Origin of the sequence: Tenacibaculum xiamenense, from assembly GCF_964513065.1 — a bacterium.
Taxonomy (GTDB): Bacteria; Bacteroidota; Bacteroidia; order Flavobacteriales; family Flavobacteriaceae; genus Polaribacter; species Polaribacter xiamenense.
In genome coordinates this window covers 386409-444079 of record NZ_CAZEQU010000034.1, presented here as the reverse complement: position 1 = coordinate 444079, position 57671 = coordinate 386409, and the positions used below count along the sequence as shown (strand labels likewise).

Sequence of the window (57671 nt, the reverse complement as noted above, 5' to 3'; positions counted from 1 at the left end):
TACTTTATTTTTATTTAAATACTTAATTATTTTCTTTGTTGACGGTTTAACCCAATATTTTCGTGCATCAGGAATGAAGTAATTAGCTCGAATATATTGAGATACTCTCTCCAAAAAAGTCGGATTAGGCTTTAAAAATCCAGCACTTACATTTACTTTCTTTCTTTTTAATAAAGACAATATTGAATTTGGCTCGAAAATAGACTGCTTAAGTACTTCTATTCCTTTTGGAATGTCTTTATATAAACTTCTATCTTGTATTGGATAATTATCATTCTTAACAGTAAAAACAATAGGTTCAATATCAAATTCTCTCAAATACTTTACGAATTTTAACCAACGTTGAACACCAGAACCTCCTGCTGGCGGCCAATAATAAGTAATAATTAATACCTTCATGCTAATTTCTCATAAAGTGTTTTTAAATCTTTTGAGGTTATATCCCAAGTAAACTTGTTTTTTACGAAGTTACTACCATTCTTTCCCATTATATCTCTTAGCATATTATCTTCATAAAGTCCTAGAAGTTTTTGAGTAAAATCATCAGCATCCTTAGCCCTATGAACTACTCCCGCTTTTACCTTTTCAACTACATGTTTTTGAGCTATGGCATCACTTACTAGCAATGGTTTTCCAATTGCCATGTATTGGAATATCTTGTTTGCATATGTAGTATCATGATGAATATTTCTATGTAATGGAGACAGACAGACATCTGAATTTCTTATCCATTCCGGGAAAGTGACATTATTTTGCCATCCCATTATTTTTACTTCATTTTCCAGTCCTAATTGGGATACTTTACTCTCCAAACGTTGTGAACTTTTCCCTACAACTACAAAGATTAGGTTTGGTATAACCTGTTTCAAATTTACCATACTCTCAAATACCGTATCCAATCCTCTTCGTTCACCTGTATCACCTAGATAAAGCAATACAAAATCACCTTCCGATTTATTGAATGGAATACTTGAATCTCTGACATTATCAAAAAACTCACGTCTTACCGTATTAGGAACAACTATTATCTTATCACGAGAAATACCAGCCCTATCTGCCAGTTCTTTTTTAGACTCTTCCGTTACTACAATTACCTTTGAGGCTTTCTTAGCGAACTCTTCTTCCTTTTTAATCCACTTATTTATTGAAACTAACAGTTTTCCTTTAAGCTTTTGCATATGCGGGTAAAACCGCATAATTTCAGGTCTATTTTCATGTAAGTCTAAAACAGTCGGTAAATCTCTGTCATTTGCATCAAAAGCTGCCTGAGCAATTCGCATGTCATGAATATGAATTGCCTCAATTTTATTTTTAAGAATAAAATCTTTTATTTTTTTTTTCATCAGAAAAGTATAGACTGGAATAGTATATACCAATGCGGACATTTTATACTCAAAGCTATTTGTTTTATATCTTCGAACTTGAATACCTTTTATCTCTTCTACTATTTTCTCTTCTCCATAAGTTAAACAAAAAAGAAAAACCTCATGTCCGTCTTTTATAAGTTCCAAGGCTTCGTTTTCTACTCTTGGATCGGGAGGATATACATTATCCAAGATCATTCCTATTCTCATCTTTCGCTATTTTTCTGCATAAACAGCATAATATCTTGGTGTAAAACTTCTTAAAATGGGTCTAATACCTACTTTCTTAATAGGGCTAGTCCATTTTTCAACGTCCTTTACATTCCATCCAGATTTTTCCATCAACCAATCGAACTGCCAAGCTTCAAACTCATGGTAATGTCTATCCCACATATCAGTTTTACTTCTATAGGCACTTGCAAACCATAATTTTAAAGGAACCGTAGCTACAATTTTTGTTGTTTCTATTTCCTTTAACACATTAAACGGAGCCAAAAGATGTTCAAATATTTCAAAGGCCGTAACAGCATCAACATCGAAGTTTTTTACCAGCTCAGGTAATAAATCCAAATCTTCACCATTTGTATTAAAAACGGTATATCCATTTTGCTCCATGATTTCGCTAAATGGATTTCTTACACCTAAATCTAAAATTTTTGCTGGAGCGGGAACGTGTTTTTTCAAAAATTCTAATGTATGACTGTATCTTTTCTTTGGAAGTTTATTATACATCTATCTTATTTCATTTATCAAACATTAAATACTCACATACGTAAGTATTACACTTATTCTTTTTGCCTTCTTCTATTAACAGCAACAAAACCAATTGGTATAATTATCATAAAAGCATAAGAAATCAAACTAATTATACTTCCAGTTCTTATCACAGTTGGTTCAAACTTAAACTCAACTATATGCTCTCCCGAAGGTATAATCATTCCTCTCAACACATAATTCACTCTTTCATGAGGCACCAATTTTCCATCTAAATAAGCATTCCAACCATGCTTATAATATATCTCAGAAAAAACCGCAAATTGTTTAGTATTAGAAGTTGTTTTATACTTTAAATAGATAACATCTCTGTCAATAAGATTTATAACTGCCGTAGAATCCTTTTCAAACTCTTTATTTGACAACCCAAGTTTTTTGAAACTGTTATTTCTAATAACGGCTTCTTTTTTAGTTTTTAAACTATCTAAGCCCTTAATTTCATCGTTTGCAGAATTCACTACCTTTAAGTTATTTACAAACCATGCACTTCCATTAGCTTCTGAGTTTTCTTGAACCTTTTCCTCGCCCACTATAAAATACTTGGTATTAAGCATGTTTAACACCTCGAAGTTATTCTTCGCTATTTGGTATTCAAACAATTCTTGGTAACGCTTCATTTTTGCAGCATGATAACCTCCTATTGAATTATGAAAATACGATGTTCTTGCTTCATTCAATACATTTCCTGAAAAATTGGCTACACGATAATATCCTTTATCTTTTAAAATTTCTTTATCAGCATTATTTGCTACAAAAGGCTTATTAACATTTCTCGCTGTAGTAAAATCATCTTTGTTAACATAGTTCAAGTTAATCGAAACTAAATCAAAAATGATTAAACCAATAAGAGTTATAATTGAAATTTGACTCTTTAATTTATCCTTTAAAGTAGCCCAAAGAATTCCACCCGTTAACAATACCAATATCAAAGATCTAAAACTGTCATTCATTAACATAGACTTTCTATCAGCAATCAATGCATCTACCAACTCTGGAAGTTGTTGTTCATACTGTGAATCTCTTAATCCTTCAAAATTAAATAAGCTTGGTCCCATCAATGCAAACAGAAGAGTAACTCCTCCCATAATGTAAAGAGCTTTTTTTAGAGCTTGTAATTTTTCTTCTCTTGAAACATCTGTAGAGAAAAACTGCTTTAAAGCTAAAACCCCAAGTAAAGGAACACAAAGCTCTGCAATCACTTGAATTGATGATACAGCTCGAAACTTATCATATAACGGAAAATAATCTATAAATAAATTGGTTGGTAGTGGAAAATTCTTTCCCCAACTCATAATAATAGAAAATACAGTAGCACTTACTAACCAGTACTTAAGCCTTCCACGAACTAAAAAGATTCCTAAAAAAAATAAAAAGAAAACAACAGCACCAATGTATGCTGGAGCTTCTACAATTGGTTGTTTTCCCCAGTAAGTTAATACTTGGCTTGAAAAATCTCTCGCTACACTATCTCCTGCTTTTAGTTTTACCGTTTCATAAAAAGAAGAACTATCATCCAACTTCTCAACGGTACCTCCTCCCATAAATCGAGGTATAAATAAATTGAATGTTTCAGCAATACCATAACTATATTCAGTTATATATGCTTTATCTAGACCAGTAGACTTTTCTTTAGGGCTTCCATCAGGGTGAATTGTTAACTCCGATTTTCCACGTGTACTTTCAGCAGCATATTCTTTAGTTGCTAACAATCGAGTTGAATTAACACTTACTCCTAAAAAGCATGCAACAAGAACTATTGATGTATTTTTTATAAATAAAGGGAGCTCCTTATTTTTATAGGACTCAATTAGTTCAACAATTCCAAAAATCAATAAACAAAAGCCTAAATAATAAGTCATTTGAGGATGATTTGCTACTATTTCCAGAGCCATGGCCAATGAAGTTAGCACAAAACCAAGTAAATATCGTTTTTGGTAAATATATAAAACACCAGCAATGACCATTGGCATGTATCCTATTGCATGTGCTTTGGCATTATGCCCTGCACCAAATATTATAATGAGGTATGTAGAAAAACCAAAGGAGAGACTTCCTAATATGGCAAGTTTCCATTCAACCTTTAAAGCTGTTAATAAAATAAAAAAACTTAAAAAGTATAAAAACAGGTAATCGGCAGGTCTTGGTAAAAATCGAATAACTTTATCTACATATCTAATAAAGTCATTTGGAAAATAAACTCCAACCTGATAAGTAGGCATACCGCTAAAAGCATTATTTAGCCAATACGATTCTTTTCCTTTATCCATTCTGTATTGAGATGACTCTCGAGCCATTCCAATAAATTGAGTAATATCTCCTTGTTTAATCTTTTTCCCGCTTAAAACAGGATTAAAATAAAGTAAAGAGGCTATTATAAACACAATACCTCCAATGATGTAGGGTAAAAACTTTTTGTAATTCATGATTAATCTATCTCTTCGAAATCAACGTATTCTCCAACATCTTTATTACTATTCTTGACATTGTTAGGTTTTTTGTCAATAACTGTTTTTCCTTCTTCAACAGTAGTTTCTTGTTGATTACCGTATTGACTTTGCGCTTTTTTTTGTACCTTATCTACTGCTTTTTTAAGCAAATACGGACCAAATAATTTTACAACAAATTTTACCGCATAGTATACTAAAAGGATTATTAAAAGTGTTCTTAAAAAATTCATAGGTCCTGCTTGATGTAGTATCATCTAAAAAAAATGTTCAAAAAATTAACCAAAAATAACAATTTGACACAAAAGGTAACGTTAAGACTTTACAAAACTTATAACTCTGTAGTATTTCATATTTTTATGGTATGTTTGTAATACTCTTAAATTGATTCTATAACATGATTAAAAGACTCCTCTTTCTTTTTACTTTTTGTTCATCAATATTGGTACAAGCTCAGTATACATCTGTTATAAACTCAAATAGACCAGGGCTTTCCGAAAGTCCATATAGCGTTGGTTCTGGTGTCTATCAAATTGAATCTACTCTTTTTTATAGAAACGTACCTTTTGTAGAAACTTTTAGCAATCCTGAATCATTCGGCGCAAACTTGCTATTTAGAACAAGTTTTTTGTTTGAAAAATTAGAGTTCAATTTAAATACAACATTGTCAAATGACAAAATAGGGTTTAAAAATGTTTTTAAATCTTCCTACAATACAACTGGTTTTAGCAGGTTCACTTTAGGTGCTAAATATATGGTTTATGCTCCAACATATGATGACAAATCTAAGGAAATAAGAAGCTGGAAAGCCAGGCATTCTTTTGATTGGAAACGTTGGATTCCTCATGTAGGTGTTTATGCTGGTATTAACTTTGGTAGTTTTTTATCCGACTTTCATAATAAAGGAGGAATTACCCCGAAAGTTGGAGTGTTACTTCAAAATGAATTTTCAGACAAACTAAATGTTATTACTAATTTATTTTATGACAATATAGGAAGTGACTTTACAGAATATTCATATGTAGTTACAGGAACTTATAATTTCAATGATTATTGGTCAGGTTTTGCAGAAATACAAGGTGTTTTTGAGAAATACCAAAACAAGAGTAGTATTGGTGCAGGAGCTGCTTATTTATTTAATGAAAACCTTCAATTTAATGCTTCTTTAAGAGGTAACTTTGAAGGAAATGAATTTGGTGTAACGTCTGCAATAGGAGTTTCTTATAGATTAGATAGGCATGAAGATAAATTTGCTGAACTAGATGAATTTGGAAACAAGATTGAAGAGGACAAACCTATAAAATATGATGAAAATAGAGGCTTCTTTGGACGTATGTTTAGTAAGGTTAAGAAGTTATTTAAAAAGAAGCAAGGTAAACGTGAGCAAAAAGTTGACTTAGATATTTCTCCAAATAAAGATGAAAAAGAGGTTAGAACGGAGAAACCAAGAAGACGTAGACAAGAGTCTTTAATTGATGTAATTTCAAAAGAAGACGAAAAACAGAAAAAGAAAACTGCGAAAGCGGATAAGAAAGCCGCCAAAAAAGCTCAAAAGAAGGCAGAAAAAGAGGCTAAAAACGCTCAGAAAGAAAAAGAAAAAGAAGCCAAAAGAAAACTAAAAGAAGAAGAAAAGGAAGCGAAAAGAAAGGAAAAAGAGCGTTTAAAACTTGAAAAAGAAATAAAAGAATTAGAAGACGAGATTAAAAAAGAAGAAGAAAAAGAGAAAAAAAAGAAGGAAGAAAAGAAGAAGAAAAAGAAAGACGGAGATAACTAAAAGAACACCTACATATTTACATATGATTTCAGTTAAAGAAATAACAAGTAAAAAGGAAATGAAACAATTTGTTAAGTTTCCTTTTTCACTTTATAAAAACAACCCGTATTGGGTTCCACCAATTATTAATGACGAGTTGGCTAGTTTCAACTCTAACAAAAACCCAGTTTTTGAACATGCCAAAGCAAAGTTTTTACTTGCTTTTAAAAATGGTAAAATTGTCGGACGAGTTATTGCCATTATTAACACCTATGAAGTGGAGCAGCAAAACATAAAAAAAATGCGTTTCGGATGGTTTGATGTTATCGATGATATTGAAGTAAGTAAAGCTTTATTGGATAAAATTAAAGAAATTGGAAAAGAAAACAAGTTAGAATATGTAGAAGGACCCGTTGGTTTCAATAACCTTGATAAAACAGGAGTTCTTATTGATGGATTTGATCATATAGGTACTATGATTACTTGGTATAACCCCCCGTATTATAAGGAGCATCTTGAACAACTAGGGTTTCGTAAAGAAAAAGAATACATAGAAAGTAAATTTCCTTTTAAAAATGTAGACGCAAAGAAATATACAAAGGCTGGAGATTTGATTCAAAAAAGATACAATTTAAAAGAAGTTGCCTTTGATTCTACAAAAGAAATTATGCCATATGTGGATGAAATGTTTGACCTTTTTAGTAAAACTTATTCAAAACTTTCTACCTACGTTCCAATTTCAAATGAGCAAATCGAATATTTTAAGAAAAAATATATTTCATTTATCAACCCTGAATATATCAAGTTTGTTTTAGATAGTGATAATAATATGGTAGCTTTTGCTATAGTAATGCCTTCTTTTTCAAAAGCTCTACAAAAAGCAAAAGGAAAACTATTACCTTTTGGTTTATTCCATTTGTTAAGCGCAAGGAAAAATTCAAAGGATGTTATTTTTTACCTTATAGGTGTTCATCCAGACTATCAAAACAAAGGAGTAACTGCTATTATTTTTAGGGAATACATTAAAACTTTTGGTATCAAAGGAATTAAGGACTGTATTCGTACTCCAGAACTTGAAGATAATGTAGCAATACATAAAATTTGGAAAGATTTTGCGCCGACTGTTCACAAAAGAAGAAGAACTTATAGAATTGATTTATAATGCAGTTATTTTATAATCCTGAAATATCTGAGGAAGTTAAAGAACTAACTTTCAACAAAGAAGAAAGCAGACATATTGTAAGAGTTCTCAGAAAAAAAGAAGGAGACACGTTACACATAACAAATGGAAAAGGCTTTCTTTTTAATGTTGAAATAGTTTTTGCCAATGACAAAAAATGCACAGCTAAAATATTAGAGTCCAAAGAAATCAAAAATAATAGAGATTATTACTTACATATAGTGATAGCTCCGACCAAAAATATTGATCGTTTTGAATGGTTTTTGGAAAAGGCTACAGAAATAGGAATAGATGAAATAACGCCTTTATTATGCAAAAATTCTGAAAGGAAAATCATCAAACATGAAAGACTCGGTAAGATTGTTCTTTCAGCAATGAAACAATCACTTCAATATAAACTTCCAAAGCTTAACGAATTAACAAACTTCAATGATTTTATAAACAGTGATTTAGAAGGTCAATTGTTTGTTGCTCATTGTGAAGATGATAATAACAAAAATGGTTTAAAACAGTTGGTAAAACCTAATTCTAAATACACGGTTCTAATTGGTCCAGAAGGAGACTTTACAACTGAAGAAATTCAAAAATCGAAAGTAGCCGGATTTTCTCCAATTAGCCTAGGTAACACAAGGTTAAGAACTGAAACGGCTGGAGTAACAACAGTCCAAAACATTAGTTTTTTACATCAATAATTCTTTTTTGTATATTTAAACCTAAAGTTTACCCTATTTTATTGAGTACAGCAGATTTTTTTAATATTTTTCTACTGGTTAGCGCACTGCATGGTTTCGCTTTTAGCCTTATTCTTTTCTCATCCAAAAATGGAAAGGAGAAGAGCATGCTTTATTTAAACCTGTTAATACTTTCAATTTCATTAAATAACATCCAGTCTTGGGTGCTAGAAAATCAACTATTTCAACATAAATTTGCTTTAGATTATATTCAAATTCCCTGGCATTTTTTGGCTATGCCTTTTTTGTACATGTTCTTAACAAACTACTTGAATATTACATCAAAAACTTACAATCTTCTTAAAGTAGTTTTTCCGCTATTTCTATTTGCAATTATAGCTCAGGTTTCCTTTGTACTGTATTATAGCAACATTGAAAACAATGAATACCAAGATTTTGTATATGAAAAATACACCTCAATTGAGGAAATAGTAAGTTTTAGTATTTCAATTAGCTTATTTATATATTCTTACTACCTACTATATAAAAAGGAAAATCTCTTTGAAAAAATCCTTTCTTATGACAACTTAAAATGGATTAACGTCTTCTTTAAACTATCGTCTATTGGATACATACTATGGATAACCGCTCTGATAATAAAAGTTAGTTTAAATTTTCAAGGTTTTATGTTCTCTTATTACCCTTTACGTATTTATACTACAATATTGATTTATTGGTTGGGGTATCAAGGATTGAGACAAGTTCGTATATTAAAAGAACGCCAACATATTCGAGAAGGAATTTCTTCAAAAACACATTCTTCTTCATTGAATGGCATATCTATAAACTCTAAAAGGAAGTCAACTTTAGCCGTTTCTAATACTATTTCAGTTACAGAAGAGCAGTATAAAAAATATCAAGATTCTTTTTCTGAAATAGATTTTTTAATTAGATCGGAGAAGAAATTTTTACTTCCAAGGTACACACTTCAAAATTTAGCTTCTGAAACAGATTTTAGTCCAAGTACACTTTCTCTCATTATAAACAACATTGCTGGAAAAACTTTTATTGATTATTTGAACGAAATGCGAGTACAACAAGCAAAAGAGTTATTAACAAATGTCAATTATGGTAACTACACTATCGCTTCAATTGGGTTAGAATCTGGATTTAACTCCAAATCTACTTTTTTCACCGTTTTTAAGAAACACACTGGTTTAACCCCTTTTTCTTACAGAAAACAATCACTATAATTAAAAATTAAATCAAAATTAGTTCGAAATCGTCCAGAATAGATGATTCCGTACCTATATATTACCTATATACTTTAAATTAGCCTTCAGATACTACTTGAAAACGTTAATATTTTAAATCGTTGCTATTTTAAAATATTTGTTTGATAAAATATTATTAAGTGTACGCGCTTGATGATGAAAAAGAAAGGGTCTCAACCTATAAAACATCAACTAACCTAACGTTGATGTTTTTTTTTAAAAAAACTACCTTATTAACAATTAAACTATATAAACAAAAAAGTGAAAAAGTCCGAAAACGTCTATTCTGGACGATTTCGGACTCCTATTTCATATATATAATTTAATATTGTAATGAAATTTATCACGAATGATATTAATTTCTTAAGGGGAAAAAAGAAAACACCAACATCTAAGGTTGGTGTTTTTTATTTTAAGTTTACTATATTGCTTATTAAATTAATTTCAGTGAGAAAACTTATAATTCTATTATTTCTTATTTTCATTCACAAAGCGCAATGTCAGCAAGTTGCTGTTCTAAAATACAAAGGTGGTGGTGACTGGTACGCAAACCCAACAGCCTTACCTAACCTAATCAAATTTGCAAATTCGTATACCAAATGTTCCATTACAAAGGAACCTCAAACAGTTTCTCTAAATGACAATGCTATTTTTACTTATCCAATTGTTTTTATGACCGGGCATGGGAATGTATATTTTGATGATGAAGATGTCGAAAAGCTAAAAAACTACTTAATCTCTGGAGGGTTTCTACATATTTCAGACAATTACGGTTTAGACAAATACATCCGCAAAGAATTAAAAAAAGTTTTTCCATTAGAACAATTAACAGAAATTCCTGTTAACCATCCAATTTACAATCAAACCTTCCGCTTTCCCAATGGTTTACCAAAAATTCATGAGCATGATAAAAAAGAACCTAAAGGATTAGGTATTTTCTATAAAGGAAGACTCGTAGTATTTTACGATCATGAAAGCGACCTCAGTGATGGATGGGAAGATCAATCAATACACAATGATCCAAAAGAAATAAGAGAAAAAGCGTTAAAAATGGGATCAAACATTATTGAATATGCTTTTACAAACTAATAGTTTAAACATAGATTCCATCCAGATTAATTTTGATACTGATGCTCTATGGATGCTTAATATTGCCTTAGGAATTATAATGTTTGGTGTTTCGTTAGACATTACAATAGACGATTTCAAGCGTCTTCTAAGCTCTCCAAAAATAGTATTTGTTGGTATCTCGTCACAATTTATACTTTTACCTTTATTCACGTTCTTGTTAGTAATTGTTTTAAAACCTCACCCGAGTTTTGCTCTTGGAATGATGTTAATAGCGGCGTGTCCTGGTGGAAATGTTTCTAACTTCTTTAGCAAAATGGCTAAAGGTAATGCCGCACTTTCCGTAAGTTTAACTGCCTTTGCCACTTTAATATGCATTTTCCTAACTCCGTTAAACCTTCAAATATGGGGTAGTTTATACGAACCAACACGTCATATTCTTAAAGAAGTTTCATTAAACCCTTTTGAATTGACAAAACTAGTTGTGCTAATTTTGGGTATTCCTTTAATAATAGGAATGTTTGTAAGGTATTATCATCCAGAAATGGCTGAAAAAATTAATACTTTTATAAAGCCATTTTCAGTTATATTTTTTTTAGTTTTAATCGTTATTGCTCTTTATGAAAATGCCCATATATTCAAAGACTACATCCACTTAGTCCTATTTCTTGTTATTTTCCATAATTTATTTGCCTACTTCTTAGGATATTTAGTTAGTAAACTATTCAAACTTTCTAAAAAGGATACTAAAACCATTTCTATAGAAACTGGAATTCAAAACGGAGGTCTTGGACTCCTATTAATTTTCAGCTTTTTTAATGGTTTAGGAGGTATGGCTTTATTAGCAGCTTTTTGGGGTGTTTGGGATATATTTTCTGGAATGCTACTTGCGACATACTGGGGAAGAAAAAAATAGTATATTTCCTATTAATTAACTCCTACTAAAACATGAACAACTTACTTTATTATGCGTTTAAAATTTATGTTAGATTAGGATTATTTTTTTATTCAAAAAAAATTAAGGTATCTGGCTCCAATAACATTCCAAAAAATGGAGCTGTTCTTTTCACAGCTAATCATCCAAATGGATTGATAGATCCTATCTTAATCGCTACACATATAAAAAGAAAAACTCATTTTCTTGTTCGAGCTTCTGTTTTTCAAAACCCAATCATAGCAAAGTTTTTTGGTGCCTTAGGTATGATGCCTATTTATCGCATTAGAGACGGTTTTAATCAACTTTCAAAAAACAATGAGATATTTGATAAATCTGAACGCATTCTTTCATCAGAAGGCTCCTTATTAATTTTCCCAGAAGGAAGCCATAACAGACAACGAAGTATTAGACCTTTAAGTAAAGGGTTTACTAGAATTGTTTTTCAAGTATTGGAAAAAAAACCAAAATTGAAACTTTTTGTAGTTCCTATTGGCATTACTTATCAAAATTCTTCCTCGTACCCATCTTCTGTTGCTATAAATTTTGGGAAGCCTATTCATTGCAACGAATACATAAAACATATGGATAAATTTGAAATGATAAAGGAGTTAAAAAATGAAGTAAGAAAAAGTCTAGTGAAGCTTACTGTTCATATTCCAAACGATGAGAATTACGACAAGATGTTTTCCAAACTAAACACCCAAGGTTTAGATTTCACTAATGTAGAAGTAATCAATTCAATAATACTCCATAATAAAGAAAGTGAATTAAAAAAAGAAAAAGGTTCCAAAAATACATTGAAACCTTTACTTTATTTAATTGTTCTAAACAGTATTATTCCTTATTCAATTTGGAAACTAGTATCAAAAAAAATTGATGAAATAGAATTTGTAGACACTTTTAGATTTGGAATAAATTTAGTCCTCTTTCCTATATTTTATATTATTCAAGCCTATGTCATTTCTACACTATTTAGTAGCCAACTAGGTTATACCTATTTTTTTTCTAGTCTTCTACTGATTCTTCTGTATACGAAATTGGCTCCGACTCCATCAGGATAGCATTCTGAAGATCCTCTTGAATTTTTGTTCTCATATTACTCCTTACAAGACCTCTGTTTCTCATTGTAGGATACACTCGGTTTGACAAGAAAACATAAACAATTCCGCTTGCTGGGTCAGCCCATGTATAAGTTCCGGTAAAACCACTATGACCAAAACTTTCCTCAGAAACACATCCACAGGTTGGTTTTTCTTCAGGTCTAATTTGAGGTTTATCAAACCCTAATCCACGTCGTACTTTTCTATCAGCATAATATCGTTTATTAAACTTTTCAATGGTTTCTGGCTCAAAATATTTAATTCCTCCGTATTCACCTTTTTGTAAATACATCTGCATAATCTTTGCAACATCATTTGCATTAGAGAAAAGTCCTGCATGACCACCAACACCACCTAACATTGCAGCTCCCATATCATGAACAAAGCCATGCACCAATTGCTTGCGATAATAACTATCTTTTTCTGTGGGAACAATTTCCGATTTTCTAAATTTCTTTAGTGGTAAATATGTTGTTCTATTAGCTCCTAAAGAACTATAAAACATTTGATCAGTAAGTACGTTTAGAGGTTTCCTATACTTTCTTTCAATTATTTCTTTGATTATGTAATATCCTAAATCGCTATACTTATAACCTGGTCTACTTCGTTGTTCAGAATCTACAATTTCTTTAAAAATTGAATCTCTATAACTTCTAGCTAAGTACAGATTGTTAGCCACTTTTATGTTAAAATCCTTAGACCATTTTTTTCTGTAAAGTTCTGCAGAATTTTCTCCTGTTTCTTCATCTTGAGTATGCAAATAAAATGGTATCCAAGATCTCAGACGTCCATAATGAGACAATATCTCTTTAATTATCAATGTGTCTTTGTTCGATTTGCTATATCTAGGAAGTAAATCACCTACACTTGAAAACAAACTCAATTTTCTTTCCTCTTCGGCCTTCATTACCATAGGCAATGATGCTAAAATTTTAGTAAGGGAAGCTAAATCATAAATATCTGATTTTTTAACTTTTCTTCTCTTAGCTAAAGTGTGATAACCAAATGTTTTATAATAAAAAACTTTACCATTTCTAGCCGCCAATATTTGCCCTCCTGGAGCCATTCTTTTTTTTAAAATTGTGTCTATTCTTTTATCAATTACCTCTAATTTCTCAGATGAAACACCAGCTTCTTCAGGAATTGTGTATTGTAAAACATTTAATTTAGAGGTTGTAATTCCTGTTCCTACTTTGAATTTATTAATGCTAACAGGAAGTTTTCCTTTCACCTCAAAAGCACCGAATAAAGCCTGAGCCGTTAACTCTTGTGCTATTTTACTATTTTGATACCCTACTACTATAGACTCTATATTAGTTTCATCAATTTTTAACAAGCTATAAGGACTTGCAAAATCGCATAAAATAACATTGGATTCTTTTGCTATTTCATGCAACCAAGTCAAATCTTTTTTAGAGAATTTATAACTCTTCCAAGGATGCTTGTTAGATTTATGAAACCCGACAATTACCGTGTTATATTTTTTAAGCTTTTGAACAAGTGTTTTTACGTATTTAAATTTACTAGATACTTTATCAACTTTAGCATAGTTTCTCAACATTGCCAAGAAATCATCTCCTTTTGCATCACCTAAGGCTATATAGGCTATTTTCTTATCTTCTAAATGTGTTATTGGAATGTTTTTTACACTATCTTTTACAATTGTAATTGAATTTCTAACAAGCTTTCTATGAAGAAGTTTATCCTCTACCCTATGTAAATCCTTCTGAAGACTATCTAAGCTCGCTGGTTTGTACTCATTCAACCCAACTAAATACTTAGCTCTCAAAATTTTTCTTACCGACTCGTCTACCCTCTCCTCTGTTAACTTTCCATTTGCTAAAGATGTCTTAAAAAGTTTTAAAGTACCGGGAACATCTGAAGGAATTAATAACAAGTCATTTCCTGCTTCTATTGCTGCAAGATTAATAGCTGCAGAAGTGTTATAATTTGCAGCTCCTTTCATGTTTAATCCATCAGTCAATATTAACCCCTGGTATCCTAATTCACCTTTTAACAAATCAGTAATTATTGTTTTTGACAAAGATGATGGTAAGTTTACATTTTTTTCCAATTGAGGTAGGCTAAGATGTGCTACCATTATACTAGCCACACCTTTATCAATTGCCTTTTTGTATGGATACAACTCTATTGAGTCGAGTCTTTCTTTGGAAAAATTAACTGTTGGTAATACGGCATGAGAATCCGTTGCCGTATCTCCATGCCCAGGAAAATGCTTAGCACTTGCAAGTACTCCAGCTCCCTGCATACCATCAGTGAAAGCAATTGCTTTATCAGTTACATTTTCTTTGCTTTCACCAAAAGATCTATTTCCAATTATAGGATTATCAGGATTTGTATTAATATCAACAACTGGAGCAAAGTTTATATGTATACCTACTCTTTTACAATGCTCTCCTATTCTTTGTCCCGTTTCTTTAATTAATGTATTATCAGGAACAGCTCCTAAGGTCATGTTCCAAGGAAATCGAAAAGACTTTTTTAATCGCATATCCAAACCCCATTCACCATCGAAACCAATTAATAAGGGAATTTTGGCTTTTTCTTGGTAGGAATTATTTAATGCAACTTGTTTTTCAGGAGTCCCCTGCATAAATATCAAGTTTCCTATATGATATTTTGTAATCATATCTTCAATGTAAGCTTTATGCTTTTCATCTCTGTTGGAATAAGCTTGAATCATAAACAATTGACCTAATTTTTCGTCAATAGTCATGGATTTCATTATACTATCTACCCAGATTTTTTGGGCCTCAACATCTTTTGCCTGTAAAGGATCTAATTGTTGCGCTTGTAAAAAACTGAATGATGTTAATGCTAATAAAAAAAGTATCTTTTCCCTCATATTATTAATTGTAATATCTGTTGATATGTATTCAATAGTTATACCAAAAATCTTTTATGCCAGCTTTCTTCAGCTGTAACCTCCCACTTGGTTTCAAATTCATCTTTGGTATTTACCATGTTGTTAAACACAGTTGTACTGCCTGTTATTTTTTGTTCTTTAGCATATTTTTGAAAATCAGGTAATTTAACGATATTAATATGATCGCCATCTTTAAAAGAAACATTCATCTTATTCATTAAATCAACGTTTAATTCAGTTTCAAGTTCTTTAACAAAACGTACTGAAGCATCAATAGAGCACCCTGAAACATTATTAAAATTTTCATCAACAGACAACACTAAAAAATGGTTATACTTCACAAGAAATGACGCTTTTAAGTCATCGCCATGTCGTGTCCAATTATCAACAAATACTTTTGCCTTTTCATAAACATAGTCGATTTCTTTTTCAGTAAACTCTCTATCCGATTGGTATACCCAAACTCTCGAATTATCAGGTAATTCTTTATACTCTACAAACATTCTTTCCTTAAATTAATTTCTACCTTAAAATCTCTTATCTAGCATTAAATTTAGCTTGCAATGCTTTTAATTTTTCTTCTTCTGACATTACTTTTCTAGGTTTTGTCATTCGTTCCTTTATCTGCCTCAAAACCTTCTTAGTATACAATGGAAATTCAGCATTTTGAATCCATGAATTATATCCAGGATTTTCCTTTAAAACTTCTTCTACAGTTCTTCCTTTATACTTTCCAAATGAAAAAATTTCACGTCCTTCATCATCAAAAAGAATAAATCCAGCGAAATCAGCTCTTTCTCTGTGAGAAGATAACTCACTCAATGCATCGACAGAATTTTCGATATCATCATACTTGTCTAACTGGGCTTTTAGTATCTCATAGGTTGCCAGAGTATCAGCTTCTGCAGAATGAGCATCGTCTAAATCTTTTCCGCAATAAAACTTATATCCAGCACTTAACGTTCTTTGTTCTTTCTTATGAAATATAACTTGAACATCAACCGCTTTTCTATTCTCCATATCAAAATCAATATCCGCTCTTAACAATTCTTCTGCTAATAAAGGGATATCAAATCTATTCGAATTAAATCCTGCTAAATCCGCATCAGCAATCATTTCATTAACCTTTGGAGCTAACTCTTTAAAAGTCGGCTCAGTTACCACTTTTTCATTAGTAATTCCATGAACAGCAGTAGCCTCTTCAGGTATTTCTATTTCAGGGTTTACCAACCATGTTTTACTTTCTTTGTTCCCATTAGGGAAAACTTTCAGTATAGAAATTTCTACAATTCTATCGGTTGCTATATTAATCCCTGTTGTTTCTAAATCGAAAAATACGATTGGTTTTTTTAAATTTAACTCCATTTTTAAAATCTCTCGAGACCTTTATTTTCTAATCCCTCTTCTTTTATTCGTTATTTAATTGTTTTTTAAAATCATCAATTTGGTCAAGAACCTTTTGAGACAATCTTGGTTCTTTAAAGTTGTATTTTTTCATCTCTTCAAGCAAAACCATAGCTACCAAATACCTTGCTGAAGGTTTGTCATCTGCTGGAATAATAAACCATGGTGCATAATCAGTAGATGTTCTACTTAACAAGTCTTCATAGCACACTTGGTATTTGTCCCATAATTTTCGTTCTTTCAAATCACTTGTTGAAAATTTCCAGTTTTTCTCGGGAATATTTAAACGTCTTAACAAACGGTTTCGTTGTTCATCTTTTGATAAATGCAAAAAGAACTTTAAAACAATTGTACCACTTTCCTCAAGATGTTTTTCAAATTGATTAATTCTATTCATTCTGTCATGATAAAACCGATCATCAATATCTTCTACCGATGTAATAGATGGGATATTTTCTGACAAAATATATTCTGGATGAACTCTTGTTACTAGTACATTTTCATAATGAGTTCTATTGAATACTCCTATTTTTCCTCTGGCAGGAAGAGCAATGTAATGCCTCCATAAAAAATCATGTTTTAATTCTAATTCTGTAGGAACTTTAAAACTATGCACAACAACACCTCTTGCATTAACATCTTTAAATACCTCACGAATCAAACTATCTTTTCCAGCAGTATCCATTCCCTGTAAACAAATCAGTACACTATATTTACCTTCCGCATACATAGTATCCTGAAGTTCACTGATTTCCTTTCTCAACTTCTTAAGCTCTTTCTTTGCTTCCGATTTAAATTCTTTGGTAGGAATATTACGCAAATAAATTTCTCCAGAAGCCTTATAATCATTTACATTCATGAAAATTACTAATTATACTATAAAAGTAATAAAATTAAAGTGTTTTGTAATTGATTTTATCTTGGTATTTATCAATAATTTCAATTATTTTTTGCAATGTTTAAGGCACTTTATCATCAATTTTGTCATAACTAAATTTAAGAAGCATGAAAAAAACTATTGTAATTCAAGGTAGCTCAAAAAGTTATGGAAACACAAGATCGATTATTAACTACCTAAACTCAGAGGAGAATTTTGATATTATTGATTTGAAAACTAAAAACATTGGGCATTTCGACTATGAATTTAAAAATGCTAATGATGATTTCATCCCCCTAATAAAAAATGTAATTACCAATTATGATACTATCATTTTTGCTACTCCAGTTTACTGGTACTCAATGAGTGGTATTTTGAAAGTATTTTTTGATAGATGCTCTGATTTACTATATCAAGAAAAGGAATTAGGAAGATTATTAAGAGGAAAAAATATGGCTGTGATTAGCAACTCAGGAGCAAATGACCTTAAAGAAGGTTTTTACATGCCCTTCAAAGAAAGTGCAAACTACTTAGGAATGAACTACCTTGGTAATGTTCATGGCTGGTTTACCGAAGATGGAAGCGAAATTACTGAAGAAGCTAAACAACAACTAAAAAACTTTAAAACACTGATAAAGTAACATTTGGAAAAGTTTTCGATAATTTTTTCATAAGCTTTTCCTTTTTTATTTCAGTATTTAATCGTAATATTGCAATAATACAATTAAAACTTATGGGACTTACCAAATCCGAAATATTTACTAAAGAGCAAAATACTATTGCCAAGATAGCCAAAGTACTTGGACATCCAGCACGAATAGCAATCATTCAACACTTATTAAAAATAGAATCATGTATTTGTGGTGACCTAGTAAATGAAATAGGACTTGCTCAACCCACTATTTCTCAACATTTAAAAGAACTCAAGAACATTGGAATTATCAAAGGAAATATTGAAGGTACTAGTGTTTGCTATTGTATTGATGTTGAAAACTGGAAAAACATTCAATCAACATTATTCAGTCTATTCTCAGATGACTCTGAGCAGCCTATTTGTTGTGAATAAAAAAATTTGAAATCATTAATCGTAATATTACAATAAAAAATGAATACTAAGTTAAAAGATACTATTGAGAATTTAAACATAGACTCTATATCTAACGATAGAAAAGAACTTTTACTTTCTTTTTCCAAATTACTTCAAAACAAACGTGATGAAGACAAAACCATTAATCTCAACTTTATTTGTACTCACAACTCAAGACGAAGTCATTTGTCCCAGATATGGATGCAGACACTTTCCAGTTTTTTTAATTTAAGGGAAATCTTTTGTTATAGCGGTGGAACCGAATCAACGGCAGTAGCTTCTCCCATTATTGAAACACTAGAAAAACAAGGTTTTGATGTTCAAACCATTTCAAATGGAAACAACCCTATTCATGCTATAAAATTTGATTCGAACTCAGCTCCAGTTATTGGTTTTTCAAAAGAATATTTTAGCGACTTTAACCCTAAATCAAATTTTATCGCTGTCATGACCTGTTCTCAGGCAGACGAAGGATGTCCATTGGTTCTGGGCGCCGATGCGCGCATTCCTTTAACCTTCGAAGATCCAAAAGCTTTTGACAACACCCCTATTCAAAACCAAAAGTATCTAGAACGAAGTACACAAATAGCTGCAGAATTATATTATGTATTATCTCAATTAAACTAACCTCTTACTAAAAAATAATATATGTCCAGCGACATAAAGAGATTTTACGACTTAAATTAAATATATTCATATGAAACTTTCAGAAATAAAAAGACATCTCCAAAACCTCGAAACCATAGCTTTCGAACTGCCTGATGGAAGCTTAGTACCATCACATTTCCATGTAACTGAGGTAGGTAAAGTATCAAAAAACTTTATTGATTGTGGAGGAACAGTTAGAAATGAAGAAGTTATCAACTTCCAACTATGGAATAAAGATGATTATGATCATCGCTTACATCCTGAAAAATTGGTTCATATAATAGAATTATCTGAAAAAGTACTTCAATTAGGCGATCATGAAATCGAAGTAGAATACCAAGGCAATACTATTGGTAAATATGCTTTAGATTTTAATGGAACAAACTTTCTATTAGTTAACAAAGCTACTGGTTGTTTAGCGGAAGATCAATGCGGTATAACCCCACAAAAAAAAACCAGAGTTAGACTTTCTGACCTTAATAAAACAGAAACATCTTGCACCCCAGGATCAGGTTGTTGTTAATTCAGTTATCAGCTATCAGCTATCAGTTATCAGTTATCAGTTATCAGTTATCAATAATAAGTATTAAGCAATTATTGATAACTGATATTTTATATTTACTCTACACTAAGTCTAACTTTGAAAAAATATTTCTTCTTTTCCTATTTCTTTTGGTGGTAACCAAAGGTTTTTAAAATAACCTCTAAAAAGTAACCACACCCCCGTGAAGAAAGATATAAAAGCTATACAATTTATTAAATATCCTGACAAAAAACCAAACACATAAGCATATGAACACATTACAACATATACCACATCCCATAGCTTTAATAAAGGACTTCTTTTTTGAAAATAACTTACCTTAAACACATTACCGAATTCTGAGATCTCTATTTTTTCGTAATATCTACTTTTCATTTTTTCACTTTTAAATAGTTTACTAAAACTCATAATAAAAACTCTTAACCATTTAGAATTAATATCAATAACCTTTAACTCTAACAGTCATAAGGCTCACCGACTTTCTCTTCAAAATCCTCGCCATCCTGGTACCATTCATCACACTGATCTTTACCTACAGGTCCTGAAATGTAATCTCCTCTAGTGTAATCATCATGCGAATCTCCATCTACCTTAATAACCCCCACAATAACTCCACCTGCAGACATCATTCCTCCACCGACACTTAATAAAATAGTTAATGTTTTACCGGTCATTCCTAGTGACCCAAGAGCAAATGCACCTGCTCCTCCAGTGAATACAACAAAACCGACAGCGGCAATTACTGCTCCTACATAATACCAAACAGATGTTTTCTTGACCGCTTCATAAGAAGTACATTCAAACCTTTTACAGTTTCTTTTCTGGCGTTCCTTTAAAATATACTTTTGACACTTAAACCCTTGACCTGCCTGATTATCTATTGCTTCACGACGTATAAACTCGTTTTTATCAACAATTCTGGTTTCTTCTCTTACTCCTATTAACCTACAGTCAGTCCAGACTTTGCTTTCGTCTTTCTTTAGGACGATATAAGATTCTCTAACTTCCCCCATAATAAAAATTTTAAATTAGTTACAATTCTTTTTAAATAAAGAATATTCTATGTTTCAAATTTATTATGAAATAAGGAACTTAAAAACTCTGTATTCCCCTTATTTACAAGGACTTTACCCTATCCTTTAAAAGGTTTTCAACTATTCTACTGGTACACAAATATCTACTATAAACTTTTTCTCTGGATGTGTATTATGATCATTATAATACAATTCAAATGGTTCTCCTTTCGGTGTAAAACCTCTTTCTGACAACCATACAAAGGTAGACTCCCAGGCTTGCTGAAATTCTTCCACACCTATTTCATAGCCAGCCACAACATGTTTGCCTCCAGGGATATCTCTTAACCCTACTTCCCCACTTACTTCAACTTCTCTTTCTAAAAGAATACAAGCACTCATTCTCAATTTTTCAATTTCAGTAACTTTCGGACTGTCATGATATAAAGTTGCCATTCGAATACTTCCAACCATTAATCCTTTAGGAAACGCCCACTGAACTAAGCGATTAAAAGCACCAGCTATTTTACTTGGGTCTCCTATGTGACCAATATATGCTGTTTTAAGTGTAGGAATTGTTTTAATTTCAACATTAGCTTTCATCTGAATAAAATTTAAATGATTATTTATGTTGCTAATGTATTTTTCAAACCTCACTCTTTCTTGACCATTCTTGCTTTGATCTATACAAATCTTGCTAAATTTATCTATATCCTTTTCTTTAAGCTCAGATGGACTGACTCCATAAAATTTTTTAAAACTTCTTGAAAAAGATGAAGGATTATCAAACCCAACCTTTTCCGCAATTTCTACAATTAATGCATTGTCATTACGAAGTAATAAAATTATTGACCTTTCAATTCTCTTCCGAAGTATGTAAGAATTTAAGGTTTCTCCGACGACTGCTGAAAACAACCTGTGAAAATGATATGGTGAAAAATAAGCCTCTTTTGCCACTAACTCTAAAGAAAGCTTTTTATTTAAGTTCTCATCTATATACAATAAAGCTTTGTATATCCTACCAACAATGTCGTTATTAGGTTCCATTACTACGATATAATTTTTGTGTTTTTTTGAAAAAAATAAAACACTCCTCCACCTGCAAAATATAAAATAATATCAATAACATCAGAGGTATATCTATCTAAAATTTCTGGAAGGTAGTACTCAAAAAAAATAGCATACCCACAACAAATGTATACTATATAATATATTGATATTTTGTAAGTTTTATCACCCTTTAACTTTCTAACTACATAAAGGCAAATTGTCAATACTATAGGAATAATTAAAAAGTCATTAAGGTAATATTGAACAAAAGAAGGAAGTTTAACATTCATTTGTTGCAAACAATATACTAGAGTTCCTACAAAAGTAGAAAACCAAAAATACTTAACAATACATGTATTATTTTCCAATTTTATTAGTTTAACCTGCAGCAACCATTGCTACAAACCAAGCAAGAAATGCGCCTATCGCGCTTATAACTAAGAATACAGAATATAAAACCCAGCCTACAATTTTAAATAAGAAATTAGGGTGTTTTATTAACCTTTCGGCAAGTCCTGGGTTCTCAATTTCTATTCTAGCCTCTTCAATTTGCTGTTGTTTAAAAGCTTCAACCTTTAACTCTCTTTTCTTTTTAAAGGATATGAGAGCTCCACAATTTTTGCAGTAGTCAGAATTTTCCGTAAAAACACCGCAGTGGTTACATTTTACTAGTGAGTTTGTTTTAGACATGTTCTTTATCAAATGAATACTTATTCTTCCTTTTATAAGGCCTAATAATTAATCTGGTTTCACGATCAAAACGAATATAATTATACACCCAATTCATAAAAACAATTACCTTATTTCTAAAACCTATGAGTGAAAAGAGGTGTACAAACATCCAAACAAACCAAGCAAAAACACCTTGAAACTTCCATTTCGGTAAATCTACAACAGCTTTATTCCTTCCAATTGTAGCCATTGAACCTTTATTATTATAAACAAAAGCCTTTTGAGAGTTTCCTTTTAACTGAGCTATTATATTCTTAGCAACCAACCTACCTTGCTGTATAGCTGGTTGCGCCATCATCGGGTGACCGTACTTATACGTTTCTGTTTCCATGCAAGCCACATCTCCAACAGCATAAATATTATCATAACCAACTACCTTATTATATCGGTCTACTTTAATTCGACAAGGTCTTTCTAGGACACAATCTGTGTGCATCCCTTTTACCAGAGCACCTTTCACACCCGCTGCCCAAATAACGGTTTGCGCTTTAAAATGGTCTTCTCCATTTGTTGTAACCGTCTCACCATCATAATCTAACACTCTTAAATTCTTCCATACATCTACTCCCAATTTTCTAAGAAAATCCTCAGCTTTTTGAGAAGCCTTATTACTCATTCCTTTTAAAAGCTCACCACTACTTTGAATCAAGTTTATTTTCATTTGTCGTATATCCAAATCTGGATAATCCTTAGGCAAAATTCCTTTTTTCATTTCTGCCAACGCTCCTGCTAACTCAACACCAGTAGGACCACCACCAACAATAACAAAATTCATTAAAGCCAATCTCTTTTCTAAATTTGATTCTAATAGGGCCTCTTCAAAATTTTCTAAAACAAGACTTCTAATATTAAGTGCTTGCGGAACAGACTTCATTTCCATTGAATTTTCTTGAATATTTTTGTTTCCAAAAAAATTTGTTGTTGAACCCGTTGCCAAAATCAAAATATCATATTCAATACAACCAATAGTTGTTTCCAATGTGTTATTCTCTGAATCAATCTTAGTCACTTCTGCCAACCTAAAATAAAAATTCTCTACATCGTTAAACCTCTTCCTTAGTGGAAAGGCAATGCTGTCAGGCTCTAATCCTCCTGTTGCTACTTGATACAATAAAGGTTGAAAAGTGTGATAATTATGTTTATCAATTAAAACTACTTGAAGTTCTTGCTCCTCCAATCCGCGAGCAGCTGCCAATCCTGCAAATCCTCCTCCAACAATGACAACTCTCGGAGAACTGGTTTGAGGTATATTCATTCGATTAAATTTTAGTAAAACAAATTTAAGAAAAAGATAAATTTCTCTCTAATATTATCTTCTTTTTGAAGCATAAAAACTAGTTAAAGTTTCGCAAAAATCACTCGGAATCAAAAACATATCCATTAACACCAATTTCTTTAAGTCAAAACTCCCATAACCCCTAAACAGTTATACCTCGTTTTAAAGCAATCATACATAAATATCCCTTACCCATGCCATTTTTTCATCAACAGACCTTTATTTTTTTCAACTTTGAACTACAACCTTAAAACCGATATATTATGGAAACTGTTATTTCGAAAACCAAACATGAACCTGTAGTTGCCTCTTTACAGGAAATTCTATCAGAAGACCCAAAAATGGAAGCTGCTTTAATTGCTTCTCTTAATATCGCTGTAAAAGCAGCTAAAGACAAATTAAATCCTGATTTATATAAAGCTATTGATAATGTTTTTCAAGGAAATGGCTGGCCTACAACTACCGAACATTACTTAGATTATTTAGATTTATATGTTCGTTTAGTCCCGAATGAAAGTAATGACCCTGAATACCCTAATGCATGGAAGAGTAATGGACAACAAAATGGATACAACCAAAAGGTATATGATCTATTGTGTCAATCATACTGGTTAATCGACCAAAAAATCCCAGGTACCAATTTAACCATGCAAAGCTTTGAAAAGTTTGCTAATTGGTTGGTAGATTTTGCCAATGCTTGGGGAACATTCTTGGACACAGAAGAATCTTTAACAAAAGAAAGTTTACTTTCCTTCAAGCATGACTCTATGTATAACTTTCATTTATATGCTGACAACGAAAGAAGCTGGCACACATTTAATGAATTTTTCTATAGAGAATTCAACCATGCCGATCCAGAAACAGGACTAAGTCCTTTGCGTCCAATTTCAGATCCTGAAAACAATGAAAATATTGTTTCACCAGCTGATTGTACTTATAAACAGTTCTATCCTATTGACAACGAAGGAAATGTTTTAGCTCCTAACGGTAAGCACACTCGTGTTTCTTTAAAAGGAACTCATAGTATTGGAACTATCGATGAGCTTTTACAGGAAAGTAAATATGCTTCTGATTTCTATGGCGGAACATTTATTCATTACTTTTTAAGTCCGTTTGACTATCACCGTTTTCATACACCAGTTTCTGGTGAAGTACTAGAGATTATTCCAGTGGAAGGAAAAGTATATTTAAATGTTGAATTACAAGATAACGGACAATGGGATGCTCCTGATGGCGCAGAAGACGGTTACGAGTTTACACAAGCTAGAGGTTTAGTTGTTATGGATGCAGGACCTGTAGTTGGAAAAGTAGCCATTCTACCAATTGGAATGTGTCAAGTTTCTGGTGTTGATATGTATACTGAATTACAAGGACAAACTGTTGTCAAAGGACAAGAGTTTGGTAAATTTAGATTCGGAGGTTCAGATATCATTATGTTGTTCCAAAAGCCACCAACAGAATTATATATGTTTAAAAATGATCCAGGTCATGAGCCTATTCATTTCCAATACGGACAAACAGCCGTTTACTGGAACAAATAAACACTTATAACCATATCATAATTAGTGAGCTCGATGTAACTTTTGGTAATTGAGCTCGCTTTTTTTTATAACTCATTTTACTCTTAAACAACACGTTAAAAATATAAAATAGAATAAACTCCTCCTTATCAAAAAATGGTCTAAGATTTGATTATAGTAGTTCCAAAAACCAAATACTACTACTTTAATGAAAAAAACTAAACTACTAATTATTGATGACCAAAAACTACTACTTGAAGGCACCCAATCAATTTTATCTAATGAACCGTTTATAGACATTATTTACACCGTAAAAAAAAATATTGACGCTCTAAAACTTAGTGATCACATTAAATTTGATTCTATTCTAATAGGTATTAATGAAATTAATGGGAAAATCTTTGACTTTATTAATTCCTTAAAGAAAAAACTCCCATTTTGTATTATTATTATAATGGCGACAAGAATGACTTCTCAAGAAATTCACAAAACAATACAAGCAGAAGTTAATGGTATTATATTAAAAGAAACAGGAAAGGCTATTTTAATCAAGGCATTTAAAGAAACTCTCGCTGGAAATAAATTTATTGATGAGAACATTAAGAAGCAATTAAGTACGAGTATGTTTCCATCCCATAAACTGGAAAAACAAACAAGCTTAAGTAGCAGAGAGAAAGATGTTTTACGTCTTATTTCAAATGAGAAAAATTCAAGAGAAATTGCGGAAATATTAAATATATCATTCAACACCGTCGAAACCCACAGAAAAAACTTAATGAGAAAACTAGGGACCAAGAACGTAGTTGGCTTAGTAAAATACGCTTTGCTTTATGACATAACATAAATAATTAAAAAGGAGGCGATGTAACATCGCCCCCTTTTTAATTATTGCTTTTTCCAAATACTTCCGTTCTGATCGATAAACTTAGTATTATTCTCTATAAACTTAAAAGGAACTTCTTCTGGTTCTCCATCAGTTGGATTAAACTCATACACATCTCCATTTTTTTTTCGCCAGCTGGCTTCTCTCTTAGGATTTGGTGTACACCCATTTTGCACCTTCTCAAATACTTCTATATAAGCCTTACCGTTTTCGTGAAAATCTGCAGTAGACTTAATATTACAATCATCTGTTATATCTACTCCATTATCCTTTAAAACTACAGGCTTCCAAAAACCAATGATTGGATCTTTCGTTTGCTCTTTGTCTTTCGAGCACGATAATAACGTTACAACTGCTAATAATAAAATTAATTTGTTTTTCATGATATTTTATTTTCTTATTGCTACAAATCTGTAACTATATCATGAAAAAAAACTAACCGAAAACAGGTAAATTTCTTATTCTTTACCCTTTAGTTTGGCAAATTCTCTTTCCAAAAAATACAACTTATCTTCAAAAGGATTTCTAAACTCGGGCACCCTCCTTAAAAAAGTATACTTTATTAACCATAGTTCTTTTACGTCAGACAACGAAAACTTCTTGTCATCTATATTTTTGTGAGCCGCTTTCAACACAACTGTATTTTCTTCAACAATCAAATGTCGTAATACCAACTCATCTCCAACCAAGGTTAATACCAAATCTTCTCCTTTTATTGAATTAATAGTATCAATAGAATATTTTTCACCAATAACAATATCATTTGGATACACTCCATTTTCATTTGAAGTCATTTCAAGATTATCAACCACAAAAGCTCTAAGTTCGACCTCAGAATCCACAGGAAGAGAAACGACAGGTAAATCATTTATAAATTTTGGCTTATCATAATACTTTGCATAGTCACTTTTACTTTTGGTTGTTATGAGAGGAATTTCAAACATCTTCTCTTTTTCAAACTTATCTACCTCTAAAGTTAAATCACCTTTAAACTGCAACAACTGATTAACGGTTAATTCTGAAGTTAGCAAGTCATCTATAATTATGCTAAAATAATTAGCAATTTTAATTATTGTTTCAATCTTAGGTTCACTCCTACCCTCTTCGTAAGCCCCTAAAGTAGCACGCTTCAAACCAAATAACTCCGCAAAAGCCTGCTGACTCAACCCTTTAACTCCTCTAATTTTTTTTATATTTTTTCCAAAAAAAGACATCTTTTGCTAATTTTATTTGCAAATAATAAATTATTTTATATCTTTACACTAATATTATTAGCTAATATACATAGTTTTTGCTAACCAAGTTAGATTGCAACTATAAAAAACAAATATCAACCAAAATAAAAACACAATTATGATAACAATAACACTATGTATTTCCAGTGTGCTTTTGAAATCTTTTTTATAATTTTACACCGCTATAAAAAACCATAAATTAACTAATTCAATTGCTAGATGGACAATCACTATTTAAAAACGAAAAACTTTTTACAAGAACTCAATGTTAATATCATTAAAGAAGATGTTGAGAATGGGATCTTTGTTATTGAAAAAGAAAACTTTGGAATTAAAAACCTAATTATTGGCGTAGCATATCCAATTATTATTATTGAGCAGTTTATTTTCAAAGTAAATCAACCCAATGAAGACATTTTTAAGAGTCTTCTTATTAAAAACAGAGACATCGTTCACGGTGCCTTTGTACTCGATGACTGTGGAGAACGTGTTATATTCAGAGACACGTTACAGTTGGAAAATTTAGATCTGAATGAATTAGAAGGAAGCTTAAACTCATTAAGTTTATTACTCAGTGAGTTTTCGGAGCAAATTATTGCATTTTCAAAGTATTAAAAAAATAGACCATGAATATATTTAGAAGATTATTTAAAATAGGACAAGCAGAAGCTAATTCTGCCATTGATAGTATGGAGGATCCTATTAAAATGACAGAACAAGGAATAAGAGATTTGAAAAAGGATTTGGAAAAAAGTCTAGAATCATTAGCACAAATCAAAGCATTAGCTATACGTTCAAAAAATGACCTCGAAACCTTTACCTTAAAAGCTGAAGATTACCAACAAAAAGCTATGTTAATTCTTAAAAAAGCTCAAAAAGGTGAAATGGATGCTACTGAAGCTGACAGATTAGCCAAGCAAGCTTTGATCAAAAAAGAGGAAAATATTCAAGAGGTTAGTAGAACTAAACTTGAGTCAGAAAAATTGGATACTTCAGTATCTCAACTTGAAAAGAGTGTTCAAGAGATTAAACACAACATTCAAAAATGGGAAAATGAATTAAAAACTCTAAAAGCTCGTGTAAAAGTTTCGAAAGCTACTAAGAATTTAAATAAGCAAATGGCTGAATTGGATAGTAGCAGTACAGTTACGATGCTTGAAAGAATGAAAGACAAAGTTACTCAAGAAGAGGCTTTAGCAGAGGCTTATGGAGATTTAGCAGATTCAACAAAAACGATTGATGATGAGCTAAATGATGCTATTGATGAGAAAAAGAATAATGCAGAAGATGATTTAGCAAAACTTAAAGAACAATTAGGGTTTAACGATAAAAACGAAGGATAAATTTGAACTCACTAACCGATATACTGTTTTCTAATGTCAATATAACTCTAACAATCCTAGTTATAATTCTTATTGTTTATTGGCTTGTAACAATGATATCTGGTATTGACTTCGATCTTGATGTAGATGTAGATATTGACGTCGATGTTGACATAGACACTGACGTCGATATCGATACAGGAATTGAGGGTGGTAATATAGATTTCCATGACATTTCAAATACGGAAATCAATAAAGAAGATATTATTCAAAAGAAGAGAAAACCTTTAAAATGGTGGCAAGTTCTTTTGATATACTTCAACTTTGTTGGATTACCTTTCATGTTCACATTTACCTCTTGGATTTTTATTTGGTGGATAATGACTACGCTAAGTACAACAATTACCCATAGTATAAGCAGCAATTTTGGATTTATTCTAATGCTTAGCGGAATTATCCCTTCATTAATATTAACAAAAGTTTTTACTACGCCCTTTAAAAACTTTTTCAAGAATTTAAATCAAGACGGAGATACGCCAATTGATCTAGTTGGTCGAACTGGTACCTCATTATCTACTTTAAGAGAAAATAAACTAGGAACAGCAGAGGTTAAAGCTGAAAATAAAAACCTTACCATAAACATAAAATCTCTTAATAACGAAAATATTAATTATCAAGACCGAATACTAATTATAAAAGAAAGTAATGATAATTCTTTTTATTTCGTTCAAAAATATAACAATTAAAACTAAATAATTACTATGGATAATTTATTACAAATTATTGGAATCGGAATAGGACTTTTTCTCTTCCTAGTAATCTTGTACTTCGCCATTGTCGCGATGTTTTACAAGAAAGTACCACAAGGTAAAGCTCTCGTTAGGACTGGATTTAAAGGAGCCAGAATTGCAACGGATAAAGGACTATACGTGGTACCTGTTTTCCACAGAGTGGAAACTATGGATATTTCTGTAAAAAAAATTGAAATAGAAAGATTAGGGTCTGACGGTTTGGTTTGTAAAGATAACGTTAGAGCCGATATAAAAGTTGCTTTTTTTATCAGGATAAATGAAGATGTTAAAGATATTAAAAAAGTGGCTGAGACAATTGGTTGTGAAAGAGCATCTCATATTGAAACTTTAAAAGATTTATTCGAAGCAAAGTTTTCTGAAGCCCTTAAAACCGTGGGTAAAAAATTCCAATTCATTGAATTATATGAAGCGAGAAGAGAATTCAGAGATGAAATTAAAGATATTATATCTGTTGACTTAAATGGATATGTTCTTGATGACTGTGCTATTGATTATTTAGAGCAAACTCCAGTGAAGTTCTTAAAGCCAGACAATATTTTAGATGCTGAAGGTATTAAGAAAATTACAGAGTTAACGGCTGATCAAAACATTAAAGCGAACTTAATTAAGCGTGACGAAGAAAAAGTTATTCGTAAACAAGATGTTGAAGCTCGTGAGGCAATTTTAGAGTTAGACAAACAATTAGCAGAAAAAGAAGAACAACAAAGAAGAGAGATTGCGAACATCAAAGCTCGTGAAGAGGCTGAAATATTAAAAGTTGCTGAAGAAGAACGTTTAAAATCCGAAACGGCGCGAATTTCTACCGAAGAAAAAGTTCAAGTTGCAGAAGAAAATATGCAACGTCAGATTATTGTTGCGGAGAAAAACAAACAACGTACAGAAGCTGTTGAAGCGGAACGTGTTGAAAAAGATAGAGCTTTAGAGGCTACAGAACGTGAAAGAATTGTAACACTTGCTCAAATTGAAAAAGAAAAAGTTGTTGAAGTTGAAAAGAAAAATATTCAAGATGTTATTCGCGATCGTGTAATGTTGGAGAAGGGTGTTGTTGAGGAAAAAGAAAACATGAAAGACATTGAAGCTTTTAAAACAGCAGATCGTGATAAGCAAGTGAAAATAACTATTGCTGAAGCTGACGCTCAGGAAGCTCTAATCAAGACAATTAAACAAGCAGAGGCTCAAAAAGAAGCTGCAAAACAAAAAGCAGAAGAAATCAACATTGAAGCACAAGCTCAAAAAGAAGCAAGTGAAAAAGAAGCAGAAGCTAGAAAAACATTGGCTGAAGCACAAGCAAAAGAAGAAGCTACAATTGGTTTATCCGAAGCACAAGTGATGCATGCTAAAGCAGATGCAAATGAACGTCAAGGTTTAGTTGAAGCTACCATTATCGAGAAGAAAGCGAAAGCAGAAGCCGAAGGTATTTTAGCGAAAGCAACCGCTTTAAAAGAAGAAGGTATCGCAGAAGCTGAAGTTATCAAAGAAAAAGCTCTTGCTAAAGCAACTGGTGATAAAGAAATCGCATTGGCAGAAGCAGCTGGTATTGAAGAAAAAGCCGAAGCAATGAAGAAACTTGATGGTGTTGGTAAAGAGCATGAAGAGTTTAAACTACGTTTAGAGAAAGAATTAAAAGTAGATTTAGCTCATATCAACGTTCAAAAGGACATTGCCGACGCACAAGCACAAGTTATTGGTGATGCATTAAGAGCTGCCAATATTGATATTGTTGGAGGTGAAACTATGTTCTTCGAACAAATCATTGGACAAATTACGAAAGCGAAAGGTGTTGATAGACTTGTTCAACACAGTTCAAATATTCAAGATGTAAAAGATGCTATTTTAGGTAGTGACGATGTAAAAGGAAACTTACTTGAAAAAGTAAAAGACTTTGCTACTAAATACGGTATATCTTCTGAAGACATTAAGAACTTAAGTATTGCTAATTTATTAGCAGACTTGAAATCTAAAGCTTCTACTGCTGATGAGGAAAATTTATTTAGTAACCTCTTCAATTTAGCTAAAGGCTTAGGCTTATCTGATAAGAAATTATCATAATATAAAGCATAAACAAAAGAAGTTGTAACGACTTCTTTTGTTTTCTTTTGACACTCCCCTACTTTAATTTTCTACAACTAATCGTGTTCGATTTGAAAATGGATGTAAGAAACTTAGGAAATACACCTATCGATGAAATAATAGAATCGTTTCTACTGGCTTTTGACAATTACTTTGTTAAAATGCCTACAGAAAAAGACTACTATATTAACAGATGGAAATCTGCAAAAGTAGATTTAAATTTATCCTATGGGATGTTTGATAATGATAAGCTTGTAGGTTTTATTATACATGCAGTTGACACCAGAAATGGAAAATTAACAGCATTTAATACCGGAACAGGAGTAATTCCCGAGTACAGAGGAAAAAGAATCATACAAAGTATATATGCTCATGCCCTTTCTGATTTAAAGAAGCATGGTATAAAAAGAACAACACTAGAGGTTATCACAGAAAATAAAATTGCTATTCAACTCTATAAAAACATTGGATTTAACATTTGCAAAGAATATTATTGCTATCAAGGGGAAATCCTTAACAATGTTTCAGAGCACGATATTCTTTTGAAAGAAGCATCTTTAGATACAATTGAATGGAGCGCCTTGCCAAATCAGGATGTTTATTCATGGGACAACCAGAAAGAATCTATAAAAAATGGTAACTATAACTATTTTGAAGTTCTAGTAAACGGAGAAGTTGAATCCTATTTTATTATGAATAAAGACCTCAACTATATTGCCCAGTTTGATGTATTTAATACTAAAATTGGTAACTGGGACAGACTGTTTTCTGGAATTAAACAAGTTTCAGGAAAAATAAAAATCAATAATGTTGATAAAACATTAAATGAAAAAAACTCCATTCTCAACAAAGTAAAATTAACTAATAGCGTTGATCAGTTTGAGATGGAATTAAAAATATAACAACTACCAATGACGAGCGCCTTTGAAATGAAAGAGGACAGTAGTTGTAACCAATAATTAATTTAAGAATAAGATAAAAAAACTTCAAGAAAAAGAAGTTTTAACACCTATAATCACCTATGGAAAACCAACATACCGAACAACAACTAGATGGTGGAACGTATGAAATCATTCAAAGTAGATTGCAAAAACAAAAGCAACATCTGCAAGAACGACTTCATAACTTAAACGATGCCAGAAAACATGTATTTGGCACCATAGAAACCAAACTAATTGCAAACAACAGAATCAATACAGAAAACAACTGTATTGCCAGAGATATTATTTCATTAGGGAATATATCTATTTTCGGTTATAACGTTCATTTTGGTTTGAGAACAGATATTAAACTATCAGATGTTTTCAGCATCTATGAGTTTAAAGATCAACAATTCCATATACAATCACTGGAGTTATTAAATGATCCTCTTTTCATTGATGACTTTACCAATTTATACAAATATTACCGAAACACTATTTTCTCAAAATTCGCTGTTATTGGAAACTATTTGTATATGATTTTCCAATTAAGTGATAACAAAAGTGATATCAAAGCTTTTAAATGGTTAATCAATGATAATTCATTACGATATATTGATAACCGAAGTGAGCACGAATATAAATTCCCAACCCAGCATGAATTTAAGTGGCAAGAAGTAACTCGTGACATGCATCGTTACGGTACCCATTCGCACATTTCAATTCTCGATAAAATATTTGTTGAAACTATTGGCGGTGATTTAACCATCAAAGTCGAAGACAATACAGATGACGGAAAAGGAGTACTTTCAGAGCCTGTTGAACATATTGACCAAACCTTAGATGATGGTCAGTTTCGCTTTGGTGATTTAGGGAATTTAATCACACTTGAAATTAAACCATTTCAAGAAAAGCCAAGGTACTTTGTATACAATCACAAACTTCAGGAAGTTCAGAAGATAGATAGTATTAAAGACACTGCTGTTCAACTTCCGGATGATCAAGGTATTATTTTCCCAAATGGATACTACCTTCAAACTGGAGAGTACAAGATATTTGAGAGTGATGTTAAAGAGGTTAAATTCCAAGAAAAGATTGTTTCTCCAAATGGTGAAGACTTTTTATATGTTTTTTATGCGACTATTAGAGGTTTATATATCCTCATGTCGTATAATATCATTGAACAAAGTGTTAAAACACCCATAATCTGTAATGGTTTTACCATTTTAGAAAATGGAGAACTTTGCTATTTTAAAACAGAAAATGAGCAAACTAAGCATCATGTTGTTCAAATATGGCAAACCCCATATTTAAAAGGCGATTATATGCCTTCGCAACATGAAGATAGTTTACTATATAAAATTGGTAATAAAGACATTGTACGCGCCATGGCCGAGTGTCATGAATTAATTACCTTATTAAACAAAGAAGATAACTATACTGGCCTTTATTCCGATATTGCCAAAACTTCTAAGGACATTAACGACACCTATTATTGGTTACATGAAAAAGAAACTTTTGAGCTAAACAAACCAGTTTCAGAAATCAATGAGGCGGCCAATGCTGCCATCGAAGAATTCGAGAAGGTTGTCCAGTTAAAAAAGCAAGCGGAAAAAGAAACCAACGAGATCAACAAAAAATCTGATGAGCTGTTTGGTAAAATAAAAAGTACTTCGTTTAAATCTATTGACGATTTCGTTGTGCTCTTAAGTCAATTACGTTCGTTACGTGGTGAAGTAATTAGTCTTCATGACATTCGCTATATCAACATAAATCTATTAAAGGAATTAGAAGAACAAGTTGCAGAACAAAACAACTTAATCTCGAAACGATGTGTTCAATTTCTTCTTGATGATAAAGCACTTCAACCTTATCATATACGTGTTGCTGAAAAGCAAGAAGCTTTACCAACCATTAAAAAAGTGGTAGAAGCAAAAGCTTTAGAAAAGGAGGTCAATCAAATTACCACAGATTTAGAAATGCTTATCGATATTGTATCGAACCTAGAAATCGAAGACACTTCTCAATCCACAAAGATCATTGACAACATCTCGTTGATATTTGCCACGCTTAATCAGTTAAAATCAGGTATAAAAAATAGCATTAAAAGCTTAGGAAGTAAAGAAGCCAAAGCCGACTTTAATGCCCAACTTAAATTAATTGATCAAAGTATTATCAATTATATTGATATTGCGAATACTCCTGAAAAATGCGATGAGTTCTTAACAAAAACCACAATTCAGCTAGAAGAATTAGAAGGTAAATTTGCCGATTATGATGAGTTCATTACTCAGATTATTGAAAAGCGTGAAGAAGTTCATACCGCATTTGACAATCGTAAGAATAGTCTTATTGAAAAGAGAAATAAAAAAACGGTTGCTCTACAAACAGCCGCTGAACGTATTTTAAAAGGAATTACAAAGAAAGCTGCTTCTTTTGATTCTATTGAAGATATTAATGGTTATTTCGCTGCCGATCTAATGATTAACAAGGTTCGAGATATTGTAAAGCAATTAAAAGAGCTTGATGATATTGGTAAAGCCGAAACTGTTGAAACTAAATTAAAAGTTGCTAAAGAAGATACCTTACGTAAACTTAAAGATAAAAAAGAGTTATACGAAGATGGTGAAAACATCATTAAGTTAGGTAGCCATAAATTTGGAGTAAATAGACAGGTTTTAGATTTGACCATTGTCTATAAAAACGAACAATTGTGCTATCACTTGACTGGAACGGATTTTTATGAAGAAATAACGAATGATATATTACTCGCTTCAAAAAAATATTGGAATCAAGAATTAGTATCAGAAAACAATACTATCTACAGATCGGCATACTTAGCGTACAAACTGTTTAAGAGTTTTAGTGAAGAAAAACTTATTAATCTTAATGAAGAAGAGGTTTTACAACTTGTTCAAAAAGAAAGCAGCAATTTGTATGCTGAAGGTTATGTAAAAGGAGTTCACGATGTAGATGCATCAAAGATTTTGCATACACTGGTACACAAACACCATGAACTTGGACTACTCACTTTTACACCAGAAGTCAGGGCTTTTGCTCGTTATTTCTGGAAACATCTTTCTGAAGCTGATCAAAATTCATACAATACGAATATCAAAGCTTCTGGAGAAGTATTAAAAGTTTTTCCGAAAAGTGTAACTCACAATTATATCATTGATGACCTGACAAGCTCTTTAAATTCATTTGCTGAAAAATCTCAATTATTCACTACTGAATATTCTGAAAGAATCGCTTTGTATTTGTTTAAGGAACTTCAAAGTGATAATATTTTTCACACGAGTAATATTGCTTTGAATCTTAAGGAAAACTTCCTTAAGACATTAGACAAGCAAAATGCATTGCATAAATTTAAAACAGGAATTCAAAAGCAAGAAAACCATATTGAACGTATTCAATTAGCAATACAATGGGTAAGTTCTTTTGTTTTAGAAACAGAGATAGATGCGGATGAATATATCCATGAAACTGTGGCGTTATTATTGTTTGAAGACCTCTCAGCAGCAGACACGATTAATGTACATCCGGTTACAATTATTGAAGATTTAAAAGGAAATCACGCTACTATTAATGAAGGAAAATGGGAGTTCAATTATCATCAATTTATAAAAGACCTTGAACACTTTACTCAAGTAGAGGCTCCTAATTTTATTCAATACAAAGAAGCGAAACACCAAGTAACAGAAGATCTGAAAGAAGAATTGAAACTGGAAGAGTTTAAACCAAGAGTACTATCTTCGTTTGTAAGAAACAAATTGATTGATCAAGTATACTTCCCTTTAATTGGAGACAACTTGTCAAAACAACTTGGTACCATTGGAGACAACAAACGTACTGATAGGATGGGAATGCTTTTACTAATTTCTCCTCCAGGATATGGTAAAACTACCTTAATGGAATATATTTCCAATAGATTAGGGTTGGTATTTATGAAAATCAATGGACCTGCGATTGGACACGAAGTTACTTCGGTGGATCCAATGGCTGCTAATAACTCCGCTTCAAGAGAAGAACTAAAAAAATTGAATTTAGCTTTTGAAATGGGTGATAATGTGATGTTATATCTAGACGATATTCAACACTGTAACCCTGAGTTTTTACAAAAGTTTATTTCACTTTCCGATGGAACTAGAAAAATAGAAGGTGTCTATAATAACAAACCGAAAACCTACGACTTACGTGGAAAGAAATTCTGTGTGATCATGGCTGGAAATCCATATACCGAAAGTGGTGATAAATTCCAAATTCCAGACATGTTAGCCAACAGAGCCGATATTTATAATTTGGGAGATATTATTGGAGATACAGCACATCTATTCAAACTAAGTTTAATAGAAAACTCTTTAACTTCTAATCCTGTATTGCATCAATTAAGTAGTAAATACTTTGAAGATGTGTATACTTTAATTGACAAGGTTGAAAACAATACCAAAGACGTTAATTTAAAAGGAAATCATACCAAGCAAGAAGTACAAGATTATACGGCTGTTCTTGAAAAAGTAATTACGATTCGTGACACTATTTTAAAGGTCAATCAGGCATATATTCAATCCGCTGCAATGGAAGACGATTATAGAACAGAACCTTCTTTTAAACTCCAAGGTTCTTATCGTGACATGAATAAGCTCGTTGCGAAAATTGTTCCTATTATGAATCAAGAAGAATTACAACGATTATTATTATCGCATTACGAAAGTGAATCTCAAACGTTAACTTCTTCCGCAGAAGCAAACCTTTTGAAATATAAAGAATTAATTGATAATTTATCTAATGAAGAAATGGAGCGTTGGTCGAATATCAAAGATATTTTCACCAAAAACAATAAGCTTAAAGGCTTAGGTAATAATAATGAAATGGCACAGATATTAAGTCAAATGATGGCTTTTACTGAAAATTTAGAAGGTATTAAATCGGTTTTGAAAAAAGGACTCGAAAAATAATATCGTCATTATAAAAAAACACATATAACAACTAACACAATAAAGAATGGGATTTTTTGACCTATTTAAAAGCAACAAGGATAAAGAAGAAACACATTACGACCCAACCAATATCAAAGTAACAGATTTAGAGAAAGGATATTTGTTAGATTATGATTTGAGAACTTGGACCGTAAAGAAAATGTGTGAATACGATTGGGGAGATAATTACTTTACTCGTGAATTTGTTCTTGAATCGCAAGGAGAAAAGCTATTTTTGCATATTGAAGAAGAAGATGACCTCATCATTACAATGTCAAAAGAGTTAAAATACCGTAAGTTAGCACCTGAAGTTATCACTCATATTGAAAACAACGGAAAACCTCCAAAGCAGATTACACACGAAAATGTAACCTATTATTTATCGGAAGAGTCTCCAGGTTACTATAGAAATGTTGATACTTCTGACTGGGAAGAACTTATTTCCTTTGATTACTTAGATGAAGATGAGGAAAAATGTTTAACAATAGAACAATGGGATGATAATGATTTTGAAGCGAGCGTTGGAAAAAAAATAAAAGCTTTCGAAATCAGTAACATTCTTCCATCATACAATCAATAAAATAACTATGCGTTTTTTTAAATACCTATTACTACTCGTTACAGTTGTTACTATAAGTTCATGCAGCTCTGAACGAAAACCAAAATTTGTAAAATCACCATTAGACAATATCATTACTAAGTACATTGATAAGGATAATTATAGTGTTATTTTATCTGATATGGACTACAAAGAGGATACGGATAAGTACTTTCACAAATACCGTATTCTAATTGAGGAAAAGCAACCTAAATTAACCACAGAGCAATTAAATGATAGTCTTACTCGTCCAACTGATGTGACTATTATTAATACAGATTGGAAAGAAGTTTCTCCTATCATATTTGAAGAATATCAAAATGATCTAGGAATGACAGTTCTTAGTAAGAAAAATGGAAAATTAGATAAAAATTCTTCTCCTGCTGGAGTAAATAACTACGTTGGTAACCCTCGATATGGAGAATGGAGAACAGATAGCAGTGGAAGTTCTTTTTGGGCATTTTACGGTCGTTATCGTCTTTTCTCTGATTTATTCTTTGCCCCTTCGTATGGTTACGGATATGGATATGGCTATCCAAGAAGTCATTGGAACGATTACAATCGTAATTACAGAAACAAAAAATCGTACTACGGTAAATCCAATGAATACGGAACTAAATCAAAACACAATAGAAATACTTCTTGGGCAAGTAAACCACAATCTTTTAAAAGTAAAGTGCAATCGAAAGTTTCTAAAAGTTCTTCCGAATTAAAATCACGAGGATACACCTCAAGAAAGAGCTATAGTAAAACTAGCAGAAGCCAATCGAGATATAAAAGTTCTTCTTTTCGTTCACGAAGCGGTGGTTTCGGTAAATAACAACTAACTAAACAAAAAACAAATGGAAAATTTGAATGAATATATTGATCTTACCAGTTTAGGTCATTCTTTAGGTTATATACTAGTTGCATTAACTATTTTTTATATTGGAAAGCTCGCTTTTAAATTGTCAAATGCCAAAACAGATATTACGGCAGAACTGGTTCATAAAGACAATTTCGCTTTTATACTTTCTTATGTTGGGTATTTTGTAGCATTAGTTATTGTGGTTGGTGGCGCAATTTTAGGTGAGAGCTTAGGCTTTTATACTGATCTAGCTCACATAGGTCTTTACGGTGTACTAGGAATTGTATTGTTACAAATTTCTATTCGAATAAGTAACCGACTTATTTTACCCAACTTTGATATTAAAAAAGAAATTCTTTTAGATAGAAACAATGGAACTGGTGTTATTGAAGCAAGTATCTATATTTCCAACGCTTTGTTACTTCATGGTGCTCTTATCGGCGAATCTACAAGTTTACAAGAAGGAATTATCACTTTTATTGCTTACTGGTTTATTGGGAATATTATGCTAATTGCTGCTTCAAAAATTTATACCCTATGGATTCGTTTTGATGTTCACAAAGAAATTGAAGCTGATAATGTAGCTGTTGGTGTTAGTTTTAGTGGAGCTATTTTAGCCATTGGGATTGTTATTATGAATGCTTTAATCGATCCTTTTGTTGACTGGACTACCACGATAGTTGATGTGCTTTTACAAACCGTTTTAGGTATCATCTTATTACCTATTATGCGTTTTGTTACTGACAAGGTATTAATTCCTGAACGCAACTTAACCGATGAAATTATCAATCAAGAAAAGCCAAATATTGGAGCTGGGTTAATTGAGGCATTTGCCTATGTTGGGTCCGCCATTTTAATTACATGGAGCATTTAAAAAACAATTCTTTTATTCTTAAACTAGCTATATTCGCTACTGGTTTTGCTGGAATTGTAGCCGAGTACGTTTTATCTACACTTGCTACTTATTTCATAGGAAATTCTGTATTTCAATGGACAATGATTGTTTCATTGATGCTTTTCTGTATGGGATTAGGAAGTCGCCTTAGCAAACTTTTTAAAACCAATCTGATTCGAAACTTTTTACTTTTAGAGCTCTCATTATCTCTTATTGTAGCTTTTTCTTCGGTACTTGTATATACCTTAGCGGCTGTTTCTTCTTATTACGACATTGTCATTTACTTTTTGAGTATGCTTGTTGGTTTATTGATTGGATTAGAAATTCCATTAGTAGTTCGAATCAACGAGGAGTATGAAGATTTGAAAACAAACATCTCTTCGATTCTCGAAAAAGACTATTATGGAAGTTTACTAGGAGGTGTATTTTTTGCTTTTATAGGCCTCCCTATTCTAGGACTTACCTATACTCCATTTATTCTCGGGCTTATTAACTTTTTTGTTGCCTGCATGGTATTTTACCGATTCAAAGGTAAAATGATTAAAACTCAATTAAAAACCATGCTAACGATTATGACTGTTGTATTCATAACATTAGCAGCAGGAATGAGTTTTACTGATTCAATCATTACTTGGGGAGAGCAAAAAAAATACAAAGACAAGGTTATCTATGCTAATCAGAGTAAATACCAAAAAATTGTACTCACAGAATGGAAAAATGAGCATTGGCTTTATTTAAATGGAAATTTACAATTTTGCTCGATCGATGAAGAAATGTACCATGAGCCATTAGTTCATCCTATTATGCAAACACATCCGCATCCTCAAAAAGTTTTGATACTCGGAGGTGGAGATGGTTGTGCTGTGAGAGAAATACTAAAATATCCTTCGGTTGATAAAATTGATATGGTTGATTTAGATCCTAATATGACAGATCTAGGTAAAAATCATTCAGTTCTAATCAATATTAATGAAGGTTCAATGAGTAACGATAAGTTGACTATCTATAACAAAGATGCATATGTTCATTTAGAACAAGACAATGAATCTTTTTATGATGTCATTATCATCGATTTACCCGATCCAAGAAGTGTGGAGTTAGGAAGACTGTATTCTCACGAGTTTTACTCATTATGCTACCGAAAATTAAGACCCAATGGACTTATTATTACACAGTCTGGAAGTCCGTATTATGCCACGAAGGCATTCCAGTGTATTAACTTAACACTGCAATCGGCAGGCTTCACCACCGTTCCTATGCACAATCAAGTTTTATCTATGGGAGAATGGGGATGGATTATTGGAACGAAAAACAAAACATTATCTCAAGAAAAGTTTAAAGAACAATTACGCGGTTTAAATTTTTCTTCAATAAAAACAAAATGGATACATAAAGAAGCCATGCTTCTATTGACATCATTTGGTAAGAAAGATTTTTTCAATGCCAATGTAAATGAAGTAGAAATTAATAAAATTCAAAACCCTGTATTGTATCAATATTATCTTGATGGAAACTGGGATTTGTACTAAAAAAAGCGAATGAATACTGAATATAAAAAAATAGAAGCTAAGATATTTAATCTTCAAGAATGGATTACTGAAACTAATCCTGAGTATCTAAAAGAAAATTTTGAAGCTTTATTGATTCAATGTAATTTCACTATACTCAATTTCAGTGAACATTACTTCGATCAGCAAGGCTATACCTGTTTTTGGTTGTTAGGAGAAAGTCACTTGGCGATTCACACCTTCCCTGAAAGCAACAAGACTTATGTGGAATTAAGTAGTTGCAATGAAGAAAAACTAAATCAATTCCAAAAATTAATGGCAAATGAAAAGTAAACATAAACTCATACTGTTTATTATAATCGTAAGCATTTATAATTTATTGGTATATGGTTTATACTATTTTGAATCGAACTTCGAAAACACAAATATTCGAAACCTAGCAGATGCCTACTGGTACTCATTAGTTACCCTAACGACTGTTGGATATGGAGATTTTTATCCGATAACATTTTGGGGAAGATTAATAGGAATTTTGTTTGTTTTAGGAAGTCTTGGAATTTTAGGATACCTAATTACGGAATTAAGTGTAAAAATATCAGAATATTTAAAAAAGAGAGAAATGGGATTTTTTGGAACTAAAATGAAAAATCACTGTATAATTATTGGCTGGAATTCTTTTTCAAAACGTGTAGCAGAACAAATCGTTAAAGCAAATGAACCCTTAGCCATTGTTGTTAATCAAGAGTCTGATTTAAAAGATATCAGACAACTCTATTCAGATGACCAATGCTTTGTTTTACTTACAAATCTGAAAGACTATGAGTCTATTGAAAAAGTAAACATCACAGACTCAAGAAGAGTCTATATCAGCTTTGAAAGTGACACAGACACTTTAGTCTATACCATCAGTTTAAAAAAGCGATTCGAAAACATTAATTGTGTTGTTGCAGTTGAAAATGTAGAACTTAAATCATCTTTCAACTATCTGGGAGTGCAATTTATAATTCCTAAAAAGGAAATTGTTTCTAAATTTATCGCTAGCTATATTTTTGAACCTAATGTAGCTTTGCTAACGGAAGATTTGATTTCGACCTCAACAGAAAAAAGCAATTTAGACATTTGTGAAACTCAATTATCAGAAAGTAGTGAACATGTAAACACTAACTTTATTGATACATTTATTAAGCTTAAAAAAGATTTGGGTATCACTTTAGTCGCTATCAGTAGAAACGGTGAACTCATAAAAAATCCAGAAAATAATTTCAAACTACTTAAAGACGATATTTTAGTTTATATTGCAAATGGAGAAAACAAACAATATTTAAATTAGGCTATGAAAAAACAATTAAATGATATTGTAACTCATATTCCTTTACTCAAGAAAAAAATTGAAGAAATAGCTATTAAATACGATATTCATGGGGAAAATTTGGTTCTTGAAATGCTTAAATTTCTTAATCTTATTCACCTAACAAATGAAAAATTATCACCATCGTTAATAGTTGACCTCGCTTGGCATGAATTCATCTTATTTACTAGGTATTATCACGAGTTTTGTCTAACGCATTTTGGGCGATTTATTCATCATACGCCAAGTGAAGGCAGTGATCATACAATTTATGAAAAAACAATAGAGCTTTATATAAAACATTATGGTAAGCCATCCGAAATCATCTGGGGATCGTATGCCACTAACATCTGGGCTGCGAGCGATTGCGGCGCCTGTCACAATTAAAAATCAACTATGTATTTAGAAGGAATTATTACCCTCGACCCATCACAGCTAACAGAAATAAAAAAAGTAAAGCCCACCAAAGCTTTCAAAAAGTTTTTCCATCATTTAACTCTCGGTACAATCTCTGACAAACAAGAAAGAGAAACTTTTACGGCTGTAGCCATACTTCAACAATTGAACGCGACTTTCCGAGGATTGAATATTACTAATATTATTAAAATTGCTCATGATGATATTGATTTTTACCATGATAGGGATGGAAAGAAAGATGATTTAAAACAAGCTTTGGATACTTATGAAATTGAGGTAAATGAGGCAATGTCAATCCATTTTCAACAACTAAAACTAGTTTTAGAGCATGAAGACAATGATTTCAAATACCTCATTGAAGTTGAAATAAACAGAGATCATGAAGTTGGTGTTTATCCTATAGTTATTAAAGTATCTGGATTATTTAAAGAGTTTTCACATGGAAATCTCAAAAATAAGATAAACAATGCGGTAAGTAGTCAGAAAGTGTTTGACGAATTCAGAGACAATAAAGTAAAATCGTTTGATTACTTTTTGAATAGAATTAAACTTAAGCTAAAAAAAGAAATTGAAACCGATGATATTAAATCCTTCATAAAAAACAAGCTCATATTACCGAAACGTAAAATTCAAGATAAAAAAGAGATCGCTCATAATACACAAAGAGGTGGTGTTTATGGTGGTTATCATGGCTTTGACGACTACTTATTCTACAGTTTAATTTGGTCTGATATTATGCATGATAGTTCACCTATTATTATCAAAGAATCTTATTATGAAAACGAAGACGGAGATGATTTAGGGTACGCTAATGAATTGAATGCTCAAGATAATATTTTTGATACCGAAACCGACCTAGAGACAGTTTCATCAACCTTTGAAAATGACCCGTTGGTAATTAATGAACCTGAAACAGATAGTTCTGGTAATTGGTTTGATTTTGATTCATGGGGAAGTGACTCCGATTCTAGTTTTTTTGATTCAAGCTGTAGTTCTTGTTCTAGCTGTTCTTCTTGCTCAAGCTGCTCTTCATGTGGTGGTGATTAATGGTTAAATTCAAAATAAAAGTTGACATGAAAATCAGAAGTAAAAAAGATGTCGAAAAACTCGACGAAAAAATAAAAACCGAATTAGGGATTGATATTTCCAAATATCATAACGAAGAAGTTATTTCAAACTTTCTTGAGTTAATTATTTTCCCGAGATATATTCTTAACTGGGCTATTCGACCTATTTTAATTTCTTTAGGAGCCTTTATTCTCGGTTACTTTATTATAGATTTAGCTCATATCGAATATTTGTTTTATACCATTATTGGTCTTGCTTTATTTTTATTAGTTGGTTTCTTTTCGGGAGTAATTTTTTTATCATGGAAAATTAAAACTGATATACTCAACGCCCTCACCTACTCTATTGATATATTGAAATCAGTTGTTTCAGATATCAATTTAACAGGAGATAATATCACCAAAGAAAACAGAAAAGATGTATTATTACTTCTTTTTAAAGGAATTACACACATAATTACGATTCCGACATTAAGTAATGTGATTTCAGATAAAATTCCGATTATTGGAAGTGTTATTGGTTTTTTCATTAGAAAAATACTTACACTTTTCTCTAACAAACTCAATATCGAAGAAATTGAACTCAATCAAAAGCTTGAGGAAGAAAAGGATGAATCAAAAATCTTAACCACATATATCAATAGTTTAACAACTACTTCTAACAGTTTAGAAAAAGTACTTAATGTTGTTACTAAAATTGCTCAATTTCCGATTAAAGTGGTTTTATTCATAGTTTCAATGTTACTATTTTTTTTTATTTACTTAATCCACTAATAATTCATGATTCTCGCTTTCGATACTTATTATTTTGAAGATAAAGCTAAAACTGTTTGCCTAGAGTTTAATGATTGGACGAATTCTGAAGAAACAAATACCTATACTGAAATACTCGACGGCATTGATGACTATGTTCCAGGTGAATTTTACAAAAGAGAACTCCCTTGTATTATGAGTTTATTAGATCAAATAGACCTTACCGCATGTGAAGCCATAATAGTTGATGGTTTCGTTGTGTTAGATGATGAAGATAAACTAGGTTTAGGGGGATATTTATATGAAAAACTGGCTCAAAGAATTCCAATAATTGGTGTTGCTAAAAACAATTTTCATGATCTAGAGCTACGCAAAAGAGCTGTTTTAAGAGGTGATAGTCAAAAACCCTTATATGTTACTTCTAAGGGCATTGATCTGGATATTGCAGCGGATAAGATAAAAAATATGCACGGTGAGTACCGAATTCCTAACTTGCTAAAAAAAGTGGATTCTTTAGGAAGAGACTAACCAACACTAAAAGTTCTCATTTTAACGAATTAATTGAAATCCATTGCATATTAATTTTTGAAAAAAAATATAGTGTGCAATGGTATTATATGTTGTATTAATAATTAATTCTCTTTAGGTATTTGATTTTTCTTTTTCTATGCTTATAAGCACCATTGCTTACACTTTTTTTTATAAAAAACATAGCATTCTAATCCTCAAACACCTAAACCCTATGACTCCCCCACAGTTAAAAAAGAGGTTTTACCTCCCTGAACTTGACGGTTTGCGTTTTTTCGCATTTTTACTTGTATTTATTCACCATCATCCACTTATATCAAAAGTACCAGTCTTATCTAATCTGCATACCTACGGTTGGATAGGGGTAGATTTATTCTTTTGTTTATCCGCATTTTTATTCGCTAAACTTTTGATTGCTGAATATAAAAAAACAGATACTATCCATTTAAAAAGGTTTTATATTCGGCGTTTTTTTAGAATATGGCCAGTATACTTTCTATTTACAGCAATAGCGATTTCAGTATTTATTAGCACTACAGATATAACTTCGAATTTAGGTCTACGAATTTTCGGACTGTTTACCTTTACTGACAACATCTTTACCGCAATAAACTCCTACAATCCAATACCGTTTGTTCCTCATTTATGGACTATTGCTTATGAAGAGCAATTCTATCTTATCATTCCTTTTTTGATTTTACTTCTGGTTAAAGTCCCTTCTAAAATGCGGTTTATTTGCTTTTTTATATCCATGATATTACTTAACTTAATAAGAACTTATTTTATTCTTGAAGAAATATCTCATCCTGCAATTTGGGTACTTCCAATTACTCATTTTGAATCTATAGTATTTGGTATTGTTCTAGGTTTTGGCGGATTTATCTTTTTAAAAAAAATTTGTAGCCCAGAAATTTTGAGTCTTGTAGGCGTTCTTTTCTTTTGTGTTATTTGTTATCTACCAAATATCACGGAAACCACTTATTGGCTCAATGTAACATATCCTTTAGTTGGACTTTCTACAACTTTTATTTTGTTTGCAGTTCTCGAAAGTAATTCGTTACAAAAATTCTTTTCGAACAAAATATTGGTTTTTCTTGGAAAGCGCTCCTATGGTTTATACCTATATCATTTTATTGGTAATTGGGTAGGATGGCAATTGGTTAACTATTTCAAGATAGAAGACACAAGTGCTCTGATCATTTCTTTTACCTGTTCTTTCTTTGTCACAATTGTTATTTCCGTTGTTTCTTATCGATTTATTGAAACTCCATTTTTAAAGTTAAAAAAGAACTTCGAAGTTATCGCTTCTCGACCTGTTTAAAAGTTGTTATCTCAAGGTTATGCATGATAATTGAATATCTCTTATTTTTACTCGCGAAGTAAGGTTTAAAGGTTTGCGCTATTGTATCGAAATTTTAAACCTAGCTTCCTCTGAAAGCCTAGAGAACTTTTTTCCTAGGCAATCGTCCTTAAATTAAAAATAAATTATGTTCAAGACCTATATTAAAAATAAACCTAATGAAGATATATCAATTCTTATAAAACCAGACAATCATTCATGGAATTATCTGTGTGAATGTGGTGAGGCCAGTGATTTAACTGTAAGAGAAATTCAGAATTGCAATGCAATATTTATTAGCCATACTCACATTGACCATTTTGTAAATTTCGATGCTATTATCAGGCATCAACTTGGAATTCAACGTACAATTACTATATGCGGACCAATGCATATTGCGAAGCAAGTACAAAATAGAATTGTCAGTTATTCTTGGAATTTGATTGAGGAAAACTCTATTTGTTATAGAATAAAAGAAATGATTAATGATAATGAAATTATAACCTATGAACTAAAGCCACCTCTATGGGAGTTAAAAACTATTTCTACAGAGAACTCCAAAATACTCTTTAAAGAAGATAAATTTCAAGTAACGGGAGTTTTACTTGACCATAAAATTCCAACGTTATCTTATTTGTTTAAGGAATATTCTCAAACCAAGATAGATTTGGGTAAAGATTTCAAAGGTGGTATTTGGGTTAAGGACTTAAAAGAGGCCTTCAATTTAAATGATCATGATAGACAATTAAAAGTTGGGGGAAAAATTTATAGAGCTGGAGAGCTATTCAATCTTCTACATATACAGGAAGGAGATTCCGTTGGTATTATTATGGATCACGGTGCTACTTTCGACAATCACAAGAAGATCAAGAACCATTTTGACGCAGTAAACAAAGTATTTATTGAGTGTTTTTATCAAAATAAAGATGCTGAGTTTGCTACCTTAAATTACCATAGTTACGCGAATAAATCAGGATTGATAATGAAAAACGCTAATGTAAAAGACGCAATCCCTGTTCATTTTTCAAGAAAATACAATGAAGAAGAAATAGAAGCTCTCATTTCAGAATTCTTTCAAGTATATAAATCATAAAAAAGGTCTCCAAAAGTATATACTTTAGGAGACCTAAATTATTCTCAGAAACTACTCTGATTGCTAAAAACTATTTTTTAATAAATCGTTTATTCGATTTGGTAAATTCATTTTCAAGACTTAAAATATAAACTCCAGCTTTTAGCTTATCTATATTTATTGTTCTACGAGTTAATTTTCCTGACTCAAGTACTTGCCCCAATAAATTAATTATCTCGTAAGTAGTGTTATCAAGACCTTTATTTGGACCTACAAGATTTAACTGATACCCTTTAGAGATTGGATTCGGTGCAATTTGTAATGAACCAAATGCGTCTTCATCTTGATTTCCTAATATGTCTATTCTCGTTGCAAAACTATCAACATCAAATGAAGCAGCTCCACAAGATCCCTCATAAATTTTCACATTCGTGAATGTAGAGTTGTTTCCTGAACCAGCATCATTATCATTAATAAACACAAGTCTATCCATTGCTCCAGTATAAGAACTTCCTACAGGAATAATATATTTTTGAGTTCCTCCAGCGTAGTTATCATAATTTGTGATACCGTAATTTTGAGTACCATGAACTTTGAAATATCTGGTAGAAGTCAGCGTATTGTCATTTTCAAAACCAACTCCATGTATTTCTCCTTGAGTAGTACTGCTAAACTCAAATTCTATAACGGTATTCGCAGTAACTGTATAATTCATTGAAATATACTTCCAAGTATTATTTGTTAACGTTAATGATGCTCCTGATGTAGACACCGAGTAATTTCCACTATTATCCTGATTAGAGAATGGGTTAATTGTGAAATCATTAAAGTTTATCGCTGGACAATCACCTCCTGATCCACCTCCATCGTTTCCGATAGAAACAGCATCAATCGCAATATCACTTTGCCATCCACTTGTTCCTGATCCTGTAAGAACATTAAACCTTAACTGAACGCTTCCTTGTCCTGCATAAGCACTTAAATCAACATTTGCTGATAGCCATGAATTACCTTGGTTTCCTGTTTTACTAAATACCGATGTCCAAGTACCAGTATTATCGGTTCTTGCCTCAACCGTTAAACTATTGATAGCGCTTCCATACATGTGATATTGGAACGTTAACGTTGGTGTTGTTAAATCAGTAAAGTTCAAACATGGTGAGTTTAATATTGCTCGCTTATTAGGGAAACCTGTTCCATTTCCAGAAGCTTCAACATAAACATAAGTAGTACCATCAGCAGCAGCCGTTGGTCCAGTGCTACTTGATGGAGTTCCTCCTGAATTTCTCGTGAAATTCAAGTCATCACCAGTAGTTGCATCACTCCACTGTCCTAAACTAGCTTCAAAGCTCTCACTAAATGGATAAGAAGTTATTCCTCCTCCTTGACATCCACCACCTGATCCACCATCGTCATTAGCTATACCAACAGCATCGATAGCAATATCACTTTGCCATCCACTAGTTCCTGAACCTGTAACAACATTAAATCTTAATTGAACACTCGCTTGACCAGCGTAGGTCGTCAAATCAACATCAGCTGTTAACCAAGCATTTCCTTGATTTCCAGTTTTACTAAAAACTGATGTCCAAGTACCAGTATTATCAGTCCTAGCTTCAACACTTAAACTATTGATAGCACTTCCATACATGTGATATTGGAAACTAAGCTTTGGTGCCGTTAGTGTGCTAAAGTTTAAACATGGTGAGTTTAATATCGCTCGTTTGTTAGGGAAACCAGTTCCATCTCCAGAAGCCTCTACATAAACATATGTTGATCCATCAGCTGCAGCGCTAGGTCCTGTTTGATTCGAAGGAGTTCCTCCAGAGTTTCTAGTGAAATTTAAATCATCACCGGTAGTCGCATCTTTCCATAATCCTAAACTAGCTTCGAAGCTTTCATTAAACGGAAAAGAGGTAACATCTCCTTCACAAGCTCCTGGATCAGGATTACCTCCATCACATGGATTTACAAAAGAAACCGTTTGATCATTATTAGAGTTTGATCCTCCATTATTATTCTCGTTGGCATCACGCCCCACTCCTCTTTCAGCGAAAGCTTTCCAAATTAAGCAATTGTATCTACCTCCGTAAAGATCTTGGTCTGCCTGTAATATTCCATCACGACCAGCCACAAAACCTGGATTACTTGCGGTATTCTTTAATCCTTCAATAACTAAAGCCATGGCAATATTGTTACCACCAGTTCCGTTATAAAAATCAGGATCAAATCCTTCCTGATTAATTAATAACCAAGTCATATCCCATAAAATAGTTGCAAAAGCATATCCTACCCCATGAGGTACTCTTAGTCCGCCAATATCAGCATAATCAGTATTGTTCAAAGATCTATCCGTAGAATAAACTGTAGGACGAATTCCTAAGCCATCTAAAGGTTCACCTAAAACATAAGTTCCAACACCTCTTTTATCGGCACCAGTATCACCTGCTTTCATAGTTAACATAAGACCAAACCAGTCAGACCATCCTTCACCCATCTGTTCAGAGCCACCCAAAACATTTGAAAATCGTCCACCAACTAATCTAGTTGAAATTCCATGACCATATTCATGAGCTATAATTAAATTGTCAAAAGAGCCATCTCTTCCTGGATTTGTTCTATTCCATAAAAACATTTGCATACGTGGATTTGATCCATCTCCTGGAGTTGCAAAATTTGCGTTATTCGTACCACTACCATCTTGAGAATCTGCATTTACAGAATCACCTCCTGTACCTCCTTTTCCATAGTTATTTTCTTGAAAGTTCCCTGAAGCTTCATCAAAACCATATTGATACCATACATCGTGCATGATATTATTCCAATAAAATAAGTTGGTTGTAGATGCGTCACGATAATTACTAGGAGCTTGATTTAAGTTTACAGGAAAATTGAAATCCAGTCCACTTCCACCACTTGGAGACGCTCCAGTTCCATTATTTCCATTGGCATCTTCTTGAGCCCATACATTATTACCTCTAGTAATATTATATTCGGCACCAGAAGCGCCATTTGTATCATGCCACCCATAAGGTGAAGCCACCGTATTTGCCGGGTTTGTTACAATTGACCTTCCTCCATCATCAGGATTCATTAAAGGCATTGCATACACATTGTATGAATCAGGAGCTAACATACTTGCTTCTTTTAAATAAGGAACATCATCAGCATGAAAAAACTCCTTCGAATCTACTTTTGTATGTGTATGTCCGCTATGATCTTCATGAGCACCAAAGCTACATGAGATAACCCAGTTATCTTCCGATAATATTTTACCTGAGGAAGCATCTACATATGAGTTCCACCAGTTGTTTCCTCCTTTTTCATATAAATTTACATTCCAACATAAATGTAACTTATCATTATGAAGAATATATACTTTCTTTACTAAAATAGGTTCATTGTCTTCCGTTATTCCAGAGTTTTTAAATTCTGATACGTCATCACCTATCTCATTTCTTTTCATTGTTTTCGCCAACCTATTTGCCGATGGCAATTTATGAACTTTAACAACCTCGTTAATTGCTTGAACTTCAGAAATAGCTACCGATCTTGTTCCTGTTAACTTTCCTGAAACATTTGAAATAAATTGATCGTGAGCAAAATTCACTTTACCTCCTAACACAGACATATTATAGGTTCCGTTTACAATTGGGATTCCTTTATAATATTGAGTTAAATAATAGTGAGTCAACCCTCTCTTTAAAGAAGACGCCGAACTAGATATCTTCCATTCAGAAAAATCTTGAGTTGCAGTTTTGCTCTCGTTTTTTAAGTTATTAAAATGTTGTTGAATTACACCTAAATCTTTAGGATTTTGCATTTGTGAAAAATTTGTTTGCCACATTATAAACAATATGGCAAACAGACAATATTTTCTCATAATATTGGTTTTGAAGGGTTTAAAAGTTCTATAAAGTTATAAAAAAACCTTTCAAAAAAATCAATTATCACAAAAAAAAGTTAAAAATTTAACAGATTTTCAATAAAACCTAGAATTTCTAACTATTACAAAATATACAACAATACTGATTAAATTAATAAGAATAAGCCTTAATTATTCTCCAATTATTGTAATAACTATTCTTCTATTTCCACCAAAGTTTCTATGCTCTCCTAAATATACTCCCTGCCAAGTGCCTAAATTTAACTTTCCATTACTAATTGGAATAGAAACCTGGCATCCTAACATCGATGACTTAATATGCGCCGGCATATCATCTGCCCCTTCATAATCATGCTTATAGTAAGGCATATTTTCAGGAATCATCTTATTTATATGAGTTTCAAAATCAATACGAACTGTTGGGTCTGCATTTTCATTAATTGTTAAACTAGCTGACGTATGCTTCAAAAACGCTTGGAATTGACCTGTTTTTGTCTCATGTAACTCCTTCGTTATTTCTTCTATCAACAAATGAGTTATTAAATGATAGCCTCTCTTAAACTCTGGCAACACAATTTCTTTCTGATAAAACTTCATTCGGTAAAAATAAGCTATTCAATCACTTCAATAAAACCAAAATAAAAAACAGCCATAATAAAAAATATATGACTGTCTTTTTTGCTAATTAAATAAAAGTGTAATTCCTACCATTATCAACTGATAATCAGATTTCAAAAAATTAAAACCTCCCATTCATTTCAGAATTTACTATTTCATTTATTATGCTGTATTAAGTTAATCTTGACTTCAAATTACTTTAAATAAAATCTAGCTTCTCTAAATAATGGATTAATTTGGTTGCGCTGTAATTTCTTTAGAAGCTTTTCCAATATACACTTGATTGTATTTTCGTTTTACAACATTAAAAGTCTCTTTTTTATTTCTATCCATATCTACAATCCCCCAATACTCCTCATTTGGATAACCATCATAAGGCACCCCAATTACGTCTTTAGTTCCTTCTCCTATATCTTGAACATCACAATTTCCTTCTTTCCACCATTCATCAACAAAGGAAAAAAGTGTTACACCAGAACAAATGTTTACTTCCTTGAAAATTTCATTCAAAATTTTCTCATTAGCATCTGCTTGAGCTCTTTGATTTTCTCCTTGTTTGTAATTACTACTAGAAATTGTCATATAACTATCGCTGCCCGCTTCCGATAAATACATGGGTTTTCCAGATATTTTTTCCCATTCATAAAAAACAGTGCTAGGATCGTCCCATCGAAGTACATTCATACCCCAAACATCTATTTCAGGGCAATAAAGAATAGCTAATTCATCCGGCAAATCTCCATGAGCTGTTGAAACAGGATGGTTTTTATCAATATCATGTATTGCCTTTGCTGATTGATTCAAAACTCGATACCATAAAATATCATCTCTTTCGAACCACTCCGAATGGTAGTTGTACTCATTTCCTAACTCCCACATCAATATAGCTTTATGATTTTTATATTTTTTGACATAATCAAGATATTTACCAGATCTCAAATCGTAATTTCCTTCTTGACTATATCCAAATCCCATAATTACTTTAATATTATTTCTAGCTAGTTTATTAAGAACTGTAATCTCCTTTATAGGCTCATAAACCCTTATTGTATTTACACCTAGTTCCTTCATAAGCGCAATGTCTTCATCAAGTTTATCAAAATTCCTAACATTATTGCTTCCTCTGGGAACTGGATGATAGCATACTCCTTTTATTAGAAACTGTTGATCATTTACAAGTAGTTTTCGTCCTAAAACCTTAACAACATCCTGTTCATAAGAAGTACATGTAAAGCAAGGCAAAACAAACAAAAGCAGTATTTTCGAATATATTTTCATTGACAAATATTTATGGCACCAAAACCTTGTCCATTAAAGCCTTTTTATTTCCGTTGAAGGACTTTTCTACCATAATTCCATTTCTACCAAGACCTACAAATGCTTTATCATCTACAAAGTCCCAAAGACAATATTTCGCCTTACCTTCAAGGGTGAATAATCCAAAGTTATTTTCAGATCCTGTAATACTTCCACTATCCTTCCAATGTTCATCAAATGCTTCAAAAAAGAAACAACTGATATTTTCTTTTTTTGTCCAATCTCTGACTAAATCATAATACATTTTTTGTTTGTACTCATCTGTGGCTTTTGATCCATCGACACCATAAAATCCACTTGATCGGGTTGCCCAACCAGTTTCTCCAATATGTATTTGCTTTTCAATTCCTAAACTTTCAACATATTTCTTTACTCCTGTATATTGAGATTTAGCATACTCTATTGATTTAAACATTAGAGTATCAATCTTTGATACTTTAGACAAATCCTTATAGTTTGAAGAAAACTTCCAAAAAACAGGATTGTAATGTGTGTCATGCATTGGATATGTATGGATAGAGATATAATCTACTTCTTTTATAAGTTCTTTTAAATCTTTTGTATGATAGCTACTATCACCACCTCCCCATGAGGCAAAATTATCCGATGAAGTAACCCATAAGTTCTGAGGAAGTTTTCCTCTGTTTTTAAGTTCTTGTATATGCTTAACCCACTTTAAAATTGTTTTGGGATATACATAATAGTTTGTTGCCCATTTGACCATTGCCTCATTTCCGATTGCTATTATTTTAACAATATCGGGATAACTATTTGCAAGTTTTACAGCATTTTCAATTTCAATAGAATTCCGATCACTTTCTTTGTCATGAATAGGATTAGATGTCCATGCATCCTTACAATCTATCCAAACTCCTAGCATCATATACATTTCAAAACTCGCATTTTCCTTTCTAAGTTGTTTTATTGCCTTTAATGTATTCTCAGCCATAGGAGTATGAACATCATGAGTTCTAATTATTTTAACTCCTATAGCTTCTAACAATAATAGATCTTCTTTAATTTCGGAAATTGTAGGTTGAACTTCTCTTGTCGTTGTTCTATACCCTCCATAACAAATGGCTAAATATTCTGGATTATTTAATATCTCCTTTGGTGATATTCCTTCCTTTTCAGAACCTCCAAATTTCCCAGAACAACCAACTAATATGATTAGTAATACAGATATATATTTTATTTTAATCATTAACAACTATTAAAAATGCAGTCATAATTTAGAGAATTTACATTCCTATGAACATCTCCTTCCAACATATTGTAGTCTAATTTATTGCTGATTTGCTTCCTGTTAATGGAATAACTAATGATTTTTCATTTAAAGTAATAGGGAAACAAAGCGATACTACTTCCTCTTCTATTGATTACTTTCAAAATAAGAAAAATAGCTTTATCAAAAAAATTATTTTTTAATATGCTTTGTTTCCTATTATCTCCCCTTCTATTTTTATTCCTATCAAAAAGGAATATATTTTTAGTTTGTTTAAACTCTGAACCAAGTTAGTTCAGATATGTCTTACTCAATAAAAACAAAGAGGTGATTTCCTTTAATTCAAACAAATACGCCTAACCACCTCTTTGTTATCGACCTATCAGTTCATTTCCAAAAAAAATTGGTATTTGAAAGGTCTAATTGTTTAAATGTACCCCCCATAGTTACATTCAATCTTAAAACCGTTGTTAACGCAAGTTTATACACTAAAAAACTACATTAACTAAAATCCTAACTAGTGTTTTCTTTAACCTTGACTTATTTATTAACCAAGTGAACAATCTAATTTGGATATTGTAAAAATAGCAACTGTTTTACGTTAATTCATAAAACAACACACTACAAAAATCATACATAAATAAAAAAACCAGTTTTCCTTTATAAACAATGGCTCAAGGGGTATTTATCAGTAAGTAAAAATCGTTTTTACACCAAATGTTGTGGTCATGTATAGGTAAGCCCCTAAGAATGTTTGACATTAAACATCTAATATGTAATCTGTTAAATTTACATCATGATCTAAATTCATCTTTTTACGAAGTCTATAACGCTTAACTTCAACACTTCTAGGTGAAATATTTAATAACGGAGCAATCTCTTTAGATGATAAGTTTAATCTCAAATAAGCACAAAGTCTCAAGTCATTCGGAGTTAACGCCGGATGTAATCCCTTTATTTTCTTTATAAAATCTTTATCGGCATTATTGAATGCCTCCTTAAACATTTGCCAATCATCTGTATTGTTTAAATTCTTATCAATAATTTTGATAACATCTTTAATACTTTTTTCATTTCCAGATACCAGCTCATTTTTAATTAAACCAAGCAGTTCGTTCTTTTTAATAATACTCATTGTAGAAGTTGCAAGCTCTCTACTTTTGCTTTCTACATCAATCCTGAGTTGTTCATTTTTTACTTTCATTAGCATTTTTTCACTCTCTAATGATTTCAACTCAAACTCCCTCTCCTGTTTTTCTAAAAGTCTTTTTCGTTGTCTTCTATAATACCCTCGATACATCCTATCCATGAAATAAGAAAATGCTAAAATCAATGAAATATATACAACTAGCATTAAGTTAGTAGCATACCAAGGTTTATCAATTTTAAATTTGTAAGTCGCTTCGTTTGTTGTTTGTTTATTACCAGCTCTACCTCTAACCCTAAACACATATTCGCCATAAGGAAGGTTTTCAAAAAGTATTTTACTTTCATTCCCCCACCTACTCCAAGACTTAGAATACCCCTCAAGTTTATATTGGTATTGAGGTTGAATGTTCTTCATAAAACAGGGAATACTATAATAAAATTCCAAATTGTTCTCAGCACTTGAAAACGCTCCTTCAACATTTAACAACATCATTTCTTTTGGTGAATCTTGTCTATATTTCTTTATAAAGTCAATAGATATCTCGTAGGTTTCCCCTTCCTCTTTATCATTCACCAAGTTTAATGTTAAATATCCATCGTTAACTCCTGTTAAAAATTGGTTTTTATTCAGAGGTAAAATATTTTCATATCCTATGGCTCCTTTTCTCAAAGGTTCCGTTACGGGAATTCTCTTAATCGTACTTACGTCGTTTAAATAATTAGGCTTTACATAAGAAATATAATTCTTAGAAAAACTCCACAGCAAATTGTTTTTCTTATCAAAAACTAATTTCCCAGAAGTATAGTTTTTATCATTAAATAACCTACTCAAAGTACTGTCTTTAACGAAAGTATTATTCCCAGTATATTCATATATTCCCTTTTTAAAAGAATACAAGATTTTCTCATCATATTTTACGAGATTAGAATGTACTCCCTTACTAATCAAAGTATCCTTTTCTATTTTAAGAACTTTTTCAAAATCATTATCAACTAATAATTTGAAAACTCCTTTATACTCATGATTAACAAAAATTTGATTCTTCCCAAAAACTTCAAAGGATCTACTTGAATTATCAAACCCTTCTATTTTGTTTTTAACCTTCCATTCTTTATTTTTCTTTTTCAAAACATACAAACCAGTATAATTCCCTTGTAAAATAGTGGTAGCATCTAGCCTTTTGAAAGACCACGCTCCAAGAACATTTAATCGCTCTTTAATTTTTTCTTTTTCAATTATGAAAGTTCCCATGTCGTGCCCGCAAAACAATTGATCATCT

At 31.8% G+C, this 57671-nt stretch carries 53 protein-coding genes (2 of these 53 cut by a window edge); 31 read left to right on the top strand and 22 right to left on the bottom strand.

Annotation, left to right across the window (positions count from 1 at the left end; all coding sequences use genetic code 11):
- The 5 genes in view from ACKTTV_RS16650 to ACKTTV_RS16630 are tightly spaced (at most 53 nt apart) and all read right to left on the bottom strand, a layout consistent with a single transcriptional unit that may run on beyond the window.
- Positions 1–399: the 5' end (the start) of a glycosyltransferase family 4 protein gene (locus ACKTTV_RS16650; RefSeq protein WP_408031999.1), read on the bottom strand. It extends 876 nt beyond the left edge of the window; 399 of the gene's 1275 nt are visible here — the first part of the coding sequence; its start codon is at positions 397–399; its stop codon lies beyond the left edge, outside the window.
- Positions 396–1574 (bottom strand): glycosyltransferase family 4 protein, encoded by a 1179-nt coding sequence (locus tag ACKTTV_RS16645; RefSeq protein ID WP_408031998.1) that lies wholly within the window; start codon positions 1572–1574, stop codon positions 396–398. Before ACKTTV_RS16645 ends, ACKTTV_RS16650 begins: the two co-directional genes overlap by 4 nt.
- A gap of 6 nt (positions 1575–1580) precedes the next feature.
- Positions 1581–2096, bottom strand: a complete 516-nt coding sequence (locus tag ACKTTV_RS16640) for a methyltransferase domain-containing protein (protein WP_408031997.1) — start codon at positions 2094–2096, stop codon at positions 1581–1583.
- Positions 2097–2149: 53 nt separating this feature from the next.
- A complete protein-coding gene (locus tag ACKTTV_RS16635) occupies positions 2150–4561 on the bottom strand; it encodes a YfhO family protein (protein WP_408031996.1) in 2412 nt (803 codons plus the stop codon).
- Positions 4562–4563: 2 nt separating this feature from the next.
- Positions 4564–4839 carry a DUF4834 family protein gene (locus tag ACKTTV_RS16630; protein ID WP_408031995.1) on the bottom strand — a complete coding sequence of 92 codons (276 nt, stop codon included), beginning with the start codon at positions 4837–4839 and terminating at the stop codon, positions 4564–4566.
- A gap of 140 nt (positions 4840–4979) precedes the next feature.
- Here ACKTTV_RS16630 and ACKTTV_RS16625 point away from each other — a divergent pair, with 140 nt between their 5' ends.
- The 7 genes from ACKTTV_RS16625 (at position 4980) to ACKTTV_RS16595 (ending at position 12526) form a co-directional block, all read left to right on the top strand.
- Positions 4980–6356, top strand: a complete 1377-nt coding sequence (locus tag ACKTTV_RS16625; protein WP_408031994.1) for a transporter — start codon at positions 4980–4982, stop codon at positions 6354–6356.
- Between the two features lie 22 nt (positions 6357–6378).
- Entirely contained in the window at positions 6379–7497 is a 1119-nt protein-coding gene (locus ACKTTV_RS16620) for a GTP cyclohydrolase (protein ID WP_408031993.1), read from the top strand.
- Entirely contained in the window at positions 7497–8207 is a 711-nt protein-coding gene (locus ACKTTV_RS16615; protein ID WP_408031992.1) for a 16S rRNA (uracil(1498)-N(3))-methyltransferase, read from the top strand. The genes ACKTTV_RS16620 and ACKTTV_RS16615 overlap by 1 nt, the downstream gene beginning before the upstream one ends.
- Before the next feature lie 41 nt (positions 8208–8248).
- Positions 8249–9439: a helix-turn-helix domain-containing protein gene (locus ACKTTV_RS16610; RefSeq protein WP_408031991.1), complete on the top strand. Its 1191-nt coding sequence runs from the start codon at positions 8249–8251 to the stop codon at positions 9437–9439.
- A 468-nt stretch (positions 9440–9907) separates the two neighbouring features.
- Positions 9908–10549: a DUF4159 domain-containing protein gene (locus ACKTTV_RS16605; RefSeq protein WP_408031990.1), complete on the top strand. Its 642-nt coding sequence runs from the start codon at positions 9908–9910 to the stop codon at positions 10547–10549.
- The gene (locus tag ACKTTV_RS16600) at positions 10533–11444 is read left to right on the top strand and encodes a bile acid:sodium symporter family protein (RefSeq protein WP_408031989.1); all 912 of its coding nucleotides are present in this window, start codon (positions 10533–10535) and stop codon (positions 11442–11444) included. The genes ACKTTV_RS16605 and ACKTTV_RS16600 overlap by 17 nt, the downstream gene beginning before the upstream one ends.
- Before the next feature lie 32 nt (positions 11445–11476).
- Positions 11477–12526 carry a lysophospholipid acyltransferase family protein gene (locus ACKTTV_RS16595; RefSeq protein ID WP_408031988.1) on the top strand — a complete coding sequence of 350 codons (1050 nt, stop codon included), beginning with the start codon at positions 11477–11479 and terminating at the stop codon, positions 12524–12526.
- Here the strand turns inward: ACKTTV_RS16595 and ACKTTV_RS16590 are convergent.
- From ACKTTV_RS16590 to ACKTTV_RS16575, 4 genes are read right to left on the bottom strand one after another with little or no spacing between them, the layout of a single operon-like run.
- A complete protein-coding gene (locus ACKTTV_RS16590) occupies positions 12471–15431 on the bottom strand; it encodes a glycoside hydrolase family 3 N-terminal domain-containing protein (protein ID WP_408031987.1) in 2961 nt (986 codons plus the stop codon). The genes ACKTTV_RS16595 and ACKTTV_RS16590 overlap by 56 nt on opposite strands.
- 38 nt (positions 15432–15469) lie before the next feature.
- The gene (locus ACKTTV_RS16585; RefSeq protein ID WP_408031986.1) at positions 15470–15955 is read right to left on the bottom strand and encodes an ABC transporter ATPase; all 486 of its coding nucleotides are present in this window, start codon (positions 15953–15955) and stop codon (positions 15470–15472) included.
- Positions 15956–15989: 34 nt separating this feature from the next.
- Complete coding sequence (locus ACKTTV_RS16580) at positions 15990–16817, bottom strand: exonuclease domain-containing protein (protein ID WP_408031985.1); 828 nt, start codon at positions 16815–16817, stop codon at positions 15990–15992.
- A 43-nt stretch (positions 16818–16860) separates the two neighbouring features.
- Positions 16861–17715 (bottom strand): PPK2 family polyphosphate kinase, encoded by an 855-nt coding sequence (locus ACKTTV_RS16575; RefSeq protein WP_408031984.1) that lies wholly within the window; start codon positions 17713–17715, stop codon positions 16861–16863.
- A gap of 146 nt (positions 17716–17861) precedes the next feature.
- Between ACKTTV_RS16575 and ACKTTV_RS16570 the strand changes: the two genes are divergently transcribed.
- From ACKTTV_RS16570 to ACKTTV_RS16555, 4 genes are all read left to right on the top strand, one after another.
- The gene (locus tag ACKTTV_RS16570; protein ID WP_408031983.1) at positions 17862–18374 is read left to right on the top strand and encodes a flavodoxin family protein; all 513 of its coding nucleotides are present in this window, start codon (positions 17862–17864) and stop codon (positions 18372–18374) included.
- 92 nt (positions 18375–18466) lie between these two features.
- On the top strand, positions 18467–18799 hold the full coding sequence (locus ACKTTV_RS16565; protein WP_408031982.1) for an ArsR/SmtB family transcription factor: 333 nt from the start codon (positions 18467–18469) through the stop codon (positions 18797–18799).
- A 39-nt stretch (positions 18800–18838) separates the two neighbouring features.
- Entirely contained in the window at positions 18839–19447 is a 609-nt protein-coding gene (locus ACKTTV_RS16560) for an arsenate-mycothiol transferase ArsC (protein WP_408031981.1), read from the top strand.
- A 70-nt stretch (positions 19448–19517) separates the two neighbouring features.
- Positions 19518–19991: a DUF6428 family protein gene (locus tag ACKTTV_RS16555; RefSeq protein WP_408031980.1), complete on the top strand. Its 474-nt coding sequence runs from the start codon at positions 19518–19520 to the stop codon at positions 19989–19991.
- Positions 19992–20102: 111 nt separating this feature from the next.
- On the opposite strand, the gene ACKTTV_RS16550 is transcribed toward ACKTTV_RS16555, so the two are convergent.
- The 6 genes from ACKTTV_RS16550 to ACKTTV_RS16525 all read right to left on the bottom strand — a co-directional run bounded on the left by ACKTTV_RS16550 (position 20103) and on the right by ACKTTV_RS16525 (position 24062).
- Complete coding sequence (locus ACKTTV_RS16550) at positions 20103–20387, bottom strand: hypothetical protein (protein WP_408031979.1); 285 nt, start codon at positions 20385–20387, stop codon at positions 20103–20105.
- An 80-nt stretch (positions 20388–20467) separates the two neighbouring features.
- Entirely contained in the window at positions 20468–21025 is a 558-nt protein-coding gene (locus ACKTTV_RS16545) for a hypothetical protein (RefSeq protein WP_408031978.1), read from the bottom strand.
- Between the two features lie 141 nt (positions 21026–21166).
- Positions 21167–22072, bottom strand: a complete 906-nt coding sequence (locus tag ACKTTV_RS16540) for an AraC family transcriptional regulator (RefSeq protein ID WP_408031977.1) — start codon at positions 22070–22072, stop codon at positions 21167–21169.
- Positions 22073–22074: 2 nt separating this feature from the next.
- Positions 22075–22443, bottom strand: a complete 369-nt coding sequence (locus ACKTTV_RS16535) for a SelT/SelW/SelH family protein (RefSeq protein WP_408031976.1) — start codon at positions 22441–22443, stop codon at positions 22075–22077.
- Positions 22444–22453: 10 nt separating this feature from the next.
- On the bottom strand, positions 22454–22765 hold the full coding sequence (locus ACKTTV_RS16530; RefSeq protein WP_408031975.1) for a hypothetical protein: 312 nt from the start codon (positions 22763–22765) through the stop codon (positions 22454–22456).
- Positions 22758–24062, bottom strand: coding sequence for an NAD(P)/FAD-dependent oxidoreductase (locus ACKTTV_RS16525; protein ID WP_408031974.1), 1305 nt, complete (start codon positions 24060–24062; stop codon positions 22758–22760). The genes ACKTTV_RS16530 and ACKTTV_RS16525 overlap by 8 nt, the downstream gene beginning before the upstream one ends.
- A gap of 284 nt (positions 24063–24346) precedes the next feature.
- Here ACKTTV_RS16525 and ACKTTV_RS16520 point away from each other — a divergent pair, with 284 nt between their 5' ends.
- Both ACKTTV_RS16520 and ACKTTV_RS16515 read left to right on the top strand, forming a co-directional pair.
- Positions 24347–25624, top strand: coding sequence for a phosphatidylserine decarboxylase (locus ACKTTV_RS16520; RefSeq protein WP_408031973.1), 1278 nt, complete (start codon positions 24347–24349; stop codon positions 25622–25624).
- A 187-nt stretch (positions 25625–25811) separates the two neighbouring features.
- Entirely contained in the window at positions 25812–26447 is a 636-nt protein-coding gene (locus ACKTTV_RS16515) for a LuxR C-terminal-related transcriptional regulator (RefSeq protein ID WP_408031972.1), read from the top strand.
- Between the two features lie 41 nt (positions 26448–26488).
- Here ACKTTV_RS16515 and ACKTTV_RS16510 read toward each other — a convergent pair whose 3' ends face one another.
- Both ACKTTV_RS16510 and ACKTTV_RS16505 read right to left on the bottom strand, forming a co-directional pair.
- Positions 26489–26869 carry a hypothetical protein gene (locus ACKTTV_RS16510; RefSeq protein WP_408031971.1) on the bottom strand — a complete coding sequence of 127 codons (381 nt, stop codon included), beginning with the start codon at positions 26867–26869 and terminating at the stop codon, positions 26489–26491.
- Positions 26870–26944: 75 nt separating this feature from the next.
- Complete coding sequence (locus ACKTTV_RS16505) at positions 26945–27700, bottom strand: helix-turn-helix domain-containing protein (RefSeq protein ID WP_408031970.1); 756 nt, start codon at positions 27698–27700, stop codon at positions 26945–26947.
- Between the two features lie 240 nt (positions 27701–27940).
- Between ACKTTV_RS16505 and ACKTTV_RS16500 the strand changes: the two genes are divergently transcribed.
- The 18 genes from ACKTTV_RS16500 (at position 27941) to ACKTTV_RS16415 (ending at position 48217) form a co-directional block, all read left to right on the top strand.
- Entirely contained in the window at positions 27941–28336 is a 396-nt protein-coding gene (locus tag ACKTTV_RS16500; protein ID WP_408031969.1) for a type III secretion system chaperone family protein, read from the top strand.
- Between the two features lie 11 nt (positions 28337–28347).
- A complete protein-coding gene (locus tag ACKTTV_RS16495; protein ID WP_408031968.1) occupies positions 28348–29064 on the top strand; it encodes a PspA/IM30 family protein in 717 nt (238 codons plus the stop codon).
- A gap of 92 nt (positions 29065–29156) precedes the next feature.
- The gene (locus ACKTTV_RS16490) at positions 29157–29789 is read left to right on the top strand and encodes a hypothetical protein (RefSeq protein WP_408031967.1); all 633 of its coding nucleotides are present in this window, start codon (positions 29157–29159) and stop codon (positions 29787–29789) included.
- 15 nt (positions 29790–29804) lie between these two features.
- A complete protein-coding gene (locus ACKTTV_RS16485) occupies positions 29805–31904 on the top strand; it encodes a flotillin family protein (protein ID WP_408031966.1) in 2100 nt (699 codons plus the stop codon).
- Positions 31905–32002: 98 nt separating this feature from the next.
- Complete coding sequence (locus ACKTTV_RS16480) at positions 32003–32827, top strand: GNAT family N-acetyltransferase (RefSeq protein ID WP_408031965.1); 825 nt, start codon at positions 32003–32005, stop codon at positions 32825–32827.
- Positions 32828–32946: 119 nt separating this feature from the next.
- Complete coding sequence (locus tag ACKTTV_RS16475) at positions 32947–37803, top strand: DNA repair ATPase (RefSeq protein WP_408031964.1); 4857 nt, start codon at positions 32947–32949, stop codon at positions 37801–37803.
- Positions 37804–37849: 46 nt separating this feature from the next.
- The gene (locus tag ACKTTV_RS16470) at positions 37850–38404 is read left to right on the top strand and encodes a DUF4178 domain-containing protein (protein WP_408031963.1); all 555 of its coding nucleotides are present in this window, start codon (positions 37850–37852) and stop codon (positions 38402–38404) included.
- Positions 38405–38411: 7 nt separating this feature from the next.
- Positions 38412–39242: a hypothetical protein gene (locus ACKTTV_RS16465; protein WP_408031962.1), complete on the top strand. Its 831-nt coding sequence runs from the start codon at positions 38412–38414 to the stop codon at positions 39240–39242.
- Positions 39243–39264: 22 nt separating this feature from the next.
- On the top strand, positions 39265–40143 hold the full coding sequence (locus ACKTTV_RS16460) for a DUF350 domain-containing protein (RefSeq protein ID WP_408031961.1): 879 nt from the start codon (positions 39265–39267) through the stop codon (positions 40141–40143).
- A complete protein-coding gene (locus ACKTTV_RS16455) occupies positions 40131–41693 on the top strand; it encodes a polyamine aminopropyltransferase (RefSeq protein WP_408031960.1) in 1563 nt (520 codons plus the stop codon). Before ACKTTV_RS16460 ends, ACKTTV_RS16455 begins: the two co-directional genes overlap by 13 nt.
- A gap of 9 nt (positions 41694–41702) precedes the next feature.
- A complete protein-coding gene (locus ACKTTV_RS16450) occupies positions 41703–42005 on the top strand; it encodes an S-adenosylmethionine decarboxylase family protein (RefSeq protein ID WP_408031959.1) in 303 nt (100 codons plus the stop codon).
- Positions 41995–43002: a potassium channel family protein gene (locus ACKTTV_RS16445; protein ID WP_408031958.1), complete on the top strand. Its 1008-nt coding sequence runs from the start codon at positions 41995–41997 to the stop codon at positions 43000–43002. The genes ACKTTV_RS16450 and ACKTTV_RS16445 overlap by 11 nt, the downstream gene beginning before the upstream one ends.
- A 3-nt stretch (positions 43003–43005) precedes the next feature.
- On the top strand, positions 43006–43407 hold the full coding sequence (locus tag ACKTTV_RS16440; RefSeq protein WP_408031957.1) for a glycine-rich domain-containing protein: 402 nt from the start codon (positions 43006–43008) through the stop codon (positions 43405–43407).
- A 9-nt stretch (positions 43408–43416) separates the two neighbouring features.
- Complete coding sequence (locus tag ACKTTV_RS16435; RefSeq protein ID WP_408031956.1) at positions 43417–44484, top strand: hypothetical protein; 1068 nt, start codon at positions 43417–43419, stop codon at positions 44482–44484.
- Positions 44485–44510: 26 nt separating this feature from the next.
- Positions 44511–45278, top strand: coding sequence for a hypothetical protein (locus tag ACKTTV_RS16430; RefSeq protein WP_408031955.1), 768 nt, complete (start codon positions 44511–44513; stop codon positions 45276–45278).
- Positions 45279–45284: 6 nt separating this feature from the next.
- Positions 45285–45785, top strand: coding sequence for an endonuclease V (locus ACKTTV_RS16425; protein ID WP_408031954.1), 501 nt, complete (start codon positions 45285–45287; stop codon positions 45783–45785).
- A 214-nt stretch (positions 45786–45999) separates the two neighbouring features.
- Entirely contained in the window at positions 46000–47106 is a 1107-nt protein-coding gene (locus ACKTTV_RS16420) for an acyltransferase family protein (RefSeq protein ID WP_408031953.1), read from the top strand.
- Positions 47107–47272: 166 nt separating this feature from the next.
- The gene (locus ACKTTV_RS16415) at positions 47273–48217 is read left to right on the top strand and encodes an MBL fold metallo-hydrolase (RefSeq protein ID WP_408031952.1); all 945 of its coding nucleotides are present in this window, start codon (positions 47273–47275) and stop codon (positions 48215–48217) included.
- A 70-nt stretch (positions 48218–48287) separates the two neighbouring features.
- Here the strand turns inward: ACKTTV_RS16415 and ACKTTV_RS16410 are convergent, their stop codons facing one another.
- From ACKTTV_RS16410 to ACKTTV_RS16390, 5 genes are all read right to left on the bottom strand, one after another.
- On the bottom strand, positions 48288–52019 hold the full coding sequence (locus ACKTTV_RS16410) for a M36 family metallopeptidase (protein WP_408031951.1): 3732 nt from the start codon (positions 52017–52019) through the stop codon (positions 48288–48290).
- 234 nt (positions 52020–52253) lie between these two features.
- Complete coding sequence (locus ACKTTV_RS16405) at positions 52254–52679, bottom strand: secondary thiamine-phosphate synthase enzyme YjbQ (protein WP_408031950.1); 426 nt, start codon at positions 52677–52679, stop codon at positions 52254–52256.
- Between the two features lie 252 nt (positions 52680–52931).
- Positions 52932–53978: a glycoside hydrolase family 2 TIM barrel-domain containing protein gene (locus ACKTTV_RS16400; RefSeq protein WP_408031949.1), complete on the bottom strand. Its 1047-nt coding sequence runs from the start codon at positions 53976–53978 to the stop codon at positions 52932–52934.
- A 10-nt stretch (positions 53979–53988) separates the two neighbouring features.
- Positions 53989–55221 (bottom strand): glycosyl hydrolase family 17 protein, encoded by a 1233-nt coding sequence (locus ACKTTV_RS16395; protein ID WP_408031948.1) that lies wholly within the window; start codon positions 55219–55221, stop codon positions 53989–53991.
- Between the two features lie 781 nt (positions 55222–56002).
- Positions 56003–57671, bottom strand: partial view of a helix-turn-helix and ligand-binding sensor domain-containing protein gene (locus tag ACKTTV_RS16390; protein ID WP_408031947.1) — the 3' portion only. It continues 1133 nt past the right edge of the window; 1669 of the gene's 2802 nt are visible here — the last part of the coding sequence; the start codon falls outside the window, past its right edge — the gene reads right to left on this strand; its stop codon occupies positions 56003–56005.

Bases quoted from the DNA above. Each gene is read 5' to 3' on its own strand.
- ACKTTV_RS16470 (WP_408031963.1), top strand. From the start codon at position 37,850: ATGGGATTTTTTGACCTATTTAAAAGCAACAAGGATAAAGAAGAAACA.
- ACKTTV_RS16395 (WP_408031948.1), bottom strand. From the start codon at position 55,221: ATGATTAAAATAAAATATATATCTGTATTACTAATCATATTAGTTGGT.
- ACKTTV_RS16475 (WP_408031964.1), top strand. From the start codon at position 32,947: ATGGAAAACCAACATACCGAACAACAACTAGATGGTGGAACGTATGAA.
- ACKTTV_RS16455 (WP_408031960.1), top strand. From the start codon at position 40,131: ATGGAGCATTTAAAAAACAATTCTTTTATTCTTAAACTAGCTATATTC.
- ACKTTV_RS16635 (WP_408031996.1), bottom strand. From the start codon at position 4,561: ATGAATTACAAAAAGTTTTTACCCTACATCATTGGAGGTATTGTGTTT.
- ACKTTV_RS16500 (WP_408031969.1), top strand. From the start codon at position 27,941: ATGGACAATCACTATTTAAAAACGAAAAACTTTTTACAAGAACTCAAT.
- ACKTTV_RS16595 (WP_408031988.1), top strand. From the start codon at position 11,477: ATGAACAACTTACTTTATTATGCGTTTAAAATTTATGTTAGATTAGGA.
- ACKTTV_RS16480 (WP_408031965.1), top strand. From the start codon at position 32,003: ATGGATGTAAGAAACTTAGGAAATACACCTATCGATGAAATAATAGAA.
- ACKTTV_RS16435 (WP_408031956.1), top strand. From the start codon at position 43,417: ATGTATTTAGAAGGAATTATTACCCTCGACCCATCACAGCTAACAGAA.
- ACKTTV_RS16405 (WP_408031950.1), bottom strand. From the start codon at position 52,679: ATGAAGTTTTATCAGAAAGAAATTGTGTTGCCAGAGTTTAAGAGAGGC.
- ACKTTV_RS16540 (WP_408031977.1), bottom strand. From the start codon at position 22,072: ATGGAACCTAATAACGACATTGTTGGTAGGATATACAAAGCTTTATTG.
- ACKTTV_RS16525 (WP_408031974.1), bottom strand. From the start codon at position 24,062: ATGAATATACCTCAAACCAGTTCTCCGAGAGTTGTCATTGTTGGAGGA.
- ACKTTV_RS16550 (WP_408031979.1), bottom strand. From the start codon at position 20,387: ATGAAAAGTAGATATTACGAAAAAATAGAGATCTCAGAATTCGGTAAT.
- ACKTTV_RS16630 (WP_408031995.1), bottom strand. From the start codon at position 4,839: ATGATACTACATCAAGCAGGACCTATGAATTTTTTAAGAACACTTTTA.
- ACKTTV_RS16495 (WP_408031968.1), top strand. From the start codon at position 28,348: ATGAATATATTTAGAAGATTATTTAAAATAGGACAAGCAGAAGCTAAT.
- ACKTTV_RS16580 (WP_408031985.1), bottom strand. From the start codon at position 16,817: ATGGAGTTAAATTTAAAAAAACCAATCGTATTTTTCGATTTAGAAACA.
- ACKTTV_RS16570 (WP_408031983.1), top strand. From the start codon at position 17,862: ATGAAAAAAACTATTGTAATTCAAGGTAGCTCAAAAAGTTATGGAAAC.
- ACKTTV_RS16530 (WP_408031975.1), bottom strand. From the start codon at position 22,765: ATGTCTAAAACAAACTCACTAGTAAAATGTAACCACTGCGGTGTTTTT.
- ACKTTV_RS16460 (WP_408031961.1), top strand. From the start codon at position 39,265: ATGGAAAATTTGAATGAATATATTGATCTTACCAGTTTAGGTCATTCT.
- ACKTTV_RS16515 (WP_408031972.1), top strand. From the start codon at position 25,812: ATGAAAAAAACTAAACTACTAATTATTGATGACCAAAAACTACTACTT.
- ACKTTV_RS16505 (WP_408031970.1), bottom strand. From the start codon at position 27,700: ATGTCTTTTTTTGGAAAAAATATAAAAAAAATTAGAGGAGTTAAAGGG.
- ACKTTV_RS16415 (WP_408031952.1), top strand. From the start codon at position 47,273: ATGTTCAAGACCTATATTAAAAATAAACCTAATGAAGATATATCAATT.
- ACKTTV_RS16510 (WP_408031971.1), bottom strand. From the start codon at position 26,869: ATGAAAAACAAATTAATTTTATTATTAGCAGTTGTAACGTTATTATCG.
- ACKTTV_RS16560 (WP_408031981.1), top strand. From the start codon at position 18,839: ATGAATACTAAGTTAAAAGATACTATTGAGAATTTAAACATAGACTCT.
- ACKTTV_RS16440 (WP_408031957.1), top strand. From the start codon at position 43,006: ATGAAAAAACAATTAAATGATATTGTAACTCATATTCCTTTACTCAAG.
- ACKTTV_RS16400 (WP_408031949.1), bottom strand. From the start codon at position 53,978: ATGAAAATATATTCGAAAATACTGCTTTTGTTTGTTTTGCCTTGCTTT.
- ACKTTV_RS16585 (WP_408031986.1), bottom strand. From the start codon at position 15,955: ATGTTTGTAGAGTATAAAGAATTACCTGATAATTCGAGAGTTTGGGTA.
- ACKTTV_RS16600 (WP_408031989.1), top strand. From the start codon at position 10,533: ATGCTTTTACAAACTAATAGTTTAAACATAGATTCCATCCAGATTAAT.
- ACKTTV_RS16450 (WP_408031959.1), top strand. From the start codon at position 41,703: ATGAATACTGAATATAAAAAAATAGAAGCTAAGATATTTAATCTTCAA.
- ACKTTV_RS16410 (WP_408031951.1), bottom strand. From the start codon at position 52,019: ATGCAAAATCCTAAAGATTTAGGTGTAATTCAACAACATTTTAATAAC.
- ACKTTV_RS16640 (WP_408031997.1), bottom strand. From the start codon at position 2,096: ATGTATAATAAACTTCCAAAGAAAAGATACAGTCATACATTAGAATTT.
- ACKTTV_RS16485 (WP_408031966.1), top strand. From the start codon at position 29,805: ATGGATAATTTATTACAAATTATTGGAATCGGAATAGGACTTTTTCTC.
- ACKTTV_RS16545 (WP_408031978.1), bottom strand. From the start codon at position 21,025: ATGGGGGAAGTTAGAGAATCTTATATCGTCCTAAAGAAAGACGAAAGC.
- ACKTTV_RS16445 (WP_408031958.1), top strand. From the start codon at position 41,995: ATGAAAAGTAAACATAAACTCATACTGTTTATTATAATCGTAAGCATT.
- ACKTTV_RS16420 (WP_408031953.1), top strand. From the start codon at position 46,000: ATGACTCCCCCACAGTTAAAAAAGAGGTTTTACCTCCCTGAACTTGAC.
- ACKTTV_RS16520 (WP_408031973.1), top strand. From the start codon at position 24,347: ATGGAAACTGTTATTTCGAAAACCAAACATGAACCTGTAGTTGCCTCT.
- ACKTTV_RS16425 (WP_408031954.1), top strand. From the start codon at position 45,285: ATGATTCTCGCTTTCGATACTTATTATTTTGAAGATAAAGCTAAAACT.
- ACKTTV_RS16465 (WP_408031962.1), top strand. From the start codon at position 38,412: ATGCGTTTTTTTAAATACCTATTACTACTCGTTACAGTTGTTACTATA.
- ACKTTV_RS16615 (WP_408031992.1), top strand. From the start codon at position 7,497: ATGCAGTTATTTTATAATCCTGAAATATCTGAGGAAGTTAAAGAACTA.
- ACKTTV_RS16575 (WP_408031984.1), bottom strand. From the start codon at position 17,715: ATGAATGTAAATGATTATAAGGCTTCTGGAGAAATTTATTTGCGTAAT.
- ACKTTV_RS16620 (WP_408031993.1), top strand. From the start codon at position 6,379: ATGATTTCAGTTAAAGAAATAACAAGTAAAAAGGAAATGAAACAATTT.
- ACKTTV_RS16430 (WP_408031955.1), top strand. From the start codon at position 44,511: ATGAAAATCAGAAGTAAAAAAGATGTCGAAAAACTCGACGAAAAAATA.
- ACKTTV_RS16555 (WP_408031980.1), top strand. From the start codon at position 19,518: ATGAAACTTTCAGAAATAAAAAGACATCTCCAAAACCTCGAAACCATA.
- ACKTTV_RS16565 (WP_408031982.1), top strand. From the start codon at position 18,467: ATGGGACTTACCAAATCCGAAATATTTACTAAAGAGCAAAATACTATT.
- ACKTTV_RS16590 (WP_408031987.1), bottom strand. From the start codon at position 15,431: ATGAGGGAAAAGATACTTTTTTTATTAGCATTAACATCATTCAGTTTT.
- ACKTTV_RS16645 (WP_408031998.1), bottom strand. From the start codon at position 1,574: ATGAGAATAGGAATGATCTTGGATAATGTATATCCTCCCGATCCAAGA.
- ACKTTV_RS16490 (WP_408031967.1), top strand. From the start codon at position 29,157: ATGATATCTGGTATTGACTTCGATCTTGATGTAGATGTAGATATTGAC.
- ACKTTV_RS16625 (WP_408031994.1), top strand. From the start codon at position 4,980: ATGATTAAAAGACTCCTCTTTCTTTTTACTTTTTGTTCATCAATATTG.